This is a genomic window from Massilia pseudoviolaceinigra (assembly GCF_030846505.1).
Taxonomy (GTDB): Bacteria; Pseudomonadota; Gammaproteobacteria; order Burkholderiales; family Burkholderiaceae_D; genus Telluria_A; species Telluria_A violaceinigra.
In genome coordinates this window covers 1-57,671 of sequence record NZ_JAVCWL010000031.1, presented here as the reverse complement: position 1 = coordinate 57,671, position 57,671 = coordinate 1, and the positions used below count along the sequence as shown (strand labels likewise).

Below are 57,671 nucleotides of genomic sequence, written 5' to 3'. Positions count from 1 at the left end.
CATGGATTACGTTAGTGGACTTTGTCGCAAAGGAATGGCAATTCTGTTCATCTCCTCCGAACTCCCCGAAGTTCTGCGCTGCAGCGACCGCCTGGTCGTGATGCGCGACCGCAAGGCGTGCGGCGAATACCAGCGCGGCGAACTGGACGACGCGTCGGTGCTGCAAGTCATTGCCGGAGAAACGGCGTGACGGCCGTGGCGGCACAGGCCGCATCGAAAGACGACGCGTCGGCAACGCCGGCGTCGCTGCTGCGCCACCCGCTGTTTCGGCCGCTGGCGGCGCTGGCGGTCCTGCTGCTGATCGACCTGATCGCCATCCCCGGCTTTTTTCATCTGTCGATCAAGGACGGCCACCTGTACGGCAGCCTGGTCGACATCGTCAACCGCGCCGCGCCGCTGATGCTGGCCGCGCTCGGCATGACCCTGGTGATCGCCACGCGCGGCATCGATATTTCGGTCGGCGCCGTGGTGGCGCTGTCGGGCACGGTGGCGGCCATGCTGATCGGCGGCGGTCCGCAGGCCGAGACGCCGCTGATATGGGCGATGGCGGCCGCCATGGGCGCGGCCCTGCTGTGCGGGCTGTGGAACGGGGTGCTGGTCTCTGCGCTGGGCTTGCAGCCGATCGTGGCCACCCTGATCCTGATGGTAGCGGGCAGGGGACTGGCGCAGCTGCTGACCGACGGGCAAATCGTCACCGTCTATTACGAACCTTTCTTTTTCCTCGGCGGCGGTTACTTTGCCGGCTTGCCTTTTTCGCTGACGGTGGTGGCGGTGGTGTTCGCGGTCATTGCGCTGATGATGCGCAAAACCGCGCTCGGCCTGTTCATCCAGGCGGTCGGCATCAATCCGGTGGCGGCGCGCCTGGCGGGCCTGAAGACGGCGTCGCTGATCATTTTTGTCTACGTGTTCTGCGCCGCCTGCGCCGGGCTGGCCGGGCTGATGATCAGTTCCAACATCAAGAGCGCGGACGCGAACAATGCCGGCCTGCTGCTCGAACTCGACGCCATCCTGGCCGTCACCCTGGGCGGCACCTCGCTGGCTGGCGGCAAGTTCAGCCTGGTCGGCAGCGTGATCGGCGCGCTCATCATCCAGACCCTGACCTACACCATCTACTCGCTCGGCGTGCCGCCGGAAGTGAACATGGTGGTCAAGTCGGTCGTCGTATTTCTCGTGTGCCTGTCGCAATCGGCAGAGTTCAAACAATTGTTTTCGCGTGCGAGGGCTGCATGAAATCGCCTTACTTTACCCCGCTGGTCACGGTCGTCCTGCTGCTGGCCATGCTCGGCATCGGCGGCGCCGTGTATCCGGGCTTGCTGTCGGTCCAGGTCATCCTCAATTTGCTGATCGACAATGCGTTCTTGCTGGTGCTGGCCATCGGCATGAGCTTTGTGATTCTGTCCGGCGGCATCGACCTGTCGGTCGGCTCGGTGCTGGCGCTGGCGACCATGATATCGGCCTGGCTGCTGCAGGTGGCGCACTGGCCGCCGCTGGCGGTGATCGCGCTCGTGCTGTTGCTGGGCGCCCTGTTCGGCGGCGGCATGGGCGCGATGATTCACTACTTCAAGCTGCAACCGTTCATCGTGACCCTGGCCGGCATGTTCCTGGCGCGCGGCCTTTGTTACCTGATCAGCATTAACTCGATCACCATCGAGGACCCGCTGTACCTGGCCATGTCGCAAACCCAGCTGGGCTTTTTGGGCGGCTTCGTCTCGCCGAGCGCGCTGGTCGCGCTGCTGATGCTGGCGCTGGCCATTTTCCTGGCCCACTTTACCGCCTTCGGGCGCGGCGTGTACGCGATCGGCGGCAACGAGCAGTCGGCCCTGATGATGGGCTTGCCGGTGGCGCGCACCAAGGTGCTGGTGTATGCCTTCAGCGGCTTGTGCGCGGCGCTGGCGGGGGTGCTGTTCTCGTTCTACATGCTGTCGGGCTACGGCCTGCATGCCCAGGGCACCGAACTGGACGCCATCGCGGCGGTCGTCATCGGCGGCACCTTGCTCAGCGGCGGATATGGCTATGTGGCGGGGGCGCTGTCCGGCGTGCTGGTGCTGGGCACGATCCAGACGCTGATCGCCTTCGACGGCACGCTCAGCTCGTGGTGGACCAAGATCGTCATCGGCGCCTTGCTGTTCGTGTTCTGCGTGGTCCAGCGCCTGATGGCCATGGGCGCGGCGCGGCGCGCGGCGGCCTGACGCGGCCCGGCCTGACGCGGCCCGGCCTGACGCGGCTCGGCCTGACGCGGCCCGGCCTGACGCGGCTCGGCCTGAACTCATTCCAACTACCAGCAACAGGAGACACACATGATCAAATACGCACTGGGCGCACTCGCGCTCGGCTTCGCAACGGGCGTTGCCTCGGCGGCCAACCCGATCGTGAGCAATATCTTCACGGCCGACCCGGCGGCGCTGGTCGACAAGGGCCGTGTGTATCTCTACGTCGGCCATGACGAAGCCGAGCTTGAGGGCAAAGATTACGTGATGAAGGAATGGCGCGTGTATTCCTCATGCGACATGAAAACGTGGAAAGACCACGGCTCGCCGGTGCAGTATTCGACCTTCAAGTGGGCCGGGCGCGATGCCTGGGCGGGCGATGTGAGCAAGCGTAACGGCAAATATTATTTCTACTCCACGGTCGATCACAAGACCATTCCCGGCAAGGCCATCGGCGTGGCCGTGTCCGACAGCCCGACCGGACCGTTCGTCGATGCGCGCGGCAGCGCCCTGGTGAGCAACGATATGACCAAACACACCGACATCTTGTGGGATGACATCGACCCGGGCGTGTTCGTCGACACTGACGGCCAGGCCTGGCTGTACTGGGGCAACACCGTCCTCAAATACGCCAAACTGAAGAGCAACATGACCGAGCTCGACGGCCCGATCATGACGCACGCCATCGATTCGTTTACCGAAGCGCCCTATGTGTACAAGCGCGGCGCGACATACTACCTGTCGTACTCGCGTTACTTCCCTGAAGAGATGGTCTACGCCACCAGCACCAGCCCGGCCGGACCGTGGACTTTCAAGGGCGTGATCATGGACAAGAACGAGAACGTCAAGACCATTCACCAGGCCATCATCGACTTCAACGGCAAGTCCTACGTGTTCTATCACAACGCCAAATTGCCGGGTGGCGGCGAATTCCGGCGCTCGGTGGCGGTGGAAGAGTTGCATCACAACGCAGACGGCAGCATCAAGTTCGTGCCGCAGACGGGCAGCGGCCCGGCCGCCAACCCGTCGCCGGGCTGCCAATGATATCCAGATCGGTATGTTGCGCTGCGTACCGATATCATTTAGGGGTATGATCCGATGATGGAGACACTCAACCCCAACTGGTTTTTAAAGGCGCGCCTCAAGACGCGACAACTGCTGCTGCTGATCGCGCTCGACGACCACCGCAACATCCACCGCGCCGCCGAGGCGCTGCACATGACCCAGCCGGCGGCGTCGAAGCAGATCAAGGATCTGGAAGAGATGCTGGACGTCAAGCTGTTCGAGCGCTTGCCGCGTGGCATGGAGCCGACCATGTTCGGCGAAACCATGGTGCGCCACGCCCGCATGGCACTGACCAGCCTGGCGCTGGCGCACGACGACATCCTGGCGCTCAAGGCCGGGCTGGCGGGGCAGGTGGAGGTCGGCGTGATCATGACGCCCGCCATGGCGCTGCTGCCGCGTGCGATTGCGCGCATCAAGCAGCATGCGCCGATGCTGCGGATCGGTGCCCACGTGGAAGCGAGCAATATCCTGCTCGACAAGCTGCAGCACGGCACGCTCGACTTCATGATCGGGCGCATCCTCGAAAAAGAGAATTCCGCCGGCCTGATCTATGAAGAATTGAACGAGGAGCCAGCTTGCGCGGTCGTGCGCGTCGGCCATCCGCTGCTGGAGGTCGACAAGCTGGAGCTCAAGCACATCGCCGACCAGCCCTGGATCCTGCCACCGCACGGCAGCATCCTGCGCCATCGCTTCGACATGATGTTCCGCCGCGCCGGGCTCGATATTCCGGTCAACGTGGTCGACACCACCGCGCTGCTCCTCATTACGGCGCTGCTGCAGCAGACCGATTCGCTGCACGTGATGCCGGTCGACGTGGCGCAGTATTACGCCTCGCTCAATGTGCTGAGCATCCTGCCGATCGAGTTGCCGTGCAAGATGGATGCCTTCGGTATCATTCGCCAGAAAGACCATTTGCTCTCGCCGGGCGCGGAACTGCTGCTGCAGGCAGTGCGCGACACTGCGCAGGAAATGGTTTGAACTGGTGGGTCTAGCTTCAGGCCGGCTGCTGCTGGCGTAACGACGAACTTGGGTTGCCGCCTGCGCAGGAAGTCATTTCTGCCAGTGGCAGGAATGACGAAAACACCTCTTTTGCGAGTACCTTCATGAGCAACGACATCACCCCCGTGCGACCGCGCGAGATCACCCTGCGTTTCCTGGCTGAACCGACCGATGTCAATTTCGGCGGCAAGGTGCACGGCGGCGCCGTGATGAAATGGATCGACCAGGCCGGCTACGCCTGCGCGGTCGGCTGGAGCGGCTATTACTGCGTCACCGTGTATATCGGCGGCATCCGCTTCTATAAACCGATCTTCATCGGCCAGATCGTGGAAGTGAAAGCGATGGTTGTCCATACAGGCAATTCCAGCATGCACATCGCCATCGATGTCTCGGCCACCGAACCGAAGACCGGGGCGCGCCAGCGCACCACGCGCTGCCTGATCGTGTTCGTGGCGGTCGACAATGCCGGCGACACCGTCAAGGTGCCGGCGTGGACCCCGGTGGGCGAAGACGACAAGCGCTTCGAGCAGTATGCCATCCACATGGCCGCGTTGCGTAAAGAGCAAGAAGAAGAGCTGCAGGCGACTGAAACCGCGCCGCCGGTGTGACAAGAACGCCACAGTTTGTGGTTTTTCGGTGAAAACTTTTCAGTTTCCAAACAGTTATGTTCGCTACCGAACCGAACCACTGTTGTGAATAAGGAATAGTAGATACCGAGCTAAGCACAAAAGCATTAGCGATACACCACATCAGCGATAAACCATCCGGGCGGCCAGTCTGTCCGACACATACATACGAGAGAATACAACATGACCCTGACTAAGAAAATCGGTACTCTGAGCGCAATCGGCTTCGCAATGCTGGCAGGACAAGCATCGGCACAAGACCAGTTCGTGAATCCAGAGTGGGCAAACAGCGCCACCTACATCGGTGCCGGTATCGGCCAGTCGCGCAGCTACACCAAGGCGGCTCCGGTGATCAAGAACCTGAACGGTCAGGGCGGTATGGTCAATTCGTGGCGCACCGACGAAAAAGACATGGGTTACAAATTGTTTGTAGGTAAGCAACTGAGCCGCTACTTCGCAGTGGAAGCCGGTTTCTTTGACCTGGGCAACTTCAACGTCAAGACCACCAACAACTTGGGCGGCGTTGTCAACGCTGAGCAGAAGTACAAGGGCGTGAACCTGGACCTGATCGCGCAACTGCCGATGAGCGAGCGTTTCTCGGTGTACGGTCGTGCCGGTATGCATTACACCAAAGCAAAAACCCAATTCTCGGGTAACCGTGCAGTTGGCCTGTTCGCTGGCGAAAAGAGCGAGAAGAAGCTGAACCCGAAATTCGGCGTTGGCCTGGAATACAAATTCACCGAAGCGCTGGCTCTGCGCGCCGAAGCTGAAAACTATCGCATCGACGACGCACTGCGCAGCAACGGCAACACCAAGCTGTACTCGATGAACCTGGTCTACAAACTGGGCCGTCCGGCAGCATCGAAGCCAATGCCGGCACAAGCACCAGCGCCAATGCCGGAAGCAACGCCAGCACCAGCGCCGGCACCAATGCCAGCACCAGCACCGGCACCAGTGCCAGTGTCGGAAAAAGTCTCGTTCGCTGCTGAAGCCCTGTTCGACTTCGACAAATCGGTTGTCAAGCCAGAAGGCAAAGCCGCTCTGGACGATCTGCTCAACAAGCTGCAAGGCATGAACACCGAAGTCATGGTTACCGTTGGCCACACCGACTCGGTCGGTTCGGACGCGTACAACCAGAAACTGTCGCTGCGCCGCGCTGAAGCCGTGAAAGCCTACATCGTGTCGAAAGGCGTGGAAACGTCGCGCGTCTACACCGAAGGCAAGGGCGAGTCCCAGCCAGTTGCTGACAACAAATCGGCAGAAGGCCGCGCTAAAAACCGTCGCGTGACGGTTGAAGTGGTCGGTACCCGTACCACCGCCAAGTAAGCTTCCGCCGTACTGAAAAGCCGCCGTGCCCGCAAGGGCCGGCGGCTTTTTGACGTTAACGGCTCAGTGTGTTGCTACGGTAATGATTATTTTTACGTTTAAAAGCCTATGTACGGTGGCGAACGGAGCGACGTGTGACAAAAGGCAATAGTGAATGATGTTGCCGCTGTCCGGCCACAGGCCCCAACCCAAAGGAATCAAAAATGAAAATCACGAAACACGCGAGGGCGTTGCTCTGCACCGCAGGATTGCTCGCCGTTTCCCTCCTCGCCGCATGCGGCGGCGGTGGGGATCAGGGCCGCGACCCAATCCTTGGCCAGCCGGCCGCCGCCCTGGTCAGCGTCGCCGTCACGCCAGCCAACGCCACGGTCCTTACCACTGAAACGCGCCAGTTCACCGCCACCGCCACCTATGCCGACGGCACATCGCGCGACGTAACGTCGACCTCGGCCTGGCTGTCCGCGTCGCCCGGCATTGCCGGCGTAAGCGCTGCCAACGGCCTGGCCACCGGCATGACTGCCGGCAGCGCCGCCATCACCGCCACCTTTTCCAGCAAGACCGGCGCCGCCACCCTGGTCGTGACGGCACCGGTGCCGCCGCCACCGCCGACCTTGTCGTCCATCGCGATCACGCCGGCGACTGCGTCCATCATGGTGGGCTCGACCCAGCAATTCATTGCCATCGGCACCTATTCGGACAAGTCGACCGCCATCATCACCAATTCGGTGACCTGGAACTCGGCCACCAACGCCAACGGCACGATCGCCGCATCCGGCATGGCCTCCGGCGTTGCCGCCGGCACCACCGCGATCAGCGCCAGCAGCAGCGGCCAAACCGCCAGCGCCGTCCTGACGGTCACCGCGGTGCCAGTCGTTCCACCAGTGGTGCCGCCAGTGGTGCCACCAGTGGTGCCGCCAGTCGTACCGCCGGTCGTGCCACCAGTGGTGCCGCCAGTCGTTCCACCAGTGGTGCCACCAGTGGTGCCGCCAGTGGTGCCGCCAGCTGCCGACATCAGCCTGGGCCGCGCATCCAGCTTTGCCGTGCTCGCAGGTACGTCGATCACCAATAATTCCGGTGGTACCACTCTGGTCACCGGCGATGTCGGTGCACCGTCGCAAACCACCGCGCCAACCCAGTCCGCCGGCTATGCTAACTACAGCTCCGGCGCGATCCTGGCGGGCGCACTGGAAGACTTGCAAGTTGCCGTGACCAGCGCCAACAGCCAGACCTGCACCGTCAGTTCCGCGTCGGGCGTCGATCTCGGCGGGCTGGTGCTCACCCCGGGCGTGTACTGCTATGCCGGCGCCATCAGCATCACCGGCACGCTGACTCTCAACGGTCCCGGCGTGTATATCTTCCGCACCGCGTCGACGCTCAACAGCACGGCCAATGCCATCGTGGCGCTGACCGGTGGCGCATCGGACGGCAGCCTGTACTGGATTCCGGCCGGACCGACCACCCTCGGTGCGAACGGCGTCTTCAAGGGATCGATCCTGAGCCAGTCCGCCGCCATTACCGTCGGCGACAACACGAGCTTGTTAAGCGGCCGTGCACTGAGCGGCGCCGCGGTCACCCTGCGCAATAACAAGATCAGCAAATAATTCACAAGCAAGCAGCCAACAAGCCGACTACTTTTTTCCGAAAGCACATCATGACATTAGCAAAACACATCGGCGCCCTGAGCGTCATCGGCTGCGCCCTTCTGGCGAGCCAGGCCGCACGGGCGGACGAGCCCTTCGTCAACCCGGAGTGGGCCAACAGCGCCTGGTACATCGGCGCCGGCATCGGCCAATCGCGCGCCAATATCGACAATGAGCGCCTGACGCGCAGCCTGACGGCCAATGGCGCCACCCTGAACTCGTTCAAGGTCGACGAGCGCGACCTGGCCTACAAGCTGTTTGTCGGCAAGCAGCTGAACCGCTACTTCGCGGTCGAGGCCGGCTTTTTCGATCTGGGCAAGTTCGGCTTCGATGCGAGCACGTCCCAGAATGGCCGCCTGATTGGCGAAGCGGGCTTTCGCGGCGTGAACATGGATCTGGTGGCGCAACTGCCGATGTCCGACCGTTTTTCGGTGCTGGGCCGGATTGGCATGAACTACGCCAAGGCCAGCACGCACTTCAGCGGCAACCGCCTGTTTGCGGTGACCAATCCCCACCCGAGCGAGCGCAAGCTCAATGCCAAGGCCGGACTGGGCCTGGAATTCAAGTTCAGCGAAGCGCTGGCCCTGCGCGGCGAAGTTGAGCGCTACCGCGTCAACGATGCCGTGGGCAACCGCGGCGATGTCGACATGGCGTCGCTCAGCCTGGTGTACAAGCTGGGCCGCCCTGCAGCGAGCCGTCCGGCACCGGTTGAGCCGATGCCGGCGCCAGCGCCAGTGACGGTCGCCCCGGCCCCGGCACCGGCTGCGCCAGCGCCTGCCGCGCCGGTTGCCGTATCGGAAAAAGTATCGTTCGCCGCCGAAGCGCTGTTCGACTTCGACAAGTCGGTGGTCAAGCCGGAAGGCAAGGCCGCGCTCGATGACTTGCTGAACAAGCTGCAAGGCATGAACACCGAAGTGATGGTCACCGTCGGCCATACCGATTCGGTCGGCACCGACGCCTACAACCAGAAGCTGTCGATGCGCCGTGCCGAAGCGGTCAAGGCCTACATCGTCTCGAAAGGTGTCGAGGCGGGGCGCGTGTACACGGAAGGCAAGGGCGAAACGCAGCCGGTTGCCGACAACAAGAGCGCCGAAGGCCGTGCCAAAAACCGCCGCGTGACGGTGGAAGTGGTCGGCACCCGCAGCGTCAACAAGTAACTGCTTCGCCAGCAACTGTTGCTTAACCGGGCTCAGAGCTCCGACTCGAAACATTTCTTAATCGAGGTCAGACCCCTTCTTGTCAGTGGCAATAGTTGCAAGGGCGGCGTGAGCGCGACATGCGCCGCCGCCCCATTTTTTGCCGGAACAAGGCAATAAAAGAGCCCTGCAGGACTTTCCCGTTGTGTTTTAGTACAATGTTGCCAATCTTTAAGCCGTTATGTTCGCTGGCGAACAGAACACCCTGATGCACAGGGGAATAGTGTTGAATACACCTCGTAACGGCGAGAAATTTTCATTCCCAAGGACGCTTTAATGAACATTAAAAAATATACAACAACTCTGTTATGCGCGACCGGCCTGCTGGCCGTGTCCCTGCTGGCAGCTTGCGGCGGCAGCAGCGACCGCGGCCGCGATCCGATTCTCGGCCTGCCGGCCGCGGAACTGGTCAGCGTCACGGTCACGCCGCCAACGGCCACCGTGCTGACCGGCGCCAGCCAGCAATTCATCGCCACCGCCAGCTATGCCGACGGTACCTCGCGCAATGTGACCGATGTGTCGGTATGGGCCTCGGCCTCGCCTACCATCGCCCGCGTGACCCCGGCCGGCGGCCTGGCCACCGGCCTGACCCCTGGCAGTGCCGCCATCACCGCCGCCTTCGGCGCCAAAACCGGCGCGGCCACCCTGGTGGTGAACGCACAGGTACCGGTCAACCCGCCTGCGGTGATCAGCGTGACCGGCCTGTCGGTGACCCCGGCCGCGGCCAGCGTGCGCGTGGGCGCCAGCCAGCAGTTCACCGCGATCGCCACGTATTCCGACAGCTCGACCGCCGTCATCACGAATGACGTGAAGTGGACCTCGGGCAGCACCGCCATCGCTACCGTTGCCGCGTCCGGCAGCGCGACTGGCGTTGCCGTTGGCAATACCGTGATCACGGCCACCTCGGGCGACAAGAGCGCCACCGGCGCCCTGACCGTCACGCCGGCACTGATCATCGATCCGCCGCCGGTCGTGCCGCCAGTCGTTCCGCCAGTGGTGCCACCAGTCGTTCCGCCAGTCGTGCCACCAGTGGTGCCGCCGGTGACCAACCCGCCAGTGGTGACGCCACCAGTCATTGAAGCGCCTTCCGACGGCGGCATTGGCCTTGGCCGCGCACGCGAATTCGCCGTGCTGGCGGTAACCACCATCACCAACAATGCCGGCGGCACCACCCTGGTGACCGGTGACGTCGGTGCGCCGGTACAGAATGTCGAGCCGGAGCAGCCGCTGGGCTTCCGCAACGTCAAGTCCGGTTTCGAGCTGAGCGGTCCATATCAGGATCTGCAGGTTGCCGTGATCAATGCCAACAACCGTCCTTGCGCGATCCTGTCGGACGCCGGCATCGATCTTGGTGGACTGGTGCTCCAGCCTGGCGTGTACTGCTATTCCGGCGCGATCAGCCTGACCGGCAAGCTGACCCTGAGCGGCAACGGCCCGTACATTTTCCGCGCCAAGTCGACCCTGACCACGATGGCCAACTCCACCATTGAACTGATTAACGGTGCACGCGCCGACAATGTGTTCTGGGTGCCGGTCGAGGCGACCACGCTGGGCGCGAACAGCGCGTTCAAGGGAACCGTTCTGAGCCGTGGCGAAGACATCACGGTGGGCGACGGCGCGACGGTGTTGAACGGTCGTTTGCTGAGCGGCAAAGCTGTAACGCTGCGCAACAACAAGATCACCAAATAAGAAAAATTTTTGAGAGAGAGCAATGACATTTACTAAAAAAGCGGGCCTCATTGGCGCCATCGGCTGCGCCCTGGTTGCAGGGCAGGCAGCGGCAGCGGACGACGTCTTCATCAACCCGGAGTGGGCCAACAGCGCCTGGTACATGGGCGGCAATATCGGCCAGACGCGCGCCAACGTCGATGACGTGCGCCTGATCCGCAGCCTGACCGCCAATGGCGCCGGCCTGAACTCGTTCACGACCGACGAGAAAGATGTCGGCTACAAGCTGTATGTCGGCAAGCAGCTGAACCAGTACTTCGCGGTTGAAGCAGGCTTCTTCGATCTGGGCAAGTTCGGCTTCAAGTCGACCACTACCCAGAACGGCACCCTCAACGGTGAAGCCGGGTTCCGTGGCGTCAATCTGGACCTGGTGGCGCAAATGCCGCTCTCGCAGCGCTTCTCGGTATTTGGCCGCGCCGGCATGAACTATGCCAAGGCGACCACGCGCTTCCATGGTAACCGCCTGTTTGCGGTGACCAATCCAAGCCCGAGCGAGCGCAAGCTCAACGCCAAGGCCGGCCTCGGCCTGGAATACAAGTTCAGCGAAGCACTGGCCTTGCGCGGCGAAGTCGAGCGCTACCGTGTCAACGATGCCGTGGGTAACCGCGGCGATGTCGACCTGTTCTCGGTGGGCCTGGTCTACAAGTTCGGCCGTCCGGCTGCCAAGCCGGTCGCTCCGGTCGAGCCGGCGCCGGCGCCGGTGGTGCCGGTCGTGGCGCCAGCTGCGGCCCAGCCGCCGGCCGAGCCGGCCAAGCCGATGAATCCGGTCTCGGAAAAATCGACCTTCTCGGCCGAAGCCGTGTTTGCCTTCGACAGTGCCGTGCTGCGCCCTGAGGGCAAGGCATCGCTCGACGAGCTGCTCGGCAAGCTGCAAGGCATGGATGCCGACGTCATGATCACGGTCGGCCACACCGACTCGATCGGGCGCGCCGCATACAACGAGAAGCTGTCGCTGCGCCGCGCCGCGTCGGTCAAGGCCTACCTCGTGTCCAAGGGCGTCGACGCCGCGCGCGTCTACACCGAAGGCAAGGGCGAAACCCAGCCGGTAGCCGACAACAAAACGGCCGAAGGCCGCGCCAAGAACCGCCGTGTGACGGTGGAAGTGGTCGGCACGCGCCGCTAAGCCGATCCGGCTTGCTGCACAAAAAACCGCAGGGCTGCGCGCCCCGCGGTTTTTTTTCGTCGATCGCCTGCGCTTGCGTGTGCCATCGATCAATTTTTGTGTGGCAGCGTACGGTCGGCGCTGGCGGACGGGCGTGTAATGGCCGCTGATCAATCATCGGCAGCTCCCCATGCGCAAGAAAAACGACGACGCCCCCGCCATCGCACCGCTGGCCCGGCCCGGCTTCGTCCAGGTGCGCGGCGCGCGCGAGCATAATCTGAAGAATGTCGACGTCGACATTCCGCGCGACGCGCTGGTCGTATTCACCGGCGTGTCCGGCTCGGGCAAGTCCTCGCTCGCTTTCGGTACCCTGTATGCCGAGGCCCAGCGGCGCTATCTCGAATCGGTCTCGCCCTACGCGCGCCGCCTGTTTCACCAGATGCCGGTGCCGGAAGTGGACGATATCGACGGCCTGCCGCCCGCCGTCGCCCTTCAGCAGCAGCGCGGCTCGCCCACCACCCGCTCGTCGGTCGGCAGCGTGAGCACCTTGTCCAATTCCCTGCGCATGCTCTATTCGCGCGCCGGCGACTATCCGGCGCGCCAGCCGCTCCTGTACGCCGAATCGTTTTCGCCGAATACCCCGGAAGGGGCGTGCACCGAGTGCCATGGCCTGGGGCGCGTGTATCAGGTCACCGAACAATCGATGGTCCCCGACGACAGCCTGACCATCCGCCAGCGCGCGGTTGCCGCCTGGCCCACCGCCTGGCACGGCCAGAACCTGCGCGATATTCTCGTCACGCTCGGCTACGATGTGGACACGCCCTGGCGCGACCTGCCCAGGAAAGTGCGCAACTGGATCCTGTTCACCGACGAGCAGCCGACCGCGCCGGTGTACGCGGGCTTCACGCCCGACGAGGTGCGCGCGGCGCTGGGGCGCAAGGAAACGCCGAGCTACCAGGGCACCTTCACCGGCGCGCGCCGCTACGTGCTGCACACCTTCGCCACCACCGAAAGCGCATCGATGAAAAAGCGCGTGGCGCGCTACATGGTCAGCGCCGAATGTCCGCTATGTCGGGGCAAACGCTTGCGCCAGGAGTCGCTCTCGGTGACGTTTGGGGGCATGGACATTGCCGACATATCGCGCCTGCCGCTCGAACGCCTGTCAGCGCTGCTGCGGCCCTTCGCCGACGGCAGCGCACCGCGCAATGCCAGGGCGGCGGCGCTGCATCCGGAAAAAACCATCGTCACGCGCCGCATCGCCGAAGATCTGGTCGCGCGCCTCGACGTGCTGCTGGCGCTGGGCCTGGGCTACCTGTCGCTCGAACGCAGCACGCCGACCCTGTCGCCGGGCGAGCTGCAGCGCCTGCGCCTGGCGACCCAGGTGCGCTCGAACCTGTTCGGCGTGGTGTATGTGCTCGACGAGCCGTCCGCCGGCCTGCATCCGGCCGATACCGAAGCCTTGCTCACCGCGCTGGCCCAGCTCAAGGCGGCCGGTAATTCGCTGTTCGTGGTCGAGCATGCGCTCGACGTGATCGGTCACGCGGACTGGATTGTCGACGTCGGCCCCGAGGCGGGTGAGCAGGGCGGCCATATCCTGTACAGCGGTCGTCCGGACGGCCTGCGCCACATCGAGGCGTCGCACACGCGCCGCTATCTGTTCGCGGCCGACCCGCCGGCGCCGCGCACCCCGCGCAAACCCGCGGCCTGGCTGCGTCTCGAAGGCGTCACCCGCAATAACCTCGACCGCCTCGATATCGAGCTGCCGCTCGGCGTGCTGGCCAGCGTGACCGGCGTGTCCGGCTCGGGCAAATCGACCCTGGTCAGCCAGGTGCTGGTCGAGCTGGTTGGCGCCGCGCTCGGCCAGCCGCAGGCGGCGCAGGCGGACGAAGGCGAGGAGCCGGAACACGAAGAAGTCATTCCGACCGAAGGGCGCATCGTCTCGGGCATGGAGCACATCAAGCGCCTGGTGCGGGTCGACCAGAAGCCGATCGGGCGCACGCCGCGTTCCAACCTGGCCACCTACACCGGGCTGTTCGACCATGTGCGCAAGCTGTTCGCCGCCACCAAGACCGCGCGCGCGCGGCGCTACGACGCCGGCCGCTTTTCGTTCAACGTGGCCAAGGGGCGCTGCGAGCATTGCGAGGGCGAGGGCCAGGTGATGGTCGAGCTGCTGTTCCTGCCCAGCGTGTACGCGCCATGCCCGACCTGCAACGGCGCGCGTTACAACGCCAAGACGCTGGAAGTCACTTACAACGACAAGAATATCGCCGAGGTGCTCGGCATGACGGTCGATGCCGCCGCCGCGTTTTTTGCCGATGAAGCGCCGGTGGCGCGTTCGCTCGAGGTGCTGCGCGATGTCGGCCTGGGCTACCTGCGCCTCGGCCAGCCGGCTACCGAGCTGTCGGGCGGCGAGGCGCAACGCATCAAGCTGGCCACGGAGCTGCAGCGCGCCGCGCGCGGGAGCATGCTGTACATACTCGACGAGCCCACCACAGGCTTGCATCCGTCCGACGTCGACAAGCTGCTGGTGCAGCTGGAACGGCTGGTGGAAGCGGGGAACAGCGTCATCGCGGTCGAACACAATATGCGGGTCGTCGCAGCCAGCGACTGGGTAATCGACATCGGACCGGGCGCCGGTGAAGCGGGCGGCAAGGTGGTGTTTTCCGGGCCGCCGGCCGTGCTGGCGCTAGAAAAAAGCAGCCGCACCGCGCCTTATCTCGGCAAATTCATGGCTGCGAAAAGCTGATGCACGCCGGTGCGCGCACGTGCGACGGAAGTGAAAGGAAGTGAAGATTGCGCCACAGGCGCGACGCGGTCAAGCGTTCAGCGTGGGCTCGCAGACCGGGGCGGCGTCGCCAATCAGGCGACGCGCCGGCAACATGATCGTCGGATCGGCGCCTTCGCCGTGCTTGAGGCGATGCGTCGATCGGATAGGCAATTCGTTACCGCAGGAAATACTGGACATCCGTGCGCTTAGTGGAAAAACAGCGCAGCCGCGGTACCGCTTAACACATCGGTCGAGCACAGCAGGTACGTTGCGGCGCCAGCCAGGGTGACGTGCAGGGCAGCCCAAGTCAGTGGAAATAAGCGCATCATGATGTCCTCCGGTCGTGCGTTAAGGGAATTGCTGTCGGTATGTGATCATCTTAGCTAAGGTTCTCTGTAGAAACTATCGGCAAAACGTCCGACGAAATGTAGGACGTTGGCTCGCCTGTTTTGCTGTTGCCATTCTCCTACGAAAAATGTAGGCGACGTCCTATGGTGCACCATGCGTGTGCGCCATAAAGTTGTGACATGACTACTCACAACCAACAACTTCTCCACAACGGCGCCCGCGCCGCCCGCCGCCATACCATCAATAGACTGCTGCGCTCGATTTTCGGGGTGGAGAGTTTGCGGGATGGCCAGCAACAGGTGATCGACAGCGTCCTCGATGGCAAGGATACGCTCGCGATCATGCCTACCGGCAGCGGTAAATCGCTGTGCTACCAGATTCCTGCGCGCATCCTGGACGGGACCACGATTGTCGTCTCGCCATTGATTTCTCTCATGAAAGACCAGCTCGAAAAGCTCGATGCGCTCGGCGTGCGCGCCGTGCAGGTCAACAGCAGCCTGACGCGCGAGGAAGAAGATGCGGCCATGGAGGGCATTCGCGGCAGCTTTCACGAAATCGTGTTCTGCACGCCGGAGCGCTTGTCGACGCCATCGTTCCTTGAAGCGCTCAAGGAAATCAAGGTCGCCCTGGTGGTGATCGATGAGGCGCACTGCATTTCGCAGTGGGGCCACGATTTCCGTCCCGCGTACCTCGAGATGGCGGCCGCCATCGACGCGTTGAAACGCCCGCCGGTACTGGCGCTGACCGCCACCGCCACCGACGACGTGGTAGCCGACATCGCCCGCCAGCTTGGCCGCGCGCGCATGAGCGTTGTCAATACGGGCATCTACCGTCCCAACCTGCACTACCGCGTGGCCCAGGTGACCAACAACGACGAGCGCTATGCGCGCGCGCTGGAATACGTGCAGGCGTCCGAAGGCGTGGGCATCGTCTACGCGGCCACCGTCAAGGCGGCCGAAGAGATGCTCGACATTCTGGTGAACGCCGGCGAAAGCGCCACGCTCTATCACGGCAAGCTGCCAGCCGCCGAACGCAAGCGCAACCAGGATGAATTCATGTCCGGCGAAAAGCGCGTGATGGTCGCCACCAACGCCTTCGGCATGGGCATCGACAAGCCTGATACCCGTTTCGTGCTGCACCTGCAGCTGCCCGCCAATCTCGAAGCCTACTACCAGGAGTCCGGCCGTGCCGGGCGCGATGGGCTGGACGCCGAGTGCACCTTGCTGTACTTCCAGGACGACAAGCGTCTGCAGCAGTTCTTCCTCGTGAAGCATTACCCGACTGCGAACGACCTGAAAGCGGTCTACGATTCGGTATGCGCGATGGCGCAGGAAGAGAAGGTCAGTTTCGACCGCCTGAATGAAGAACTGGACGAACTGGCCTCGGGCAAGCTGAAAATCTGCCTCAAGCTGCTCAAGGACGGCAAGCTGCTGCGCCAGAACCGCAAGCTCGAATACATCGTGACGCCGAAGGAGGCCAGCGCCGATCTGTTCGAGGAGCTGTCCGCCATCTACGCACGCAAGCAGGAGCGCGACCGCGAATCGCTGGAACAGATGGTATCGTATTCAGTCAGCGGTTTTTGCCGCTGGAAGGTGCTGCTCGACTACTTCAAGGATGAAGTCGAGGGCTTCGACAAATGCTGCCGCTGCGATAACTGCCTCAATCCCCCGGCGGTGGCGGAGATCGAGATCCGTGACGATGAATTCGAGCGCGATCCCGAGCCGGCACCGGCGGCGCCGCACTTCGAGCCGGGCACCCAGGTACGCGTACCGAAGTTCGATGTCGGTACCGTGGTCTCGATGGCCGGCGACCAGGTGACCATTGAATTTCCCGAACACGGCGAAAAGACCTTCCTGGCCGATTACGTGGAAGTGGCTTGACCAGCAGTCTGACTGTCAGCGCCGTCCAGGGGCGCGAGGAGAAAAACATAGGAGAGCACGCATGTCGGACATGGTAGTGGTACGCAAGGAGGGACTGTTCTGCGTCCCCGGGCAGTTCTACATCGACCCGTGGCGGCCGGTGGACCGCGCCGTGATCACCCACGCCCACGGCGACCACGCGCGCGTCGGCCATGGCCACTACCTGTCGGCCGCCAGCGGCGTGAACGTGCTGCGTTCGCGCCTGGGCGAGATCCATATCGACGGCCTCGAATACGGCGAGCGCATCGTGCACAACGGCGTGACAGTGTCGCTGCATCCGGCCGGCCACGTGCTCGGCTCGGCCCAGGTGCGCATGGAGCACCGCGGCGAAGTGTGGGTCGCTTCCGGCGACTACAAGGTCGAACCGGACCGCACCTGCGTGCCGTTCGAGCCGGTGCGCTGCGACACCTTCATCACCGAATCGACCTTCGGCTTGCCGATCTACCGCTGGCAGCCGGAGCAGGAGATTTTCGACGACATCAACAGCTGGTGGCGCAAGAACGCCGACGAGGGCCGCGCCAGCGTGGTCTTTGCCTACTCGTTCGGCAAGGCGCAGCGCATCCTGTCCGGCCTCGATCCATCGATCGGCACCATCATCTGCCACGGCGCGGCCGAGCCGATCAACCGGGTCTACCGCGAAGGCGGCGTGGCGCTGCCGCCCACCGTGCTGGTGACCCAGGTCGAGAAGGCGGCCATCAGGCGCTCGATCGTCATCGCGCCACCGTCGGCGGGCAATTCCACCTGGATGAAGCGCTTCGGCGACTACAGCGATTCGTTTGCCAGCGGCTGGATGCAGCTGCGCGGTGCTCGCCGCCGGCGCGGGGTGGACCGCGGGTTCGTTTTGTCCGACCACGCCGACTGGCCCGGCCTGATGACGGCGATTCGCGCCACCGAAGCGCCGCGCGTGATCGTCACTCATGGCTCGATTCCCATCATGGTGCGCTGGCTGCGCCAGGTGGGCCTGGACGCCTCCGGTTTCGACACCGAATACGGCGATGAGGATGAAGCCGTGGAAGCAGCAGGCGACCCTGCGGCGGCTCCAGCGACAGAACCCGCGCCCGAGGGAACGCCCGAGGTGACGGATGCGTGAGTTTGCCCGCCTGTACACTGAGCTCGACGAGACCACCGCCACCAACCGCAAGCTCGAAGCGCTGCAAGCCTATTTCGGCCGCGCCGCTCCCGACAACGCTGCCTGGGCGGTTTACTTTCTGGCCGGCGGCAAGCCGCGCCAGGCCGTGCCGACCAAACTGCTGCGCCAGTACGCCATCGAGTACGCGCAGCTCGACGAATGGCTGTTCGACGAGTCGTACAACGCCGTCGGCGACATGGCCGAAACCATCGCCCATATCCTGCCGCCGCCCGAACAGCAAAGCGACATCGGCCTGGCCGAGTGGATGCAGGAGCGCATAGGTCCCTTGCGCGGCGCCGATCCGGCCACCATACGCACCGCCTTGTTCGGGTTCTGGAACGAACTCGATTGGCGCGAACGCTTTTTGCTGACCAAATTGATCGGCGGCGGCTTTCGCGTCGGCGTGTCGAAACTGCTGGTCACGCGCGCATTGTCGTCGCTGGCGGCGGTCGACAGCAAACTGATTGCCCAGCGCCTGATGGGCTGGACCGACGGCAGCGTGCGCCCCACCGCCGCCGGCTTCCTGCAGCTGATCGCCGCCCAGTCGGACGAAGAGCACAAACTGCGTGGCGGCCAGCCCTATCCTTTCTTTCTCGCGCACCAGTTGCAGGGCGAGCCGCAAGGACTGGGGGAGGTGGGCGGCTGGCAGGTGGAATGGAAGTACGACGGCATCCGCGCGCAGCTGGTGCGGCGCGGCGCGCAAAACTACCTGTGGTCGCGCGGCGAAGACCTGATCACCGAACGCTTTCCCGAACTGGCGGCGCTGCATCTGCCCGAAGGCACCGTGGTCGACGGCGAAGTGCTGATCTGGACCGAGGAAGACACGCCGGCCGCATTCGCGGACCTGCAAAAACGCATCGGCCGCAAGACCTTGTCCGCCAAGCTGCTGGCCGAACTGCCGGCGGTGCTGGTAGCCTACGACTTGCTGGAGCAGGATGGGGTGGACCTGCGCGCGCTGCCCCAGCATGAGCGGCGCGCCCTGCTGGAGGTGCTGGTGCGCGAAACAGCGAAGCCGCAGCTCAGATTGTCGCCGCTGATTCACGCCGCCAGCTGGAACGAACTGGCGCGCGTGCGCACCGAGTCGCGCGCGCGTGGCGTCGAGGGCATGATGGTCAAGGCGCGCGAGGCCCAGTATGGCGTGGGCCGCACCAAGAATGTGGGCACGTGGTGGAAGTGGAAGGTCGACCCGTACACTATCGATGCGGTGCTGATCTACGCGCAGGCGGGCCATGGCCGGCGTGCCTCGCTCTACACCGACTACACTTTCGCGGTGTGGGACGCCGACGGCGAGGGCGGCGAGCGCAAGCTGGTGCCGTTTGCCAAGGCATACTCCGGCCTGACGGACGCCGAAATCGCGGTGGTCGACAATGCGATTCGCAAGACCACCATCGAAAAATTCGGGCCGGTGCGCTCGGTTCGCCCGACCATGGTGTTCGAGATCGGCTTCGAGGGCATTGCGCTGTCGAGCCGCCACAAGGCCGGCATCGCGGTGCGCTTTCCGCGCATCTTGCGCAAGCGCGACGACAAGACCATCGACGACGCCGATTCGCTCGATACCCTCAAGGGCCTGCTGGCCGCAGCCGGTACATGAGCAAGAGCCAGATGGCACAAGCCATCGACGACTGGTTCGTCCAGCGCAAATGGAAGGTGTTCCCGTTTCAGCGCGCGGTGTGGCGCGCCGCGCTGGCCGGCGAATCGGGCCTGCTGCACGCGAACACGGGCGCCGGCAAGACCTATGCGGTGTGGCTTGCGGCGCTGCTGCGCGGGGCGCTGGCCGGCAAGCGCCGTGCGTCCGGCCTGCGCGTGCTGTGGATTACGCCGATGCGCGCGCTGGCCGCCGATACCCAGCGTGCGCTGGAGGAGGCGAAGGCGGTGCTGGCGCCCGGCTGGACGGTCGGCGCGCGCACCGGCGACACCAGCTCAAGCGAGCGCGCGCGCCAGTCGCGCGCCATGCCGTCGGCGCTCATCACCACGCCCGAAAGCCTGTCGCTGCTGCTCAGCCACGCGGCGGCGCAGACCCAGTTCGCCAGCCTGGACATGATCATCATCGACGAGTGGCATGAGCTGATGGGCAGCAAGCGTGGGGTGCAGGTGCAGCTGGCGCTGGCCCGCCTGCGCCACTGGAACCCGCAACTGGTGGTGTGGGGCTTGTCGGCCACGATGGGCAATCTGGCGCAGGCGCAGGACGTGCTGCTCGGCGTTGGCAAGGGCACGCTGGTCGAGGGCGACCTGAAAAAGGAGATCCGGGTCGATACCCTGATTCCGGCCAACGTGTCGCGCTTTCCGTGGGGCGGGCATCTTGGCATCGCCATGCTGCAGCCGGTGATCAACGAGATCGAGGAATACAACGCCACGCTGGTGTTTACCAATACCCGTTCGCAGTCGGAGCTGTGGTATCAGAATATCCTGGAGGCGCGCCCCGACTGGGCCGGCGTGATCGCATTGCATCACGGCTCGCTCGACCGCGAAGTGCGCGAGTGGGTCGAAAACGGCCTGAAAAAAGGTGAGCTCAAAGCGGTGATCTGCACCGCCAGCCTCGATCTGGGGGTGGACTTCCTGCCGGTCGAACGGGTGCTGCAGATCGGCAGCGCCAAAGGCATCGCGCGCTTGCTGCAGCGGGCGGGGCGCAGCGGCCACGCGCCGGGGCGCGTCTCGCGCGTGACGCTGGTGCCCACCAACAGCCTGGAATTGCTGGAAGCGGCGGGCGCGAAGCATGCCGTCGCGGCGCGCCGCATCGAAGGGCGCCTGGTGCCCAACAAGCCGTTCGACGTGCTGGTGCAGCATCTGGTGACGGTGGCGCTGGGCGGCGGTTTTCGCTCCGAACAGCTGTACGAGGAGGTGCGCGGCGCCTGGTCGTACCGCGCGCTCTCGCCCGAAGAGTGGCAGTGGGCGCTCGATTTCGTGGCGCGCGGCGGGCAAAGCCTGATCGCGTATCCGGAATACCAGCGCGTCATTGCCGACGACGAGGGCGTGTACCGCGTGCCGAGCGTGGCGCTGGGGCGGCGCCACCGCATGGGCATCGGCACCATCGTGTCCGATTCGACGATGCAGGTGAAGTACATGAGCGGTGGACGCATCGGCAGCGTCGAGGAATCGTTCATCTCGCGCCTGAAGGCGGGCGACCATTTCCTGTTCGGCGGACGCATCCTGGAATTCGTGCGGGTGCACGAGATGACCGCATTTGTGAAGCGCGCCACCGGTGCGCGCGGAGCGGTGACGCGCTGGCAGGGCGCCAAGATGCCGATGTCGTCGGAACTGGCGCACGCCGCGCTGGAAGAATTGCGCCACGCGGCGCTGGGCGAATTCCGCGGCCCGGAAATGGAGGCGATCCGCCCGCTGCTGGAAATCCAGCAGCGCTGGTCCGCGCTGCCGACCATCGATACGCTGGTGGTGGAGGCCATGACCAGCCGCGAGGGCCATCACCTGTTCATGTATCCGTTCGCGGGACGCTCGGTGCACATGGGATTGGCCTCGCTGTTCGCGTACCGGATCGCGCGCGTGCAGCCGATTACGTTTTCGATCGCGATCAACGATTATGGCTTCGAGCTGCTGGCGGCTGAACCGGTGGATTGGGCGCGCGCCTTCTTGGCCGCGTCCGAGAACGTGACGGGCCTTGAGGTGCCGCTGTTCTCGACCGAACTGCTGCTCGAAGATGTGCTGGCGAGCCTGAACGCGACCCAGCTCTCGCAGCAGCGCTTCCGCGAAGTGGCGCGCATCGCCGGGCTGGTGTTCCAGGGGTATCCCGGCCAGCCGAAAAGCACGCGCCAGATCCAGGCCTCGTCGTCGCTGTTTTTCGAGGTGTTCCGCAAGCACGATGCGGCCAACCTGCTGCTCACGCAGGCGCAGCGCGAAGTGATGGAGCAGGAGCTGGAATTGACGCGCTTGCGCGATACCTTGATCGAGCTGCACGGGCGCGGCGTGGCCTTCCGCGAAGTCAAACGCGCCACGCCGTTCGGCTTTGCGCTGATGGTCGAGCGCTTCCGCGAAAAACTCAGTACCGAAAAACTGTCGGACCGCGTCGGGCGCATGCTGCGCGAACTGGAGAAAGCGGCCGTGCCATGACGTACCGCGAGATGCGGCTGGCCGGTGAAACGGTCCTGCTGCTGCCTGAAAAAGCGCTGTACTGGCCGGCGCGCGCGCTGCTGGTCATCGCCGACATCCACTTCGGCAAGGCGGCCTCGTTTCGCGCCCAGGGCGTGCCGGTGCCGCGCGGGACCACCACCGAGAACCTCGACGCTTTAGATGCGCTGATGGCCGTGCATACAACCCGCGAGATCGTCTTTCTGGGCGACTTCTTGCACGCGCGCGCCGCCCATGCCTCGGCCACCGTGACCGCCATGCTGGCGTGGCGTGCGCGCCATCCGGACCTGATCCTGACGCTGGTGCGCGGGAACCACGACAAGCACGCGGGCGACCCGGCGGCATCGCTGGCGATCGGCATGGTCGACGAGCCGCACACGGTGGCGCCGTTCTCGTTTTGCCACCATCCCGACATCGCCGCGCCGGGCTACGTGCTGGCCGGGCACGTGCATCCGGTGTACCGGCTCTCGACCCGGCTCGATTCGCTGCGCCTGCCATGTTTTCTGATCGGGCCCACGCGCATGGTGCTGCCGTCGTTCGGCGCGTTTACGGGCGGTTTCGTGGTCGCGCCGGGCGCGGGGGAGCATGTATGCGTCAGCTCGGGAGAGGCTGTGCATTGCGTACGCTAGCGCACCGACGCCCGTATGCGACCAGCGTAACTTGACGTGACTGCTGGAAATATCCGGCTTCGCTGTACAACCTCCGAGGAGATCATCATCAAAACGACAACAATAATCCGCGCCGCATCGCGCGCCGCAGTCCTGGCTGCGATGCCGCTCTTCGCCATGACCCTGGCCGCGCCTGTACAGGCGCAGCAATACAACAACAATGCCGCCGCCTACGCCCCGGTGATCCGCGGTTTCGACGTCGAAGAAGTGCGCCGCCTCAAGCCCGGCGTGGAGCTGAACTTCAACCTGTACGGCACCCCGGGCGGACGCGCCACCCTCAGCATCGCCGGCGCCAACCGCAACCTGAACCTGACCGAAACCGAGCCGGGCCAGTACGAAGGCACCTACACGCTCGGCGGGCGCGACAACATCACGGGCAGCAGCGCCGTGACCGCCAATCTGCGCGTCGGCAACCAGGTGACTAGCGGCGTGCTCAGCGAATCGCTGCTGCGCGACGTCGGCCGCCATCCGCGCGACAACCAGGGCCGCGAGCGCGCCGCCGATGTGCCAAGGATCGCGCGCTTCGACGTGCAGGGCACCGACGACTTGTCGCCGGGTAATGAGCTGACCTTTTCGGTTTACGGCACGCCTGGCGCCAAGGTCGATATGGTCATCGCCGGCACCCGCGGCGTGTTCTTCTTGCCGGAAGTCAAACCAGGCGAGTACAGCGGCGATTACACGATCCGCCGCGCCGACCGGATTGCGCCGAACAGCGCCGTGACGGCCACCATGCGCGTCGGCGGCCGCGTCTCGACCGCCGTCCTCGGCAAGCCATTGCGTGTCGCGGCGGCCACGCCGACCCCGCGCGAGGTGCGTTATTGCACCAATTGCGCCACGGTCGACGCGATCAACGTGATCGAAGTCAATGGCGACGGTAACTATCTCGGCACCATCGGTGGCGGCGTGGTTGGCGCCGTGCTGGGCAGCCAGGTCGGCAAGGGCAGCGGCCGCACCGCGGCGCAGATCGCCGGCGCTGTGGGCGGCGCTTACGTGGGCCGCAATATCGAACGCCGGGCCCGCAAAACCCAGCATTACGAAGTGGTGATCCGCTTTAACAACGGCGGCACCCAGACCGTGACGTACGAAAACGATCCAGGCTTGCGTGTGGGCGAGAAGGTCCGGATCACGGATGGCGTGCTGTCGCGCGATCAATAAGCAGGTGTGATGGAATAAGAAAGGCGCCCCGCAGGGCGCCTTTTTTCATGCGGATGCTGCTCAGACGGTGGTGGTGGCCAGCACCTTGCCGTCGGCGGCCTGTTGTTCGGCTTCGGCCTTGGCCTTGGCGGCGCTGTTCTGCTTGGCGCGCGAGCGCGATGGCGGCAGGCGGCGCAGGGTTTTGAGCGCATCGGCGTCCTTGATGCCGATGGTGCGCTGGTCGACCGTGATGAGCCCGATTTCATTGAAAGCCGACAAGGTGCGGCTGACGGTTTCCAGGGTCAGGCCCAGGTAGCTGCCGATTTCATGGCGCGTCATGCGCAGGTTGAACAGCTTGCTCGAGTAACCCATGGCGGCAAAGCGGTCGGCCAGCGACACCAGGAAGCGCGCCACGCGGGCTTCCGCGCTGAGGGCGCCGAGCATGCCGATCATGGCTTGTTCGCGCACCAGTTCGCGGCTCATCACGCCGTACATGACGTTTTCCAGTTCCAGGTGCACGCGGCCCAAGGCCGTGAGCTTCTTGAACGGCAGCAAGATCAGATCGCAGTCGGACAGGGCCACCGCTTCGGAGGCATAGTGGCGGGTGTGGATGCCGTCGACGCCGAGCATGTCGCCCTTCATGGGGAAGCTGAGTACCTGTTCGTTGCCGAATTCATCGATGAGCACGGTCTTGAGGAAGCCCGAGTTGACGATGTAGAGGGTGTCGAAGGCCTGGCCGATGGTGTGGACGCGCTGGCCGGTCTTGAATTGCACGTGCTGGAACAGCAACTCTTCGCTGTTGATCGAGACTGCCGCGCTGATGTGCAGCAGGTCGCAGACTTCCTTGAGATTGGACCAGAGGCGGCCCTGACGCTGCCGCCCTGCTTCCATCGGAGAGGAATGCATGGTCGACGTGGTGGTGGTGCGGGTATCTTGCGGTGGCGTGGTCAGCATGCTCATCTCCAGGGTAAGGAAAATTCGAAGTTTCAGGCTGCGGGTATCAGGCTTGAACAACGATCTGAACAACCTGCGACCGGAGCTTCAAAAGTGATGTACAGCACGGCTGGCTAGCTTGCGTAAGAACAATTTATGAACCGCAGGAAAGCCGAATCGCTGGATTTAAGTATGCCAACACGAGTCCGGCATTGATATCAGCGAACGCTGAATCTGGGAGTAGGATAGGGCGCGCCTTTGTAGGACTATTCCTATTGGAAAAGCTGTTCTACAGAGTGAAAACATGGTCTTGGCGGGGGTGTCGAGCGGGTGCTACTGATGGGTACAGAATCCGACTACTTGAGGTTTCTCGGCACGAAACCATCGCGCCGGTGTCTAAAACTTTTCGCCGTCAGTCAGGCGTGCTTCAGGTCTTGAACGGCGACAGCAGGCGATGGGCCACGGCATATTGCACCATTTCCGACAGCGACGTCATGCCCATCTTTTGCATGATGCGCGTTTTGTGGGTGCTGACCGTCTTCACGCTCAGGTGCAGGCTGTTGGCGATTTCGGTAATCGACTTGCCACCCACCAACAAGGAAAACACTTCGAATTCGCGGTCCGACAACTGCTTGTGCAGCAGCTGTTCGTTGGGCGTCATGATGTTCAGCGCAAGCTGCTCGGCCACTTCGGTGCTGATGTAGGGCCGGCCCGAGGCCACCTTGCGGATCGCCCCCACCAGCTGGGTGCCGGCGCTTTCCTTGGTCAGGTAACCCTGGGCGCCGGCGCGGATGGCGCGCACCGCGTACTGCTCTTCCTCGTGCATGGTGAGGATCAGGATGGCCAGCTTGGGCGCCTCGCTGCGGATCTGGCGGATCAGGTCGACGCCGCTGCGGCCCGGCATCGACAAGTCGAGCAGCAGCAGGTCGAAGCCGCCCTGGCGCACATGCGACAGCACTTCAAAGCCGTTGATGGCTTCCCCGACAATATCGATGTCGAGGGCGCCGTCGAGGATGCGCTTGAGGCCCTCGCGCATGATCGTGTGGTCGTCGGCAACAACAATGCGTATCATAAAATTGCAATCAGGTAAGTAAGCATGAACGGCGCGCGCGCCGCTGAAAAAAGACTACCAAAAAGCAAGACGGCGCCAGCGCCGATGCCCCGCGGCCCGGCACAGGGTACGGCAAAATGGTCGCTCGCGCCATATTCAGCACTGCTAGGTAAGTGCTAGGTTCCGGGCTCGGTGATCAGCCGGTGAACCAGCACCGGCTTGCTGGTGTGCGACAGTACCTTGTTCGTCACACTGCCCAGCAACAGCTGGCCCCAGCCGCTGCGTCCGTGCGAACCCATGAAGATCAGGTCGCACTGGCGCTGCTCCGCCACCTCGACGATTTTCAGCGCGGCGGCGTCGGCAAACGCGGTCAGCCCCTCGCAGCGCAGCCCCGCATCCTGCGCCGCCCGCAGGACCGACCCGAGGTGCTCCTGGCCGACGCGCCGCATCTGCGCCAGGTATTCCTCTTCGCTGGGATAGGAGGGCGGAATGATTTCCACGTACACCGGGTACTGGTACTCCGGCGCGACATACAGGACCAGCACATCGGCCCCCATCTGTTTGGCGAAGTTCACGCCGGCACAGGCTGTGTGCTTCGATACCGCCGAGCCATCCGTCGTAATCAGAATTTTCCGATACATGATGAGTCCTCCCACGCAGCAGGTCGTATTCTCTATTGTAGTGCGCGATCTGGCGATTGATAGAACGCAAACCTTTGATCTTGATCAAACTGACAAGCAAGCTGGACAAGAAACGTGACATCGTTTTTTTACCTGGAGTATTCGATTCGCCCCCTCCGCGTAGAGCCCCCTTACGAAATACAACACTCCACAGTATCAATTGCACATCAAAGTCACGTTTTAATTATCGATGGCACAAGTTTCGCGTGCCATTTTGCCGCGACCCATGCACAGTGATTTACCAAGGGCACTTCACGCTGCTAAACTCGCGTAAACCGGCGATGTTGCCGCGCATCATGCTCTGCCCCAAACTTGCATGGCACGACCAGACACCAGCAGATTGATTGCGAACACTTTACAAACATGGAGAAGCAGGGACTATGACCGACGCCGCTGATGATTTCGACGCATTATTCGAGGAAGTGTCCGCGCAGCGCAGCAGCGAGCCGGCGCCCGCAGTTGCGCCGGCGCCCGCCGCCGCTGCCGAAGACGATATGGAAGCTTTGTTCGACCAGGTCGCTTCGACCCGTCCGGCCGAGTCCGCGCCTGTCGCGGCGGCTGCGCCAGCTGCCCCTGCCATGGCTGCGGCCCCCGCCGCGGACGGTGCCGCCGTCGAAACCGACGAGCACGGCAAACCCATGTTCGAGCGCCTCGGCGGCATCGTGCGCCTGCTGCACGACTCGCTGCGCGAACTGGGCTACGACAAGGCCCTGTCGGAAGCGTCGACCCAGATCGTCGATGCCCAGGACCGCCTGGAATACGTCGCCAGCCTGACCGAGCAGGCCGCCAACAAGGTCCTCAACACGCTCGACGAAGGCATGCCGGCGCAGGATGTGCTGTCGAAGAAAGCCAAGGTCATGGAGACGCGCTGGGCCGACCTGTTCGCGGGTAAGCTCAGCATCGACGAATTCAAGACCCTGGCCGGCGACTCGCGCGCCTTTGCCCAGGCTGTGACCGACGCCACCGAAGCCGAAAAAGCGCGCCTGCTCGACATCATGATGGCCCAGGACTTCCAGGACATCACGGGCCAGCTGATCAAGAAAGTGGTGATCATCACCAAGACGGTGGAACACGAACTGGCCGAGCTGCTGCGCGACAACGCGCCGCCGGCGGTTCGCGAAAAACTGCTGCACAAGCCAGCGCTGATGTCGGGGCCGTCGTTCCCGTCCGTCGCACTCGATCAAGACAATGTTGACGACCTACTTGCCGATCTGGGATTCTAATGGACGATATGCTCAAGGATTTCGTCGTCGAGGCGATGGATCTTGCAGTCAACGTAGAAGAACACCTGCTCGCCCTCGAGCGCGACCCGAACAATAAGGAAACGCTCAACGCGGTGTTTCGCTCGTTCCACACGATCAAGGGTGGCGCGGGCTTCATGAACCTGCCGGCCCTGGTGGCGGCCTGCCACCTGACCGAGAACCTGTTCGACGCGCTGCGCACCGGCGCCGCGCCGGTCACGCCGATCGCCATCGAAGCGGCGCTGCAGGCATCCGGCTTCGTGGCCGACCAGCTGACCGACCTGTCGAACGGCGCCAGACCCGAACAACTGGCCTCGATGCCCGACTCGCTCGAACGCATCCTGGTCAACGCCATCGAAGGCAAGGGCGATGCGCCGCCGAAGCCAGCCCCCGTGGCCGCCCCGGCGCCCGCACCGGTCGCCGCCGCGCCGGCCGCAGCCGCTCCTGCCGCCGCCCCTGCTCCCGCCGCCTCCACCAGCGCTCCCGGCGCCGATGGCCTCGACTGGGAAGCCATGTTCGTTGCGGTCACGCCGGCCGGCACCTACACCCCGGCCGAGAAGCCTGCCGCGGCCGTCGCCGCTGCCGCTCCCGAGCCGGCGGCCGCTCCCGTGGCTGCCGCCGCACACGCACCGGCCGCCGCCAAGCCTGCCGATGCCGGCGCCGACCGCCGCGAAGAAAAGGTGCAGGAATTCCGCGCCGCCTCCGCGCCCGCCAAGGAAGACAGCATCCGCGTCGACGCCGTCAAGCTCGACGCCCTGCTCGAGGTGGCCGGCGAGTCGGTGCAGGCCGCCAACCAGGCTGCCGTGCTGCTCGAACGCCTGCTGCAATTCAAATTCGAAGGCCCCGCCGCCACCCTCATGGCGACCCTGACCGAAACGCTGGAACGCGCCTCGCGCTATTCGGCCGAACTGCAGCGCGCCACGCTGGCCACGCGCATGCAGCCGGTCGGACGCCTGTTCCAGAAATTCCCGCGCCTGGTGCGCGAACTGGCCAAGGACCTGGGCAAGGACGTCGAACTGACCATCGAAGGGGCCGAGACGGAAGTCGACCGCGTGGTCGTCGACAGCCTGTACGACCCGCTGGTGCACATGCTCAGGAATGCGCTCGACCACGGCGTCGAATCGCCCGAAGACCGGCTCGCGGCCGGCAAGCCATCGAAGGCGTTCATCTCGCTCAAGGCCTGGCAGGAAGCGAACAGCGTCATGATCGTGCTGCAGGACGACGGCAAGGGCATGGACCCGAACGCGCTGCGCCGCAAGGCCGTGCAAAAAGGCCTGATCAACGAGAACGGCGCTCCGAGCGACGAAGAAGCCTACCAGCTGGTGTTCCTGCCGGGCTTTTCGACCAAGGAAGTGGCGTCCTCGGTGTCCGGCCGCGGCGTCGGCATGGACGTGGTCAAGACCGCGGTGGAAAAGAACCGCGGCGCGATCCACATCGATTCCTCGCTCGGCCACGGCACCAAGTTCGCGATCCGCCTGCCGATCGAACTGTCGATCGTGCCGACCATGCTGGTGTCGACCTCCGGCGCCGCCCTGGCGCTGCCGATGGCGGTGGTCCAGCGCGTGGTCGAGCTGCCCGATAATTTCATGAATGTCGGCGGCGCGCCGGTGCTCAAGGACCAGGGACGCCCGCTGCCGGTGCGCTCGCTGGCAAGCTCGCTCGGTTACGAAGCCTGCTCCGAAAAAGTCGGCATCGTGATCGCCGCGCCCCAGCCTTATATCCTGGCGGTGGAAGCGGTGGACGGCACCGCCGACCTGGTGATTAAGCCGATGACCGCCATCAGTGTCGACGGCATTACCGGCACGGCGCGCTCGGCCGAAGGCGAACTGGTACTGGTGGTCGGCCTGTCGTTCCTCATGGATGGCTGCCGCAGCACTCTCAAAGTCGCCGCCTGATTGTCCCAAAGCGCTGCCGCGCGATCCGTTCCCCGGCAGCGCGTCTTCTCTTCCCCATCATTGACAACGTTGACGTTGCCTTGCAGCTGAATGCATGGCAGCATGGCATCGTTTGTTTTCCTTAAAAAACTTAATTGAAAGTCGTTCATCGATGGCGTCGGAAACTTTTGAGCAGGTGCTGAGCGCTGCACAGGCGGATGGATCCTTGAATCCGGCCTGGAAAAAATTGGTGAACACGCGTTTCTTCGTTCCCGTCAGATCGGTTTCCGGCAGCGCCGCCAGCGGCGCCGAATTGCATCTGACCGACGCCGCCGGCGACGGCAAGCGCTCGATCCTGGTGGCGGAAGTGCGCGAGCAGGTCGAGGCGCAGCAAGGCAGCGTGCTGACCTCGCTGCGGGGGCATGATCTGGTGCGCGTGCTGCAGCCCGGCGCCGGCATCCGCATCGCCTTGAGCGATCGCGTCTTCGAAATCGCCGGCGACCGGGTCGAGTGGCTCCGGAAGGGCATTGACGCATCGCTGGCCAAGGCCGCCGCCAAGGCGGGTACCGCCGCATCGGCAGCCGTACCCGCACCCGCACCTGTTCGCGCAGCTGAACCGGTTCGCGCGCCGGCACCGGTCATTCCCGGCAAGGCCGCGCCGGCCCGGGCCAGCGTTCGCCGCCCGCCCGCCGCTACCGTCGATGTCGGCGCGCTCGAGCCGCGCAGCGTCGTCATGCCCAACATCGGCCTTGCCTTGTTCGTGCCGGCCGCCTGGGGCGAGAGCCGCACGTCCGGCGGCCTGCGCTTCCAGGACAAGCAGAGCGGCATGGTGTTGGAACTGACCGGGTCACTGCGTCCCAACGTCTCGCTGACTCAGTGGATGAGCAACCGCATCGGCATGGTGCAGCAGCAAATGCCCAGCCTGACGCAGGACGGGGCGGCATATGACATCAACGGCGAAGGCTGGGGCGAGCGCATCGAAGGCAAGGCCGCCGAATTTAGCGGCACCTTCCCCGGCGACAAAGCCGCAAGCCGCTTCCTGCTGGCCTGCATGCGCATCGATGGCACCGTGGTGGCGATCACGATCCGCGCCCCGGCCGCCGCATTCGAACAACACCGCGCCGTGTACCAATGGCTTCTCGGCCGCGTCAATATCAAACCGGTGGCGGCGGAGCTGTACAGCATGGCCGCTGCGTCCGCCGGCGCCAGCATCAATGCACTGGAGGCCGGGGTGTATAGCGTGTCGGCGGCCTCCATGGGGGGCGGCGCGGTGGCGCAGCGCGAAACGGACGGGGAGCCGGGCATGGTCGGCTTGTCGATGAAAGGCCGCATCGGCCGGCTGCGGGCAATGGCTTACTCGATACCGCTCATGGTGGCGATGTCCGTCGGAGGGATTGCGGCCGCAGTGGTCGGTATTAACGCGGGGGTGGCCATGTATGTCGTTGGCGGCCTGGTTGCCATTGCGACCTTGTATCTGTCCATACGGCTGATGGTGTTGCGCATGCACGACGTGAACCTGAGCGGCAAATGGCTGATCGGATTGTTCGCGGCCATGATGCTCATGGGCGCCTTTGACAAGAGGGAGTTCATGGTCGTGGCGTTGGTTCTTTTCTCGTTCGGAACCATGCTCATTTACTGCCTGGTTCCAGGCACCGACGGCGAGAACGACTATGGCGACGCGACCGGGCCCGATTCCACCCTGGTCAAGGTGGGTGCGGGACTGTTCATCCTCATGTATGGCGTTACCTTGGTGGGTCGGCTGACGTAGGCAAGGAGCGCGCCATCGCGCCGCGGCGGCGCGCTCCGGCTATCCTTACATTGAAAGTTGCTATTAGATGCCGCAAGATTTCGAGCAGGTGCTCATCGCCGCGCAGGCGGACGGATCGTTGAATCCGGCATGGAAAAAATTCGTTGGTACCAAATTTTTTGTCCCGGTCATCCGGCCGCCCGGCAGCGCCGCGGGCAGCATCACGCTGCGCCTGTCCGGCAGCACCGGCGCTACCGGGCAGTCGATCCTGATCTCGGAAGTGCGCGAGCGCGTCGAGCAGCATCACGGCAGCGTTATCGCCTCGCTGTCGGGCGCCGAGGTGGTGCGCATGCTGCACGCCGAAGCGGGCATCCTGGTCGCTCTGAGCGACCGTACCTTCGACATCGCCCGGGACCGGGTCGAGTGGCTCAGGAAGGGCATCGAAGCGTCGCTGGCCAAGGCCGCCGCCAGGGCGGGCGGGCCGGGTCCTGCGCCGGCAGCGGTGGTCCCCGCGAAGGTGGCGCCGCCCCCGGTACGGCGGCAGGCCGACGGAGCGCTCGATATCGCCGCGCTCAAGCCGCGCAACGTCACGATCCCCAAGTTCGGCCTCGAATTCTTCGTCCCGGCCGAGTGGCGCCAGTCCACCATGTCGAACGGCTTGCGCTTTCACGACGACGCCAGCGGCACGGTGCTCGAAGCGATCGGTTATCTTCGTCCCGACGTCTCGCTCAGCAAATGGGTCGACATGCGCCTTGCTGTGGTCAAGCACGAAATGCGCTATCTGAGGCAGGCCGGCGAAGCGTATGGCCTCCACGGCGCCGAATGGGGTGACCGGGTCACCGGCAAGGCGATCGAATTTACCGGCACGTTCCCCGGCGACGAACTGGAGAGCCGCTACCTGCTCGCCCTGGTGCGTGTCGACGGCATCGTGGTGTCGATTGCTATTCGTGCAGGGGCAGACGCTTTCGAGAAAAACCGGGCCCTGTACACGTGGTTCCTGAGCCGCGTCGACATCGTTGCGGCGTGGGCCGAGGTGGTTGGCGCGCCGGCGTCAGGCGCCGGCCGCGCCGGGGTAAGCCAAGCGCAGGACGAGCCGGGCGTGTTCGGCTTCTCGATGCGGGGCCGCATCGGCCGCCTGCGCGCGCTGGCATACTCGCTGCCGGTCTTCCTGCCGCTGATCCTGCTGGCCATCCTGGTCCCCTCCATGGCGCAGAAAATGTCGCGCATCGGCACTGCCGCGATCCTGACAGGCGTTCCCTTGTCGATGTTCTTCTGCATGCGCCTGATGGTGCTGCGCCTGCACGACGTGAACCTGAGCGGAAAATGGCTGCTCGGGCTCATCGCGGCCATCGGCCTTGGCGGGGTGCTGGGCAAGGAGTATTTCGTCATCGTCGCCTCCGTCATGTTCTGGAGCGGTGCGATGATCATCTATTGTTTCGTCCCGGGCACCGACGGCGATAACGATTACGGCGAGGCGCCCGGTCCAGATTCCAACCTGGTCAAGATCGGCGCAGGGCTGCTCATCTTCCTCCAGGCTGCTTCCATCGGGCTGCATTTACAGAAGAAGGGTTTCGGCAACGGCCAGGTTCCCAATCCGGTACGTGACCTCGACCGCACCACGCCGGTCGACCCGAACGTCTGGTTCTGGGTCTCGCCCGACAAGAACATGACCGTCGATTTTCCTGGCAAGCCTGAGGAAGTGATCACGCCGGAGGCGCTGCGACAGCGCCCCGGCAGCGGCCTCATGCAGCAATTCGGCGCCACGGTAGAGGGGCGGATCTACCTGGTGCAAGTGGTCGACTATGGGCACACGCCGCTCGACGCCCAGCTCGTTACGGTAGGGATGCGGGCGGCGGTGATCGGCGCCGAGGGCGAACTGGTGAGTGAAAGGATGAGCCTGCGCTTCATGGACCATCCGGGAGGCGAGGTCAAGGTACGGCTTCCGGGCGGAATCATGCGCTCGGCCCGGTTTGCCGTGTCCGGCTCCAAAACCTATATGGCGCTGGCATTGTCGAAGAACGATCCGGCATCGGTGGCCAGGGTCGACGAGTTCCTTCGATCATTCAGCATGACACGCTAAGGCAAGCTATCGTTCGTCGACCCGATACATTAAGTGAATAAACTTCAGTAAAGGCGTATCAAAAACTCCAAAAGTATCAAAATGGGGCAAGGACTACTGCGCTGCACAAATATGGCATAATCAAATGCAGTACTCGATTCATGCAGTCGCCTAAGACCAACCATCATGATAAAAACGCTCTACGACAAACTCTGGGAATCGCACGTCGTGCGTTCCGACGACGACGGTACGACGGTGCTTTACATCGACCGCCATCTGCTGCATGAAGTGACCAGCCCGCAGGCCTTCGATGGCCTGCGCGCCGCCAACCGCAAGCTATGGCGCAATTCGGCCAACCTGGCGGTGGCAGACCACAACGTGCCGACCACCGACCGCAAGGACGGCATCGCCGACCCCACCTCGCGCCTGCAGGTCGAAACGCTGGACGCCAACTCCAAGAGTTACGGCCTGACGTACTTCAACATGAACGACAAGCGCCAGGGCATCGTGCACGTGATCGGTCCCGAGCAGGGCGCGACGCTGCCGGGCATGACGGTGGTGTGCGGCGACTCGCACACGTCGACCCACGGCGCCTTCGGCTGCCTGGCGCACGGCATCGGCACGTCCGAAGTCGAGCACGTGCTGGCGACGCAAACGCTGCTGGCCAAGAAATCCAAATCCATGCTGGTGCAGGTCGACGGCGCGCTGCAGGCCGGCGTGACCGCCAAGGATATCGTGCTGGCCGTGATCGGCAAGATCGGGACCGCCGGCGGCACCGGCTACGCCATCGAATTCGGCGGCTCGGCGATCCGCGCGCTGTCGATGGAAGGGCGCATGACGGTCTGTAACATGGCGATCGAAGCTGGCGCGCGCGCCGGCATGATCGGCGTGGACGACACCACCATCAATTACGTCAAGGGCCGCCCGTACGCACCAAGCGGTCCGCACTGGGACCGCGCGGTCGATTACTGGCGCACCTTGCATTCGGACCAGGGCGCCCAGTTCGACATGGTCGTGCTGCTCAATGCCGCCGACGTCAAGCCGCAGGTCACCTGGGGCACCTCGCCCGAAATGGTCACCTCGATCGATGGCCGCGTGCCCGATCCCGACCAGGAAAAAGACGCCGTGCGGCGCGACGCCATGGAAAAGGCGCTGGTCTACATGAACCTCAAGCCAAACACGCCGATCGCCGACATCCGCATCGACAAGGTGTTCATCGGCTCGTGCACCAATTCGCGCATCGAAGACTTGCGCGCGGCCGCGGCCGTGGTGCGCGGCAAGCACCGCGCGTCCAACGTGCGCCTGGCGCTGGTGGTGCCGGGCTCCGGACTGGTGAAAGACCAGGCCGAGCGCGAAGGACTGGACAAGATTTTCAAGGACGCGGGCTTCGAATGGCGTGAGCCAGGCTGCTCGATGTGCCTTGCCATGAATGCCGACCGGCTCGAGCCGGGCGAGCGCTGCGCCTCGACCTCGAACCGCAATTTCGAAGGTCGCCAGGGGCAGGGCGGGCGTACCCACCTGGTATCGCCTGCCATGGCGGCGGCGGCCGGCATCACCGGCCATTTCGTCGACGTGCGCGCACTGCGCTAACATCCATCGTCTGTGAGTTTGTAATGAAAAAGCTGTTTGCCCTGTTTGCCATCGCACTGCTGCTCACCGGTTGCAATACCGTATCGGGCTTTGGCAGGGACATTCAAAAAGTCGGCCAGAAGATAGACGGCGCCGGCAAAAAATAACAGGCGGATCCGCGGACCGCCGCGTCGCTCCCGCGCAGGCGGGGGCGCGCCCACACTGCAAAAGACCATGGATAAATTTACGATATACGAAGGCCTGGTGGCCCCGCTCGACCGCGCCAACGTCGACACGGATGCGATCATTCCCAAGCAGTTCCTCAAGTCGATCCTGCGCACCGGCTTCGGCCCCAATCTGTTCGACGAATGGCGTTATCTCGATCACGGCGAGCCGGGCAAGGATAACAGCGGCCGGCCGCTCAATCCCGACTTCGTACTCAACGAGGCGCGCTACCAGGGCGCTTCGATTCTGCTCACGCGCAAGAACTTCGGCTGCGGCTCCTCGCGCGAACACGCGCCATGGGCGCTCGACCAGTACGGTTTTCGCGCCATCATCGCACCGAGCTTCGCCGACATTTTCTTCAACAACTGCTACAAGAGCGGCCTGCTGCCGATTGTCCTCGCCGAGTCGCAGGTCGAGCATCTGTTCAACGAAGTGAAGGCTTTCCCGGGTTTCCGGCTGGTGGTGGACCTGGAACAGCAGCGCATCTCCACCTCGAACGGCGCGGTGAGCTACGACTTCCAGATCGACCCGTTCCGCAAATACTGCCTGATGAATGGCCTGGACGATATCGGCCTGACCCTGCGCCACGCGGACGAGATCCGCGCCTTCGAAGAGCGCCACCTGGCGGCCCAGCCCTGGCTGGCCAACGTCATCTGAACACAAGAAAAAGAGATCACATGAAGATTGCAATCCTGCCCGGCGACGGCATCGGCCCTGAAATCATGGCGCAAGCGGTCAAGGTACTGAACGTCCTTGGCGAACAATTCGAGATGGAGACCGCCGACGTCGGCGGCGCCGGCTACGCCGCCCACGGCCACCCGCTGCCGCCGGCCACGCTGGCGCTGGCCAAGAGCGCCGACGCGGTGCTGTTCGGCGCCGTCGGCGACTTCAAATACGATACCCTGGAGCGCTCGCTGCGCCCGGAGCAGGCCATTCTGGGCCTGCGCAAGGAGCTGGCGCTGTTCGCCAACCTGCGTCCGGCCATCCTGTATCCGGAACTGGCCGGGGCGTCGACCCTGAAGCCCGAAGTGGTGTCGGGCCTGGACATCCTGATCATCCGCGAACTGACCGGCGACATCTATTTCGGCAAGCCGCGCGGCGTGCGCGAATGCCCGGACGGCCCGTTCAAGGGCGAGCGCGAAGGCTTCGACACCATGCGCTACGCCGAAACGGAAATCCGCCGCATCGCGCACGTGGCCTTCCAGGCCGCGCAAAAGCGCAGCAAGCGCGTGACCAGCGTGGACAAGGCCAATGTGCTGGAGACGTTCCAGTTCTGGCGCGACATCGTCACCGACGTGCACAAGGAGTACCCGGACATCGAGCTCGATCACATGTACGTCGATAACGCGGCGATGCAGCTGGTGCGCGCGCCGAAGAAATTCGACGTCATGGTCACCGGGAACATGTTCGGCGATATTTTGTCCGACTGCGCGGCCATGCTCACCGGTTCGATCGGCATGCTGCCATCGGCCTCGCTCGACGCCAGCAACAAGGGCTTGTACGAGCCGTCGCACGGTTCGGCACCGGACATCGCCGGCAAGGGCATCGCCAATCCGCTGGCGACGATTTTGTCGGCCGCGATGATGCTGCGCTTTTCGCTCAACAAAGCCGAGCAGGCCGACCGCATCGAGAACGCGGTGAAAAAAGTGCTGGCGCAAGGCTTGCGCACGGCGGATATTTTTGAAGCCGGTACCACCAAAGTCGGTACCGAGGAAATGGGCAATGCAGTGGTCAAGGCGCTTGGGTAAAGCGGTCTTTAACAATAACGAGGAAAGAAGATGAAATTAGTAGGCTTGGTAGGTTGGCGCGGTATGGTTGGTTCGGTCCTGATGCAGCGCATGCAGGACGAGGGCGATTTCGCCCACATCGAACCGGTGTTCTTCACTACGTCGAACGCGGGCGGTAAAGCGCCTGCGATGGCGAAGAACGAGACTACCCTGAAAGACGCAACCGACATTACCGAGCTGTCGAAATGCGAGATCATCATTTCCTGCCAGGGCGGCGACTATACCAGCGAGGTGTTTCCGAAGCTGCGCGCGTCCGGCTGGAACGGCTACTGGATCGACGCCGCTTCGACCCTGCGCATGAATGACGACGCCGTCATCGTGCTCGACCCGGTCAACCTTGACGTCATCAAGAACGCGATGACCAAGGGTGTGAAGAACTACATCGGCGGCAATTGCACCGTGTCGTGCATGCTGATGGGCCTGGGCGGGCTGTTCCAGCACAATCTGGTCGACTGGATGAGTTCCATGACCTACCAGGCCGCGTCCGGCGGTGGCGCGCAGCACATGCGCGAGCTGCTGACCCAGTTCGGCACCATCAATCAATCGGTCAAAGCGCTGCTGGACAACCCGGCTGCCGCCATCCTGGAAATCGACCGCACCGTGCTGGCGACCCAGCATGGCATGTCGGCCGAGGAGATCAAGCAGTTCGGTGCGCCGCTGGCCGGCAACCTGATTCCGTGGATCGACAAGGACCTGGGCAACGGCCAGTCGAAGGAAGAGTGGAAGGCCGGCGCCGAGACCAACAAGATCCTGGGCCTGGGCGCGGCCTTCGGCAGCACCGAGATTCCGGTCGATGGCCTGTGCGTGCGCGTGGGCGCGATGCGCTGCCACTCGCAGGCGCTGACCATCAAGCTGAAAAAGGATGTGCCGCTCGACGAGATCAACGACATCATCGCCGCCAACAACCAGTGGGTGAAGGTAGTGCCGAACACGCGCGAAGCGTCGGTGCGCGACCTGTCGCCGGCGGCGGTCACGGGCAGCCTGACCATTCCGGTCGGCCGCCTGCGCAAGATGTCGATGGGCGGCGAGTACCTGTCAGCCTTCACCGTGGGCGACCAGTTGCTGTGGGGCGCGGCCGAACCGTTGCGTCGCATGCTGCGGATTATTCTGGACAAGTAAATACGTGTAGAATTGCGTGTTGTGCATGCAATCAGTGCACAACACGGCAGCGGTGGCCGGCGCGAGACTTGCGTTTTTAGCCACCGTTACCACGGTTTTTCGTATCCTTCTTGATAATTCAGTTGTTAAATCTTGCAAGGTACTTGACATAACGGCATGAATGCGGTTCTGAGTGAGCTGTTACAGAAAGCGCGAAATTGCGTATTTAGTGAGCAACTGCCCGACATAGTTGCTCCAAAAACTTGCATGCTCTAGTGCATGATGATATGTTGAGACCTCCGGGAAACCAGCCTTCTCCCCCGTCAACTCATGATGCCGCCAACTATGCATTTAAACACTCGCTCCAAGCTCACTTCGTTCGCGTTGAAAACCCTCACAGGCGCTGTCGCCAGTGCGGTGTTTCTGTCCACCTCGGCATACGCGGCAGGTCTCGGTAAACTGACCGTACTGTCCTCACTCGGCCAGCCCCTGAACGCAGAGATCGAACTGACCTCGGTTGCCAATGACGAAGCGAGCGGTCTGACCGCCAAGCTGGCCCCGGCAGAAGCCTTCCGTCAAGCCAATATCGATTTCAATCCTGCCTTGCTGTCGCTGCGTTTCAGCGTCGAGCAGCGCGGCGGCCGCCAGTTCATCAAAGTCACTTCTTCGCAGCCTGTCAACGAACCGTTCGTCGATATGTTGCTCGAATTGAACTGGGGTTCGTCGGGCCGACTGGTCCGCGAATACACCTTCCTGCTCGATCCTGTCGAAATGCGTTCGACCCAGACCGCGCAAGTATCCGCGCCGGTCGACGTGCTCTCGCAGGGTAACCGCAACGGCGCCAAGGCTGGTGCCAAGGCCGGCGCCAAGACCGGACCGGCGAGCGCCGCCAAGCCGCCCGCCGAAACGCCTGCGGAACCGAAGGCAGCCGAGCCGAAGGCCGCGCCATCGCAAGAGCCGCAGCGTGCTGCCGGCAGGGGCGAGGGCGACAGCGAGTACAAGGTCAAGCGTGGCGATACGCTGGGCAAGATCGCGGCGCAAATCAAGCCGGCCGATATTTCGCTCGACATGATGCTGGTCGCGCTGTACCGCGCCAATCCGGACGCCTTTGCAGGCAACAACATGAACCGCCTGAAATCGGGCCAGATCCTGGCGGTGCCCGAGGCGGCATCGATCAAGGGTTCCGAAGGCGAAGCGCGCGGCGTCGTTGTGGCCCATGCCACCGACTTCAACGCGTACCGCAACAAGCTCGCTGGCCAGGTCGCCAGCGGTTCGGCCGACAAGGAGCCTGAAAAAACCCAGAGCGCCGCCGGCAAGATCACCGCCAAGGTGGCCGAGCGTCCAACCGCCGCCAACGAATCGAAAGACCAGCTCAAGCTGTCGAAAGCGACCGGCGCGACCGACGCCGCCGGCAAAACCGGCGCGCTGACACCGGAAGACAAGATCGCCAAAGAAAAAGCCATGGCCGACGCCACCAAGCGCGTCAAGGAACTGGAAAAGAACGTTGGCGATCTCGAAAAGATCATGACGGTCAAGAGCAAGACCGCCGCCGGCGCCACCGCGCCGAAGACGCCGATCACGGAAGTGGTCAGCGCCAAGCCGCCGGTCGCCGCGCCTGCTGCCACGCCAGCGGTCGTCACACCGCCGCCAGCGGCCGTGCCGGTGCCGCCGCCTGCCGCCGTGACGCCGCCTGTCACCCCGCCGGCAGCGACCCCGCCAGCAGTGACGCCTGCGCCAGTGGTTGCCGATGCGCCCGTGCCGGCACCGGCCGTCGTGCCTGCACCGCCGCCAGTGGCCAAGCCGGCAGCGCCAGCACCGGAGCCAAGCTTCTTCGACATGCTGATGGAAAACATCGTCCTCGTGGTCGCTGCCATCGTTGCCTTGCTGGCCGGCCTGTTCGGCCTGTCGAAATGGCGCGAACGCAAGCAGGTCGAGCGCAATCCGTCGGAGCCGTCGATCCTCGGCGCGCCGACCGACCAGGCGCACTCCCTGTTCGCCGAAACCGGCGGCCAGAGCGTGGACACCAACAACAGCGTGTTCAACTCCAGCTTCGCCCCATCGGCCAGCCAGCTCGACACCAATGAAGTCGATCCGGTCGCCGAAGCCGACGTCTACATCGCCTACGGCCGCGATGCCCAGGCTGAAGAGATCCTCAAGGAAGCGCTGCGTACCCATCCCGACCGCTACCCGGTCCGCCTGAAACTGCTGGAAATCTACGCCGCCCGCAAGGATCAGCGCGCGTTCGAAAGCCAGGCCAGCGAACTGTACGGCATGACCAAGGGTCAGGGCGACGAGTGGGCACAAGCGGCTGCACTGGGCCTGTCGATCGATGCGATGAACCCGCTGTACGCCAGCGCCGGCAGCAGCGCGGCAGCGGCCGACAGCAATCAGCGCGTCGATCTGGCCGACCAGTTCGATGCTTCGGCAATCGACAACGGTCCGCACAGCGCGCTGATGGACCTCGACCTCGACCTGAGCAAGGACGCCACCGCCACGCCGGTTGCACCGGCACCGGTAGCGCCAGCGGCCAAGGCAGCCGAAGAGCACACCCTCGACTTCGACCTGGGCGGCATGAGCTTCGAGCCAGTTCCCGACACCAAACCGGTGGTGACGCCGGCAGCGGAAGTCATGGACGAGCATCACCTGTCGTTCGACACGCCAGCGGCAGCGCCGGTCCACGTCGAGCCAGTGAAGGCAGACACGCCGGACATGGATTTCGACATGGACTTCAATGCTCCGGCGACCAGCGCACCAGCGCCGGCGGCCAGCACGGTCAGCCTGTCGAAGCCGCAAGCGGACGACGATTTCAACCTCGATGGCATGAACTTCGACCTGCCGCAATCGACCACGCCGGGCGCCGTGCCTAGCCTGGCCAACGACGATCCGTTTGCTGCCGACACCAAGACCGCCAAGGCCAACGCCGCGCAGGACTTCGACATGCACTCGCTCGACCTCGATCTGCCCGCAGGCAGCAGCGCCGACACCACCGCACTGCCGGACTTCAACGACATCGGCAGCGCCAGCGACATGCCGGCCGGCGAACTGACGGCGGTCCAGATGGAGATGGAGACCAAGCTTGACCTGGCCATCGCCTATCAGGAAATCGGCGACAAGGAAGGTGCACGCGAACTGCTCGACGAAGTCATCAAGGGCGGCAGCGCTTCCCAGGTGGCGAAGGCGAACGAGATGCGCATCAAGCTGGCTTGATGAACCACGGCTGTTACTGGATCTAGATTGAAGCGAATAGCACTGGGAGTCCAGTACGACGGTACCGCCTTCAACGGCTACCAGAAGCAGCCAGACCGCAACACGGTGCAGGACCGGCTCGAAATCGCGCTCGAAAAATTCGCGCGCGTCGAGCTGGGTACCACCTGCGCCGGCCGTACCGATACCGGCGTTCACGCGCTCGAACAGGTGGTCCACTTCGACACCGATCTGTCGCGCAGCATGCAATCCTGGGTGCGCGGCGTGAACGCCTTTTTGCCCGACGCGATCGCCGTGCGCTGGGCCACCGAACTGCCCGAGCATCCGGGGCAGGAATTCCACGCCCGCTTTGCCGCCTTTGCGCGCACCTATCACTACGTCCTGTACAACAACCCGATCCGCTCGCCGCTGCTGGTGGGCCGCGCCGGCTGGGTATTTCGCCCGCTCGACGTGGACCTGATGCGCGCCGCCGCGCAGTGCCTGGTCGGCACGCATGATTTTTCCGCTTTCCGTTCCTCGCAATGCCAGGCCAAGTCGCCGGTCAAGCAGATGCACGCGGTCGATATCGAGCGGCATGGCGAAGTGATCGTGTTCACCTTGCGCGCCAGCGCGTTCCTGCATCACATGGTGCGCAACCTGATCGGCTCCCTGATCTACGTCGGGCAGGCCCGTCATTCGCCTGCGTGGCTGCAGGACGTGCTCGAAGGGCGCGACCGCAACGACGCCGCGCCCACTTTCATGCCCGATGGCCTGTACCTGGCCAAGATCGACTACGATCCCAAATGGGGCTTGCCGCACGAGGCGGCCCGTCCACTGCCCTGGTTTTAAAAGGCCATTCATGCAACGCACACGCATCAAGATTTGCGGGCTGACCCGCCCCGAAGACGTCCAGGCCGCAGTGGCCGCGGGCGCCGACGCACTCGGCTTCGTGTTTTATCCGAAAAGCCCGCGCCATGTCACCCCTGCGCAGGCCGGCGCGTTGATGTCGGCGGTGCCGCCGTTCGTCTCCACGGTGGCGCTGTTCGTCAACGCCAGCATCGACGAGGTGAGGGCGGTTGCCGCCACGGCGCCGTTTGCGCAGCTGCAGTTCCATGGCGACGAAACGGTGGAGCAGTGCGCCGCGATTGCCGCCGCGGTCGGCCGTCCATTCATGCGCGTGTTCCGCGTGCGTCCCGAGACCACCGGCGCCGACCTGCTGGCCGAAGAGGCGCTGTGCCGTGCCGCCAGCCCGCTGTTCTCAAGCCTGCTGCTCGACACCTTCGTGGACGCCTACGGCGGCGCCGGAAAAGTCTTCGACTGGGCCGTCATTCCGGCCGAACTGGCGCCGCGCGTGGTGCTGAGCGGCGGCCTGACGGTCGACACGGTGGCCGGCGCGGTGCGCCAGGTGCGTCCGTACGCGGTCGACATCAGCAGTGGCGTCGAACAGGCCAGGGGCATCAAGGATGCCGCCAAGATCGACGCTTTCACCGGCGCCGTACGGTTGGCCGATCACGGGGCCTGAAGCGCCTGATGCGTCGGCGCCACCACAAACGGCGCCGATTTGCTAGAATACGTTCAACAATACCGCACTACCAGTCACCCGCAGCGGGGTTTCGCCCTTACGCAGATGACATCCACGGTGGTGCAGGAAAGGCTGCGATTTGGTTACTCATTCCAAAAGAACGCGCGCCTCGGGTCGTTTTGTGTGGTGGCTCGGGCGTACTAAACGCGATTGACGCGGGGCTGGTCACGCCCCCTGTTTTTCCAGCCATGGACCGCCGCCTTCGCGGCTGCGGCCGGCCTGCCGATATCACCTTCGAAAGCGAGCATACCCATGAAAGATGCACCTGCGCGCGGCCCTGCCGCCCCGATTTTCCAGACTTCCGATTACCAGCTCCCCGATGCGCGCGGCCATTTTGGCCCGTACGGCGGTTCCTTCGTCGCCGAAACGCTCACTCACGCGCTGGCCGAGCTGAAAGAGGCGTACGCCAAATACAGCCATGACCCCGAGTTCCTCGACGAATTCCGCTATGAGCTCAAGCACTTCGTCGGCCGCCCGTCGCCGATTTACCACGCCAAGCGCTGGTCCGACCAGCAGGGCGGCGCGCAGATTTTCTTCAAGCGCGAAGACCTGAACCACACCGGCGCGCACAAGATCAATAACGTGATCGGCCAGGCACTGCTGGCCAAGCGCATGGGCAAGCCGCGCATCATCGCCGAAACCGGCGCCGGCCAGCACGGCGTGGCCACGGCCACCATCTGCGCCCGTTTCGGGCTCGAATGCGTGGTCTACATGGGCAGCGAAGACGTCAAGCGCCAGGCCCAGAACGTGTACCGCATGAAGCTCCTGGGCGCGACCGTGGTGCCGGTGGAATCGGGCTCCAAGACGCTCAAGGACGCGCTCAACGAAGCGATGCGCGACTGGGTCACCAACATCGAAAACACCTTTTACATCATCGGCACGGTGGCCGGTCCCCACCCGTATCCGATGATGGTGCGCGACTTCCAGTCGGTCATCGGCGAGGAATGCCTGGTGCAGATGCCGGAACTGGCCGGACGCCAGCCCGACTACGTGCTGGCCTGTATCGGCGGCGGCTCGAACGCGATGGGGATTTTTTATCCTTACATCGACGAGAAGAACGTCAAGCTCATTGGCGTGGAAGCGGCCGGCGAAGGACTCGATTCGGGCAAGCATTCGGCCTCGCTCACGGCCGGCATTCCAGGCGTGTTGCACGGTAACCGCACCTATTTGCTGCAGGACGAGAATGGCCAGATCATCGAGACGCATTCGGTGTCGGCCGGCCTCGATTATCCGGGCGTGGGGCCGGAGCACGCATGGCTGAAGGATCTGGGACGCGCGCAGTACGTGTCGGTGACCGATGACGAAGCGCTGCAGGCGTTTCATGACTGCTGCCATATCGAAGGCATCATCCCGGCGCTGGAGTCGTCGCACGCGCTGGCGTATGCGGCCAAGCTGGCGGCAACCCTGCCCAAGGAGCAGCTGATCCTGGTGAACCTGTCGGGCCGCGGCGACAAGGACATGCACACGGTGGCGGAGCGGATGGGGCTCGATTTCAGCTGATTTTTCAGCTTGATCGTGCACTGAAGTCCGACCTTATCGACCACCCTAAAAGAAAGCATCGCCATGTCCAGAATCGCACCAACCTTTGCCGCCTTGGCGGCCAGTAAAAAAACCGCGCTCGTCACCTTTATCACGGCGGGCGACCCGGGTCCCGAAATGACCGTGCCGCTGATGCACGCCCTCGTTGCCGGCGGCGCCGACATCCTCGAACTGGGCGTGCCGTTTTCCGATCCGATGGCCGAAGGCCCGGTCATCCAGCGCGCCTGCGAGCGCGCGCTCAAGTTCAATGTCGGCATCGGCGACGTGTTCGGCTATGTGCGCGAATTCCGCAAGACCAACCAGAGCACGCCGGTGGTGCTGATGGGCTATGCCAATCCGATCGAGCGCATTGGCACCGACACCTTTATCGCGCGGGCCAAAGAGGTGGGGGCCGATGGCGCCATCGTGGTCGATTATCCGCCCGAGGAGTGCGAGGAGTTTGCCACGGCGATGCGCGCCAGTGAGCTCGATCTGATCTTCCTGCTGGCGCCGACGTCGACGCCGGAGCGCATCGCGCAGGTGGCCAAATTCGGCAGCGGCTTTAGCTACTACGTGTCGCTCAAGGGCGTGACGGGCGCGGGCAATATCGACGTTGAGGATGTGGCGCGCCGCCTGGCGCCGATTCGCGAGCATGTGAAGCTGCCGATCGGCGTCGGTTTCGGGATTCGCGATGGCGAGACCGCCAGGGCGGTGGCGCAGGTGGCCGACGCGGTAGTGATTGGCAGCCGGATCATCCAGGAGATCGAGGCGACCCCGAAGGACCAGGCGGTCGAGGCGGTGCAGCGTTTTGTTGCGGGAATTCGTAGCGCGCTCGATAGCTGAGAAGCTTGACGCAGGTCGACTCGTGCGCGGAGGTGCTGTCGGTAGAATGGGTCGTGGATCTCCTCCTTGACCCGTGACAAAGAATGTTTCGCACATCTCTTTGACATGGTGTAATCGACCGAATACACTAAAATGTTCATCCTCCGAGAGCACGCAGCGTTTACACGATTCTTTGCAGGCATCAAGGATAAAACCGTCAAGGCCCGTATCAGGATTCGGCTTGAGAATGGAATTTGGTTTATTCGGTCATGTCGAGTCCGTTGGCGGCGGCGTGTGGGAAGCGAAGATCGACTTCGGCGCTGGTTGGCGAATCTATTATATGTTGGTAGGTAAGCAAATCATTCTGCTGTTGGGTGGCGTACCAAGCATGGCCAGCAAGCGGATATCCGTGCGGCAAGGGAACGCGCCAAGGCATTTGAGCAGTGCCATTTGGGAGCTGCGGTGATGAAAACTGGTGAGAAAGCGATTGCGGCGACGCCCGCATTTGACATGGACGCGATCAATGCCTTGCCACGGTTCGATGCCGCAGACCATCTTGATTCCGACGAAGAGATCACCGCTTACCTGAACGTGTACCTGGATGAGGAAGATGTGGCAATGTTCGTCCGCGGTCTCAGTACGGTTGCGCGCGCCCGTGCCAAGACCAGCATCGCACCGGGTGTCGGCGACAACTGCGACGCGCTGTACAACACACTTTGCGAAGATAGCGCCCCGCGCCTCGCCACGGTGATGCAGGTGATGAAGTCGCTAGGATTGCGGCTGGTTGTCGAGCCTAGCGGGACGTCCAGCGATCCCGCAATGTCGAGCGAAACGCCAGACAGCCCTTCATAGCCCGAAAATGAATGACTGAGTCGGCCTCGCCACCGATGGCAGTTCCACGCTTCATTCCGGACCAGAATTGCTTCTTCAACTCCCGTCATCACCTCTTGCTTACGGCTCGCAAAATTTGCCCGTAAACCATGCTAATTCGTCCAGTTTCCACCATTTTCCTCGCAAAATAAGGATTGGACACGCGTACATACGCGGCATAGCATAGCCTCCGCCAACAACTGAAAACGTTTTCATCCCCAACGCCACCAAGAAAAGCGAATCCCATGACTTTCATGCATCGACTCTCGACGATTGCAGCCGCCTGCGCCTTGTGCGCCGCCGCCTCAGCACCGGCCTCAGCCGCATCCGAAACTTACCAGTGGAACAGTGTCGCCATGGGCGGCGGTGGTTTCGTCTCGGCGGTAATTCCGAGCAAGACGCAAAAAGGACTGGCCTACGCCCGCACCGATGTCGGCGGCGCTTATCGCTGGGACAACACCGCCGCGCGCTGGGTGCCGCTGATCGACTGGGCGTCGGAAGATGAAACGGGCCTGCTGGGCATCGAATCGATTGCCCTCGACCCGAAAAATGCGGCCAAGGTGTACATGCTGGCCGGTATCGGCTACTTCAACAACGGCAAGACCATGATCCTGCGTTCCTCGGATTACGGCAAAACCTTCATCAAGACCGATGTCACGGCCCTGTTCAAGGCGCACGGCAACGGCATGGGCCGCCAGAGCGGCGAACGCCTGCAGGTCGATCCCGGTTCGAGCAACATCCTGTACGTGGGCACCCGCGCCAATGGCCTGTTCAAGAGCGTCGACAGCGGCGCCACCTGGGCCCGCGTGGCCAGCCTGAACGTGACCACCACGCCCAACGAAAACGGGATCAACTTCGTCTCGCTCGACCCGTCCAGCGTGGTGGGCGGCGCGGCCCAGCGCATCGTGGTGGGCGTGTCGCGCTTCGGCTACGTGGCCCCCAATTTGTACCGCAGCAACGATGGCGGCAAGACCTTCGCACCTGTCGCCGGCGCCCCGACCGACCTGATGCCGCAACGCGTGGCGCGCGCCAGCGATGGCAACCTGTACGTCACCTACGCCAACGGCGCCGGTCCGCACGGCCATTGGGCCCAGCCGGAACCGATGGACCGCGGCCAGATCTGGAAGTACAACGTGGGCACGGGCGCCTGGACCAACGTCACGCCGGCCGGGATCAGTTCGGCGTTCAGCGGCATCAGCGTGGCGCCCGACAATCCGAACAACCTGGTGGCGTCCACCGTCAACACCTACCAGCAGCAGGGCAACGCCTGGGGCGACCGCATCTACACCTCGGCCAACGGCGGCGCCAGCTGGACCGACGTGATCACCCGCGGTTTTGCGAAGGATAGCGCGGGCGTGTCGTGGGTGGGCGACAAGGCGATCCACTGGGCTGGCACGGTCGAGCTCGATCCTTTCGATACCAAGGCGGCGTGGGTGTCGTCCGGAAACGGCATCTTCAAGACCGCCAATATCAACGCGACCCCGGCCACCTGGACCTTCAACGTCGCCGGGCTGGAAGAAACCGTGCCGCTCAACCTGGTCAGCATCCCGGGTGGACCGCTGGTGTCGGTGATCGGCGACTACGATGGCTTCCGCCACACCGATCCGACCCGCTATGCGCCGATCCACACGCCATCGATGGGCAGCACCACCGGCCTCGATTTTGCTGCGCGCAAAACCTCGGTGCTGGCGCGGGCGGGCGGCAACGATAATCCGGGCATGTATTACTCAACCGATACCGGCGCCACCTGGAAGAAGAGTGCGCTGATGAACGGCAAGAACGGCCAGGTCGCGCTCTCGTCCGACGGCACCGTGTTGCTGCACAGCCCGGACAGTTCGGCCACCAGCTACCGCTCGACCGACTTCGGATCGAGCTGGACCGCGGTGAATGGCTTGAACGTCACCAGCGCGCGTCCGGTGGCCGATGCCGTCAACCCGCGCAAGTTTTACGCCTATGACAACGGGCGCATGTTCGTCAGTACCGACGGCGGCGTGTCGTTCGCGCCGAAAGCCACCCTGCAGTCGGGCGGATCGAAGGTGATCCGCGCGGTGCCGAACCGCGAAGGCGAGCTGTGGGTGCCGCTGTATGGTGCCGGACTTGCGCGCTCGACCGATTCGGGCGCGAACTTCAGCAGCATCGGCAGCGTGAGTTATGCCGCCGCGGTCGGCTTCGGCGCCGCAGCGCCGGGCGCAAGCTTCCCGACGGTGTTTATCTGGGGTACGGTCGGCGGCGTGAAAGGGGTGCACCGCTCGGTTGATACCGGCGCCACCTGGGTGCGCGTCAACGATGATGCTCACCAGTACGGCGGACCGGGCAACGGCCAGTTCGTCATCGGCGACATGAACCGTTACGGCGTTGTGTACATGAGTACCGCCGGACGCGGCATCGCCATGGGCGTTCCCGGCGGAACCACGACGCCGCCGATCGATCCGCCGCCACCGGTCGAACCGCCGCCAACGCCGACGCCGACCAACCAGTGCGTGTATCAGGTGCGCAGCCAGTGGCCGGGTGGGTTTAACGGGGCAGTGCAGATCACCAACCGCGGCACCAGCGCCATGCAGGGCTGGAGCGTGAGCTGGACCTACCCGGATGGCTCGAAAGTGGCCAGCATGTGGAATGCGGTCCTGAGCGGAACGAACCCCTACACGGCCACCAACGTGGGCTGGAACGGGATGATCCAGCCGGGCCAAACCGTCGAGTTCGGTTTCCAGGGCACCAGCGGCAGCGCGGGCACCCAGGTGCCGGTGCTGGGCGGTACCACTTGCGCCAAGGCAGCCAGGTAAGCGTTCACTTCGCACCAGGTGGGCGCCGAGTGAGTATTCACTTGCGCCGCATGCAGCCGGGTCGTCGACCCGGCTGCGCTTTCCTTACAGCCAGCCCTGGCGCCACTGCGTTTCGTCGCGTAGCGTTTTCCAGGCGATGCGCCGCGTCTGCCGGCTGTGAACGGCATCGATATCGACCCACTCCACGGCCTCGCCGGGCTGTTCGGGCTCGATCACCTTGATCACGATAAAATGCTTCTCCTTGTTCACGGGAGCGAGCGCCGTCCATTTTGAAAGCAGTAATTTTTTAGGATGCAAGGGATTCATGCGTGGAGCATAGCGCATCGCACGCCTTCGCGCCGCACGCGGAACCCCACAGATGAGTTGACGATCCAATACGCGTGCCACGACCGAAAAGAATATCAAATGAGCAATTTTCATTCCGTTGTGTTCGACAAGCAGGGTCTTAACGGCTAAACTACCGACCACTAAGTTGCCGCAGAAGGAGAATGTATGAGTTGGTTAGAGAAACTACTGCCCCCACGAATCCAGCGTTCCGACGCTGCCGCGCGCAAGACCATGCCCGAAGGCCTGTGGGTCAAGTGCCCCTCCTGCGAAGCCGTCCTGTACCGTACCGACCTCGAATCGAATCTCCACGTCTGCCCGAAGTGCAGCCACCACATGCGCATCCGCGCCCGCGAGCGCCTCGACGGCCTGCTCGACGAAGGCGGCCGCTATGAAATCGGCCAGGAAACGCTGCCGGTCGATACGCTCAAGTTCAAAGACAGCAAAAAATACCCCGACCGACTGAAAGCGGCGATGGAAGCGACAGGCGAGACCGATGCGCTGATCGTCATGGGCGGCGCCATCATGAGCCTGCCGGTGGTCGTGGCCTGCTTCGAGTTCGAATTCATGGGCGGCTCCATGGGTTCCGTGGTCGGCGAGCGCTTCGTGCGCGGCGCCCAGATCGCGCTCGAACAAAAAGTGCCGTTCATCTGCATCACCGCCACCGGCGGCGCGCGCATGCAGGAAGGCTTGCTGTCGCTGATGCAAATGGCAAAAACTACGGCCATGCTGACCAAGCTGTCCGAGAAAAAGCTGCCGTTCATCAGTGTGCTGACCGACCCGACCATGGGCGGCGTATCGGCGTCGTTCGCGTTCATGGGCGACGTCGTCATCGCCGAGCCGAAAGCGCTGATCGGCTTTGCCGGCCCGCGCGTGATCGAGAACACCGTGCGCGAAAAGCTGCCTGAAGGCTTCCAGCGCGCCGAATTCCTGGTCACCAAGGGCGCTGTCGACATGATCGTCGACCGCCGCAAGATGCGCGAAGAAATCGCGCGCCTGCTCGCGCTGCTGCAAGACCAGGCGGTTGAAGTCCTGGCCTGATCGGCTATTCTGACTGGTTCACGCCAGTTGTTCTATCGCGGTTCATGGCGGACGGGCATGCATGCCCGGCTTCCATGAGCCGCCGTTGTTTTTACAGGTTCATTCCATGTCCACTCTCCCCACCACCTTGCCCGACTGGCTGGCCCTGCTCGAATCGCGCCACGCCGAAGTCCACATCAACATGGGCCTCGAGCGCGTGCGCCAGGTCAAGGAGCGCCTCAATCTGGCCTTCAACTGCCCGGTCATCATGGTGGCCGGCACCAACGGCAAGGGCTCGACCTGCTCGATGCTCGAAGCGATCCTGCTGCGCGCCGGCTACAAGGTGGGCCTGTACATCAAGCCGCACTTCCTCGACTTCAACGAGCGCGCCCGCATCAACGGCGACATGGCGTCCGATGAAGCGCTCATCGCCAGCTTCAACGCCGTCGAGGCGCAGCGCGGCGACATCGATCTAACGTACTTCGAATTCACCACCCTGGCCATCATGCACCTGCTGGCCGGCGCGAAGCTCGACGTGGCGATCCTGGAAGTGGGCCTGGGCGGGCGCCTGGACGCGGTCAACGTGATCGACGCCGACGTGGCCATCGTCACCTCGATCGATATCGACCACACCGACTTCCTCGGCACCACGCGCGACGAAATCGGCTTCGAGAAAGCCGGCATTTTCCGCCCCGGCAAAGCGGCCATCTGCAGCGACCCGGTGCCGCCGCCGACCCTCATCGCCCACGCCGAAGCGATCGGCGCCGACCTGTGGCTGCTGGGGCGCGACTTCAATTATTCGGGCGACAAGCAGCAATGGAACTACGGCGGGCGCGAACAGCGCCGCAATTCGCTGGCCTACCCGAGCCTGCGCGGCGCCAATCAGCTGCTCAACGCCTCGGCCGCGCTGGCCGCGCTCGAAGTGCTGCGCTTCGAACTGCCGGTGGGCGCGCAGGAAGTGCGCACCGGGCTGGTGGTGGTCGAGCTGCCGGGGCGCTTCCAGGTGCTGCCGGGACGCCCGACCGTCATCCTCGACGTCGCCCACAACCCGCACGCGGCGTCGGCGCTGGCCCAGAACCTGGGCAACATGGGCTTTCATCCCTACACCTATGCCGTATTCGGCATCATGCAGGATAAGGATATCGATGGCGTTGTTGCCCCGATGGCGCAATATGTCGACCACTGGTGCGTGGCCAACCTGCCATCGCCGCGCACGGCCGACCCGGAAACCTTGGCCGGTACGCTGGCGGCGCTGCCGCCGGGCGACGCCAAACCGGGCGAGCGCAGCGTCACAACCTTCGCCGATCCGGCCCAGGCTTTTGCAAATGCAATGAGTCGAGCCGGGGAGAATGATAGAATTGTGGTCTTTGGCTCCTTCTACACCGTCGCCGGTGTCATGGCTGCCCGAAAATCCTCACATCACTGAAGAAAAACGCATGGGCTTGTTCTCGTTCCTCAATAAAAACAAGCAAGAATCCACGGAAGATAGTGGCTATTATTCCAAGTCGGACGACGACAGCGTTGCCGCCCGTGCCCGTTCCAAACGCGCATCGTCCGCCGGCGAACCCGCAGCGCGCCGCGGCAAAGATGCGCGCGCCGCTGCCGATCCCGTTCTGCCCGAGAAAAAGCGTGCGCGCCGCCGCCTGGTAGGCGCCATTGCGCTGGCGCTCGGCGTGGCGGTCGGCTTGCCGATGGTGCTCGACTCCGAACCCAAACCGCTGGCCGGCGACATCGATATCCGCATTCCCTCCAAGGACAAGGTCGCGCCGCAGGCGCAGCCGCGCGCCGTGGCTGCCGCCGATGCGCTCGACAAACGCGAAGAAATCGTTGATGTACCGCCGGTGCCGTTGGTGACGCTGCCGAAAGAAAGGCCGGTGCCGAAGGAAGAGGTCAAGACCGAGGTCAAGCCCGTGGCCAAGCCCGACGTCAAGCCGGTAGTCAAGCCGGAACCGAAACCGGTCGTCAAGCCCGAGCCTAAAGTCGTGGCCAAGCCCGAGGCCAAGCCCGAGGTCAAGCCTGAGAAGGCGAAGCCGGGGCCGAAAGTCGCCGAGGTCAAGCACGTCGAGAAGGCGCCCGAAAAACACGTCGAAAAAACGGTCGACAAGCCAGTCGAGAAGCCGGTTGAGAAGCCGCTCGCCAAGGTGCCGCCCAAGGTCGAGGAAAAGGAAAAACCGGCCGTCAAGCCGCCGGTGCCGGACGCCCAGCGCGCCATCTCCATCCTCGAAGGCAAGGCGCCCGAGAAAGCCGTCGACGAGAACCAGCGCTTCGTGGTGCAGGTCGCCGCGCTGGCGACTCAGGAAAAAGTCAACGAATTGCAGGCTAAATTGAGCGGCGCGGGCATCCGCTCGTTCACGCACAAGATACCGACCCAGTCGGGCGACCGGATTCGCGTGCAGGTGGGCCCGTTCAGCAAGGATGAAGCCGAAAAAGTGCGCGCCAAGTTAAGCAAGATGGGACTGTCGGGCATCATGGTCCCGGGCTGATGACACACGTTGGGGCGCACGCAAGGTGACCGAGTTCGATTATGTGGTGCTGGTGATTCTCATTTCCTCGGTGATCATCGGCACGCTGCGCGGCCTGGTCAAGGAAATCCTGTCGCTGATCAGCTGGGTGGTGGCGTTCGTCGTCGCCAACGCCTACGGCGCCCAGCTCGCGCCCATGTTGTCGGTGATCCCCGGCGAAACGGTGCGTCTGATGGTCGCTTTCGTGGCGCTGTTCCTCGGCACCCGCATCCTGATGGGACTGGTCATGATGGCGGTCGACCTGATGGTCAAGGCCACGGGATTGAGTCCGGCGAACCGCCTGCTGGGAGCGACGTTCGGCCTCGCGCGTGGGGTTGTGATCGTGCTGGCCGCTGTCATCTTGTGCGGCATGACCGATCTGCCCAAGCAGGCCTTTTGGACCAAGGCGGTATCGAGCCCCATGGCGGAGGAGGGCGCGCGGATGGTAAAGACATTGTTGCCCGCTGATTTGGCGCGGCATGTTCAGTTTTGATATTTTTTAAAATCAGTAGGTCCAGTCTCTAGGAGCGCACCATGTGTGGCATCGTCGGCGTCGTCTCGAATAACCCCGTCAATCAAGTGCTGTATGACGCTTTGCTGCTGTTGCAGCACCGCGGTCAGGATGCGGCGGGGATCGCAACCAGTCATTCCAATATGTTTTCCATGCACAAGGCCAATGGCCTCGTGCGCGACGTTTTCCGCACGCGCAATATGCGTTCGCTGCAGGGGAACTCGGGCATCGGCCACTGCCGCTATCCGACCGCCGGTTCGTCCAGCGAGGAAGAAGCGCAGCCGTTCTACGTGAATGCGCCGTTCGGCATCACGCTCGCGCACAACGGCAACCTGACCAATCAGGAACAGCTCAAGTCCGAAATGTTCCGCAACGACCGGCGCCACATCAACACCGATTCCGACTCGGAAGTGCTGCTTAACGTGCTGGCGCATGAAATCCAGGAATCGACCACCGGCTTCACGCTCGATCCCGATTCCATCTTCAAGGCAGTGCAAGCGGTGCACCGGCGCGTGCGCGGCGCCTACGCCGTTGTCGCCCAGATCGCGGGCCACGGCCTGCTGGCCTTCCGCGACCCGTTCGGCATCCGTCCGCTGTGCATCGGCACCAACGAAACCGACAACGGTACCGAATACCTGGTGGCCAGCGAATCGGTGGCGCTGGAAGGCATGGGCTTTCGCTTCCTGCGCGATATCGCGCCGGGCGAAGCGGTGTTCATCGACATGGACATGAAGCTGCACGAACGCCAGTGCGCCGACAACCCGTCGCTCAATCCCTGCGCGTTCGAGTACGTGTACCTGGCCCGCCCGGATTCGATCCTCGACGGTGCTTCGGTCTACGCCACGCGCCTGAAAATGGGCGAGTACCTGGCAGACAAGGTGCGCCAGCAGTTCAAGTCGGGCGAGATCGACGTGGTCATGCCAATTCCCGATTCCTCGCGTCCTGCCGCCATCCAGCTGGCGCTCAAACTCGGCGTCGAGTACCGCGAAGGCTTCATCAAGAACCGCTACATCGGCCGCACCTTCCTGATGCCGGGCCAGGCGATCCGCCGCAAGTCGGTACGCCAGAAACTGAACGCGATCGGTTCCGAATTCAAGGGCAAGAACGTGCTGCTGGTCGACGATTCGATCGTGCGCGGCACCACCAGCCAGGAAATCGTGCAGATGGCGCGTGAAGCGGGCGCACGCAATGTGTTCTTCGCATCGGCCGCGCCTCCGGTCTTGTTCCCGAACGTGTACGGCATCGACATGCCGACCCGTGATGAACTGATCGCCTACGGCCGCAGCACCGAGGAAGTGTGCCGCGAGATCACGGCCGACGCCCTGGTGTACCAGGACGTCGATGCGCTCAAGCGCGCGATCTCGGACGTGAACCCGGCGCTGACCAGCTTCGAGGCATCCTGCTTCGACGGCGTGTACGTCACTGGCGACGTCACGCCCGCGTATCTGGACCGGCTGGAGTTCGCGCGCCACAATCCGAAAGCCGCTCCGGCGGAAGACGCGGCGCGCACCCAGTTGAACCTGAACCTGGCGACCGCCGAGTAACTGATGAGCGAGAAGAAAAGCTACGGCTTCACCACGACCATTCTGCACAACGACCGGCAAAAGCCGATCGAGCATGGGTCGCTGCACAAGCCTATTCACACGTCGGTCACCTTCGGCTACAACGACGCGCGCCAGCTGGCATCGGTGTTCCAGGGGAAGGAGCCGGGCTTTCGCTACGGCCGCCAGGGCAATCCGACCATCTCCGCGCTCGAAGACAAGATCACCAAGATGGAAGATGGCGTATCGACCTTGTGCTTCGCGACCGGGATGGGTGCGATTGGCGCCGTGTTCCAGGCGCTGCTGCGCGCCGGCGACCACATCGTGTCGTCGTCGTTCCTGTTCGGGAATACGAACAGCCTGTGGCAAACGGCGGCCGGGCAGGGCGTCGAGGTGGCGTTTGCCGATGCGACCGACGTGGCCAACGTGGAAGCCGCGCTCACGCCGGCCACGCGCCTGGTGTTCGTCGAAACCATCGCCAACCCGCGCACGCAGGTGGCAGACCTGGCGCGCATCGGCCGGCTGTGCAAGGAACGCGGCATTCTGTTCGTGGTCGATAACACCATGACGTCGCCCTACCTGTTCCGGCCTAAAACGGTCGGTGCGGGGCTGGTGGTGAACGCGCTGACCAAGTCGATCGGAGGCCACGGCAATGCGCTCGGCGGCAGCCTGACCGACACCGGCGAATACGACTGGAGCGCGTTCCCGAACATTGCGGCCAACTACAAGCGCAATCCGCCGGCGCAGTGGGGCATGGCGCAGTTGCGCGCCAAGGCCCTGCGCGACTTCGGCGCTTCGCTGGCGCCGGAAGCGGCTCACCATATCGCGGTGGGAGCGGAAACGCTGGCGCTGCGCATGGAGCGCGCTTCGGCCAGCGCACTGGCGGTCACCCGCATGCTCGAAGCCGACGAGCGCGTGGCGGCGGTGTATTACCCGGGCCTGGCATCGCATCCGCAGCACGCGCTGGCGAGTGGTCTGTTCAAGGCTTACGGTTCGCTGTTCAGCTTTGAACTGAAAGACGGCATCGATTGCTTCGATTACCTCAATCGCCTCAAGCTCGGTATCTCCGCCAGTAACCTGGGCGACACGCGCACCCTGGTGATTCCGGTGTCGCACACCATCTTCTTCGAGATGGGCGCCGAGCGGCGTGCCAGCATGGGCATCGCCGAATCGCTGATCCGGGTTTCGGTCGGCATCGAAGACACCGCCGATTTGCTCGACGACTTCCGCTCCGCGCTGGATTGAACGGGGCAGGACGGCGCGCTCCGGCCTGCCATGTCATCTGGTAACGATGCGGGTTCGACCACATGGTTCGTACAAATACAAGGTCCTACACGCGATGAAGAAATACCTGTTCTGCCTGGGCTTGATGCTCGCTGGCGTGGCGCACGCGGACGAACTGGCCGACGCCAACGCACTGTTCGCGAAAAAGGCGTATCCGCAAGCGCTGCAGCTGTACACCAAGCTGGCCAACGCCGGCAACGCCGAAGCGCAGCTGCACATGGGCGAGATGTATTTTTACGGCGAGGCCGGCACGGTCGACCTGGCCAAGGCCGAAGCCTGGTTCAAGAAATCCGCAGCCAAGGGCAACAAGACCGCCGCCGGCTCGCTGGAGATGATCAAAAAGCGCAATGCGCGCCGTGCCGACCTGGATTACTGGATCGGCAAATACGATGGCGCCGACCTGACAACGGGCCAGTTCCGTTGCCCGGCGCCGCGCATTCCCGCCATGTCGAAGCAAAACGAAGAAATCGAAAGCGTGTCGGCCAAGGTCGCTGCCTGGCAGGATTGCTACAACAGCTTCGTGCGCAACCTGAACGAGGCCAGCCCGCTGACCAAGCGCATTCCCAAGGATGTGGCCGACTTGCTGACCAAGGAAGAAACCGAGCAGTCGCGCGTGTATCTGGAAGGCGTGTATGCGGGCATCGCCGAAAACGCCAAGGTCTCGGCCAAGCTGGTGCTGGCCGACTTCGGCGCGTGGCGCAGTGCCACCGACGCCTATATCAAGGAACACAACCGCATCGTCACCGAAGCGGCGACGACCGCGCCGCGCAAGGGCGACTAGGCGGCAAGGGCGCGGTGAAACCGCGCCCGCACGCTCAGTTCCAGCTGCGCATCAACCCTACCGCCAGGCCTTCCAGCGCGAACTCGTCGGTTGCGGGATCGACGTGGATCACCTTGAAGTCCGGATTTTCCGGCAGCAGTTCGATCAGCGAGCCGGTCTTTTTGTAGCGCTTGACGGTGACATCGTCACCGATCCGGGCCACCACGATCTGGCCATTCTTGGCGCTGTCGACCTTTTTGACGGCCAGCAGGTCGCCATCCATGATGCCGGCGTCGCGCATCGACCACCCACGCACCTTGAGCAGGAAATCGGGACGCGACGAGAACATCGCCGGGTCCACGCTGTAGGTCGCTTCCACATGCTCCTGCGCGAGGATGGGCGAACCGGCGGCCACGCGCCCGACCAGCGGCAGCGACATCAGCAGGTTCGGCGGCGGCATGGGAATGGCGTCGACGCTGGCGCCGATCAGGCGGATGCCGCGCGAGGTACCCGGCGAAATTTCGATGGCGCCCTTGCGCGCGAGCGCCTGCAGATGCTCCTCGGCCGCGTTGGCCGACTTGAAGCCCAGTTCATTGGCGATTTCGGCACGGGTGGGAGGAAAGCCCGTGTTCTCGATCGCGTCCTTGATCAGGTTGAGGATTTGTTCTTGCCTTGGAGTTAGCTTGATCATCGATATGCGGGGCTGTGTGTATGAACAGACTGTATTTTTGTACAGTATTTCGCGCAATGCAAGGGTTAATTAGCCGAACAGGC

The 57,671-nt window shown here is 63.7% G+C and carries 49 protein-coding genes (1 of these 49 running past the window's edge); 42 read left to right on the top strand and 7 right to left on the bottom strand.

What is annotated here, in order from left to right; all coding sequences use genetic code 11:
- The 12 genes from RBA40_RS25515 to RBA40_RS25455 all read left to right on the top strand — a co-directional run.
- On the top strand, nt 1–190 hold the final stretch of the coding sequence (locus RBA40_RS25515) for a sugar ABC transporter ATP-binding protein (RefSeq protein WP_306650988.1). Its footprint begins 1,337 nt before the window's first position; the window shows 190 of its 1,527 coding nt (coding positions 1,338–1,527); its start codon lies beyond the left edge, outside the window; its stop codon occupies nt 188–190.
- A gap of 5 nt (nt 191–195) precedes the next feature.
- Nucleotides 196–1,230 (top strand): ABC transporter permease, encoded by a 1,035-nt coding sequence (locus RBA40_RS25510; protein ID WP_306651031.1) that lies wholly within the window; start codon nt 196–198, stop codon nt 1,228–1,230.
- Complete coding sequence (yjfF, locus tag RBA40_RS25505; RefSeq protein ID WP_306650987.1) at nt 1,227–2,189, top strand: galactofuranose ABC transporter, permease protein YjfF; 963 nt, start codon at nt 1,227–1,229, stop codon at nt 2,187–2,189. Before RBA40_RS25510 ends, yjfF begins: the two co-directional genes overlap by 4 nt.
- Nucleotides 2,190–2,297: 108 nt before the next feature.
- Entirely contained in the window at nt 2,298–3,251 is a 954-nt protein-coding gene (locus RBA40_RS25500) for a glycoside hydrolase family 43 protein (protein WP_306650986.1), read from the top strand.
- 57 nt (nt 3,252–3,308) lie between these two features.
- Nucleotides 3,309–4,250: a LysR family transcriptional regulator gene (locus RBA40_RS25495; protein ID WP_306651029.1), complete on the top strand. Its 942-nt coding sequence runs from the start codon at nt 3,309–3,311 to the stop codon at nt 4,248–4,250.
- A 125-nt stretch (nt 4,251–4,375) separates the two neighbouring features.
- Nucleotides 4,376–4,879: an acyl-CoA thioesterase gene (locus RBA40_RS25490; protein WP_306650985.1), complete on the top strand. Its 504-nt coding sequence runs from the start codon at nt 4,376–4,378 to the stop codon at nt 4,877–4,879.
- A 201-nt stretch (nt 4,880–5,080) separates the two neighbouring features.
- On the top strand, nt 5,081–6,223 hold the full coding sequence (locus tag RBA40_RS33620; protein WP_374710552.1) for an OmpA family protein: 1,143 nt from the start codon (nt 5,081–5,083) through the stop codon (nt 6,221–6,223).
- Nucleotides 6,224–6,426: 203 nt separating this feature from the next.
- Complete coding sequence (locus RBA40_RS25475; RefSeq protein WP_306650983.1) at nt 6,427–7,824, top strand: ice-binding family protein; 1,398 nt, start codon at nt 6,427–6,429, stop codon at nt 7,822–7,824.
- A gap of 50 nt (nt 7,825–7,874) precedes the next feature.
- Nucleotides 7,875–9,020, top strand: coding sequence for an OmpA family protein (locus tag RBA40_RS25470; protein ID WP_306650981.1), 1,146 nt, complete (start codon nt 7,875–7,877; stop codon nt 9,018–9,020).
- 315 nt (nt 9,021–9,335) lie between these two features.
- Nucleotides 9,336–10,748 carry an ice-binding family protein gene (locus RBA40_RS25465; protein ID WP_306650980.1) on the top strand — a complete coding sequence of 471 codons (1,413 nt, stop codon included), beginning with the start codon at nt 9,336–9,338 and terminating at the stop codon, nt 10,746–10,748.
- Nucleotides 10,749–10,770: 22 nt separating this feature from the next.
- A complete protein-coding gene (locus tag RBA40_RS25460) occupies nt 10,771–11,910 on the top strand; it encodes an OmpA family protein (RefSeq protein ID WP_306650979.1) in 1,140 nt (379 codons plus the stop codon).
- Nucleotides 11,911–12,079: 169 nt separating this feature from the next.
- Entirely contained in the window at nt 12,080–14,635 is a 2,556-nt protein-coding gene (locus RBA40_RS25455) for an ATP-binding cassette domain-containing protein (protein ID WP_306650978.1), read from the top strand.
- 69 nt (nt 14,636–14,704) lie between these two features.
- Here RBA40_RS25455 and RBA40_RS25450 read toward each other — a convergent pair whose 3' ends face one another.
- Together RBA40_RS25450 and RBA40_RS25445 are read right to left on the bottom strand one after the other, a co-directional pair.
- A complete protein-coding gene (locus RBA40_RS25450) occupies nt 14,705–14,854 on the bottom strand; it encodes a hypothetical protein (RefSeq protein WP_306650977.1) in 150 nt (49 codons plus the stop codon).
- An 8-nt stretch (nt 14,855–14,862) separates the two neighbouring features.
- Nucleotides 14,863–14,985, bottom strand: a complete 123-nt coding sequence (locus RBA40_RS25445; protein WP_267876243.1) for a hypothetical protein — start codon at nt 14,983–14,985, stop codon at nt 14,863–14,865.
- 198 nt (nt 14,986–15,183) lie between these two features.
- On the opposite strand from RBA40_RS25445, the gene RBA40_RS25440 reads away from it, so the two are divergent.
- The 6 genes from RBA40_RS25440 to RBA40_RS25415 all read left to right on the top strand — a co-directional run bounded on the left by RBA40_RS25440 (nt 15,184) and on the right by RBA40_RS25415 (nt 23,955).
- Nucleotides 15,184–16,884, top strand: coding sequence for a RecQ family ATP-dependent DNA helicase (locus RBA40_RS25440; RefSeq protein ID WP_306650976.1), 1,701 nt, complete (start codon nt 15,184–15,186; stop codon nt 16,882–16,884).
- Between the two features lie 61 nt (nt 16,885–16,945).
- Nucleotides 16,946–18,013, top strand: coding sequence for a ligase-associated DNA damage response exonuclease (locus RBA40_RS25435; RefSeq protein ID WP_306650974.1), 1,068 nt, complete (start codon nt 16,946–16,948; stop codon nt 18,011–18,013).
- Nucleotides 18,006–19,643 carry an ATP-dependent DNA ligase gene (locus RBA40_RS25430; protein ID WP_306650972.1) on the top strand — a complete coding sequence of 546 codons (1,638 nt, stop codon included), beginning with the start codon at nt 18,006–18,008 and terminating at the stop codon, nt 19,641–19,643. Before RBA40_RS25435 ends, RBA40_RS25430 begins: the two co-directional genes overlap by 8 nt.
- Nucleotides 19,640–22,114, top strand: a complete 2,475-nt coding sequence (locus RBA40_RS25425) for a ligase-associated DNA damage response DEXH box helicase (protein WP_306650971.1) — start codon at nt 19,640–19,642, stop codon at nt 22,112–22,114. Before RBA40_RS25430 ends, RBA40_RS25425 begins: the two co-directional genes overlap by 4 nt.
- Nucleotides 22,111–22,761 (top strand): ligase-associated DNA damage response endonuclease PdeM, encoded by a 651-nt coding sequence (pdeM, locus tag RBA40_RS25420; RefSeq protein WP_306650969.1) that lies wholly within the window; start codon nt 22,111–22,113, stop codon nt 22,759–22,761. Before RBA40_RS25425 ends, pdeM begins: the two co-directional genes overlap by 4 nt.
- Before the next feature lie 141 nt (nt 22,762–22,902).
- Nucleotides 22,903–23,955 carry an outer membrane lipoprotein gene (locus tag RBA40_RS25415; protein ID WP_306650968.1) on the top strand — a complete coding sequence of 351 codons (1,053 nt, stop codon included), beginning with the start codon at nt 22,903–22,905 and terminating at the stop codon, nt 23,953–23,955.
- A gap of 60 nt (nt 23,956–24,015) precedes the next feature.
- On the opposite strand, the gene RBA40_RS25410 is transcribed toward RBA40_RS25415, so the two are convergent.
- From RBA40_RS25410 to RBA40_RS25400, 3 genes are all read right to left on the bottom strand, one after another.
- Nucleotides 24,016–24,825, bottom strand: coding sequence for a Crp/Fnr family transcriptional regulator (locus RBA40_RS25410; protein WP_306651028.1), 810 nt, complete (start codon nt 24,823–24,825; stop codon nt 24,016–24,018).
- A 469-nt stretch (nt 24,826–25,294) separates the two neighbouring features.
- Nucleotides 25,295–25,939: a response regulator gene (locus RBA40_RS25405; RefSeq protein ID WP_054263975.1), complete on the bottom strand. Its 645-nt coding sequence runs from the start codon at nt 25,937–25,939 to the stop codon at nt 25,295–25,297.
- 155 nt (nt 25,940–26,094) lie between these two features.
- Nucleotides 26,095–26,559 (bottom strand): universal stress protein, encoded by a 465-nt coding sequence (locus tag RBA40_RS25400; protein WP_099876073.1) that lies wholly within the window; start codon nt 26,557–26,559, stop codon nt 26,095–26,097.
- Between the two features lie 419 nt (nt 26,560–26,978).
- On the opposite strand from RBA40_RS25400, the gene RBA40_RS25395 reads away from it, so the two are divergent.
- The 17 genes from RBA40_RS25395 (at nt 26,979) to RBA40_RS25315 (ending at nt 48,956) form a co-directional block, all read left to right on the top strand.
- A complete protein-coding gene (locus tag RBA40_RS25395) occupies nt 26,979–27,821 on the top strand; it encodes a protein phosphatase CheZ (RefSeq protein WP_306650967.1) in 843 nt (280 codons plus the stop codon).
- Nucleotides 27,821–29,734, top strand: a complete 1,914-nt coding sequence (locus RBA40_RS25390) for a chemotaxis protein CheA (RefSeq protein ID WP_306650966.1) — start codon at nt 27,821–27,823, stop codon at nt 29,732–29,734. Before RBA40_RS25395 ends, RBA40_RS25390 begins: the two co-directional genes overlap by 1 nt.
- A 229-nt stretch (nt 29,735–29,963) precedes the next feature.
- Nucleotides 29,964–31,481, top strand: a complete 1,518-nt coding sequence (locus RBA40_RS25385) for a DUF805 domain-containing protein (protein WP_306650965.1) — start codon at nt 29,964–29,966, stop codon at nt 31,479–31,481.
- A 67-nt stretch (nt 31,482–31,548) separates the two neighbouring features.
- Nucleotides 31,549–33,540 carry a DUF805 domain-containing protein gene (locus tag RBA40_RS25380; RefSeq protein WP_306650964.1) on the top strand — a complete coding sequence of 664 codons (1,992 nt, stop codon included), beginning with the start codon at nt 31,549–31,551 and terminating at the stop codon, nt 33,538–33,540.
- A 165-nt stretch (nt 33,541–33,705) separates the two neighbouring features.
- Nucleotides 33,706–35,109: a 3-isopropylmalate dehydratase large subunit gene (gene leuC / locus RBA40_RS25375; protein ID WP_099876083.1), complete on the top strand. Its 1,404-nt coding sequence runs from the start codon at nt 33,706–33,708 to the stop codon at nt 35,107–35,109.
- Nucleotides 35,110–35,132: 23 nt separating this feature from the next.
- Complete coding sequence (locus tag RBA40_RS25370) at nt 35,133–35,255, top strand: entericidin A/B family lipoprotein (protein WP_306650963.1); 123 nt, start codon at nt 35,133–35,135, stop codon at nt 35,253–35,255.
- 67 nt (nt 35,256–35,322) lie between these two features.
- Nucleotides 35,323–35,970, top strand: a complete 648-nt coding sequence (gene leuD / locus RBA40_RS25365; protein ID WP_306650962.1) for a 3-isopropylmalate dehydratase small subunit — start codon at nt 35,323–35,325, stop codon at nt 35,968–35,970.
- Between the two features lie 20 nt (nt 35,971–35,990).
- Nucleotides 35,991–37,061, top strand: a complete 1,071-nt coding sequence (gene leuB, locus RBA40_RS25360) for a 3-isopropylmalate dehydrogenase (protein WP_306650961.1) — start codon at nt 35,991–35,993, stop codon at nt 37,059–37,061.
- 30 nt (nt 37,062–37,091) lie between these two features.
- Nucleotides 37,092–38,219 (top strand): aspartate-semialdehyde dehydrogenase, encoded by a 1,128-nt coding sequence (gene asd, locus RBA40_RS25355; protein ID WP_306650960.1) that lies wholly within the window; start codon nt 37,092–37,094, stop codon nt 38,217–38,219.
- A 324-nt stretch (nt 38,220–38,543) separates the two neighbouring features.
- Nucleotides 38,544–41,405 (top strand): motility hub landmark protein FimV, encoded by a 2,862-nt coding sequence (locus tag RBA40_RS25350; protein WP_306650959.1) that lies wholly within the window; start codon nt 38,544–38,546, stop codon nt 41,403–41,405.
- A 27-nt stretch (nt 41,406–41,432) separates the two neighbouring features.
- Nucleotides 41,433–42,230, top strand: coding sequence for a tRNA pseudouridine(38-40) synthase TruA (gene truA, locus RBA40_RS25345; RefSeq protein ID WP_306650958.1), 798 nt, complete (start codon nt 41,433–41,435; stop codon nt 42,228–42,230).
- Between the two features lie 10 nt (nt 42,231–42,240).
- The gene (locus RBA40_RS25340) at nt 42,241–42,903 is read left to right on the top strand and encodes a phosphoribosylanthranilate isomerase (protein ID WP_306650957.1); all 663 of its coding nucleotides are present in this window, start codon (nt 42,241–42,243) and stop codon (nt 42,901–42,903) included.
- A 312-nt stretch (nt 42,904–43,215) separates the two neighbouring features.
- The gene (trpB, locus tag RBA40_RS25335; protein ID WP_306650955.1) at nt 43,216–44,463 is read left to right on the top strand and encodes a tryptophan synthase subunit beta; all 1,248 of its coding nucleotides are present in this window, start codon (nt 43,216–43,218) and stop codon (nt 44,461–44,463) included.
- A gap of 63 nt (nt 44,464–44,526) precedes the next feature.
- On the top strand, nt 44,527–45,324 hold the full coding sequence (gene trpA, locus RBA40_RS25330; protein WP_306650953.1) for a tryptophan synthase subunit alpha: 798 nt from the start codon (nt 44,527–44,529) through the stop codon (nt 45,322–45,324).
- A 226-nt stretch (nt 45,325–45,550) separates the two neighbouring features.
- A complete protein-coding gene (locus RBA40_RS25325; protein ID WP_306650951.1) occupies nt 45,551–45,769 on the top strand; it encodes a type II toxin-antitoxin system RelE/ParE family toxin in 219 nt (72 codons plus the stop codon).
- Nucleotides 45,769–46,155: an addiction module antidote protein gene (locus tag RBA40_RS25320; protein ID WP_306650949.1), complete on the top strand. Its 387-nt coding sequence runs from the start codon at nt 45,769–45,771 to the stop codon at nt 46,153–46,155. The genes RBA40_RS25325 and RBA40_RS25320 overlap by 1 nt, the downstream gene beginning before the upstream one ends.
- Nucleotides 46,156–46,427: 272 nt before the next feature.
- The gene (locus RBA40_RS25315) at nt 46,428–48,956 is read left to right on the top strand and encodes a cellulose binding domain-containing protein (protein WP_306650948.1); all 2,529 of its coding nucleotides are present in this window, start codon (nt 46,428–46,430) and stop codon (nt 48,954–48,956) included.
- An 84-nt stretch (nt 48,957–49,040) separates the two neighbouring features.
- Here the strand turns inward: RBA40_RS25315 and RBA40_RS25310 are convergent, their stop codons facing one another.
- Nucleotides 49,041–49,376, bottom strand: coding sequence for a TIGR02450 family Trp-rich protein (locus tag RBA40_RS25310; protein ID WP_306650946.1), 336 nt, complete (start codon nt 49,374–49,376; stop codon nt 49,041–49,043).
- A gap of 72 nt (nt 49,377–49,448) precedes the next feature.
- Between RBA40_RS25310 and accD the strand changes: the two genes are divergently transcribed.
- The 7 genes from accD to RBA40_RS25275 all read left to right on the top strand — a co-directional run bounded on the left by accD (nt 49,449) and on the right by RBA40_RS25275 (nt 56,918).
- Entirely contained in the window at nt 49,449–50,321 is an 873-nt protein-coding gene (gene accD, locus RBA40_RS25305) for an acetyl-CoA carboxylase, carboxyltransferase subunit beta (RefSeq protein WP_054263957.1), read from the top strand.
- Nucleotides 50,322–50,427: 106 nt separating this feature from the next.
- A complete protein-coding gene (folC, locus tag RBA40_RS25300; RefSeq protein ID WP_306650944.1) occupies nt 50,428–51,726 on the top strand; it encodes a bifunctional tetrahydrofolate synthase/dihydrofolate synthase in 1,299 nt (432 codons plus the stop codon).
- Between the two features lie 10 nt (nt 51,727–51,736).
- Entirely contained in the window at nt 51,737–52,783 is a 1,047-nt protein-coding gene (locus RBA40_RS25295) for an SPOR domain-containing protein (protein ID WP_306650942.1), read from the top strand.
- A gap of 25 nt (nt 52,784–52,808) precedes the next feature.
- The gene (locus RBA40_RS25290; protein WP_306626330.1) at nt 52,809–53,294 is read left to right on the top strand and encodes a CvpA family protein; all 486 of its coding nucleotides are present in this window, start codon (nt 52,809–52,811) and stop codon (nt 53,292–53,294) included.
- A gap of 41 nt (nt 53,295–53,335) precedes the next feature.
- A complete protein-coding gene (gene purF / locus RBA40_RS25285; protein ID WP_306650941.1) occupies nt 53,336–54,856 on the top strand; it encodes an amidophosphoribosyltransferase in 1,521 nt (506 codons plus the stop codon).
- 3 nt (nt 54,857–54,859) lie between these two features.
- A complete protein-coding gene (locus RBA40_RS25280) occupies nt 54,860–56,098 on the top strand; it encodes a cystathionine gamma-synthase family protein (protein ID WP_306650939.1) in 1,239 nt (412 codons plus the stop codon).
- Between the two features lie 94 nt (nt 56,099–56,192).
- Complete coding sequence (locus RBA40_RS25275; protein WP_306650937.1) at nt 56,193–56,918, top strand: tetratricopeptide repeat protein; 726 nt, start codon at nt 56,193–56,195, stop codon at nt 56,916–56,918.
- 34 nt (nt 56,919–56,952) lie between these two features.
- Here RBA40_RS25275 and lexA read toward each other — a convergent pair whose 3' ends face one another.
- Nucleotides 56,953–57,588 (bottom strand): transcriptional repressor LexA, encoded by a 636-nt coding sequence (gene lexA, locus RBA40_RS25270; protein WP_166871454.1) that lies wholly within the window; start codon nt 57,586–57,588, stop codon nt 56,953–56,955.
- Between the last annotated feature and the right edge of the window lie 83 nt (nt 57,589–57,671).

Excerpts from the sequence above, each read along its gene's own strand:
- yjfF (WP_306650987.1), top strand. The coding sequence starts at position 1,227 with ATGAAATCGCCTTACTTTACCCCGCTGGTCACGGTCGTCCTGCTGCTG.
- RBA40_RS25500 (WP_306650986.1), top strand. The coding sequence starts at position 2,298 with ATGATCAAATACGCACTGGGCGCACTCGCGCTCGGCTTCGCAACGGGC.
- RBA40_RS25495 (WP_306651029.1), top strand. The coding sequence starts at position 3,309 with ATGGAGACACTCAACCCCAACTGGTTTTTAAAGGCGCGCCTCAAGACG.
- RBA40_RS25490 (WP_306650985.1), top strand. The coding sequence starts at position 4,376 with ATGAGCAACGACATCACCCCCGTGCGACCGCGCGAGATCACCCTGCGT.
- RBA40_RS33620 (WP_374710552.1), top strand. The coding sequence starts at position 5,081 with ATGACCCTGACTAAGAAAATCGGTACTCTGAGCGCAATCGGCTTCGCA.
- RBA40_RS25475 (WP_306650983.1), top strand. The coding sequence starts at position 6,427 with ATGAAAATCACGAAACACGCGAGGGCGTTGCTCTGCACCGCAGGATTG.
- RBA40_RS25470 (WP_306650981.1), top strand. The coding sequence starts at position 7,875 with ATGACATTAGCAAAACACATCGGCGCCCTGAGCGTCATCGGCTGCGCC.
- RBA40_RS25465 (WP_306650980.1), top strand. The coding sequence starts at position 9,336 with ATGAACATTAAAAAATATACAACAACTCTGTTATGCGCGACCGGCCTG.
- RBA40_RS25460 (WP_306650979.1), top strand. The coding sequence starts at position 10,771 with ATGACATTTACTAAAAAAGCGGGCCTCATTGGCGCCATCGGCTGCGCC.
- RBA40_RS25455 (WP_306650978.1), top strand. The coding sequence starts at position 12,080 with ATGCGCAAGAAAAACGACGACGCCCCCGCCATCGCACCGCTGGCCCGG.
- RBA40_RS25450 (WP_306650977.1), bottom strand. The coding sequence starts at position 14,854 with ATGTCCAGTATTTCCTGCGGTAACGAATTGCCTATCCGATCGACGCAT.
- RBA40_RS25445 (WP_267876243.1), bottom strand. The coding sequence starts at position 14,985 with ATGATGCGCTTATTTCCACTGACTTGGGCTGCCCTGCACGTCACCCTG.
- RBA40_RS25440 (WP_306650976.1), top strand. The coding sequence starts at position 15,184 with ATGACTACTCACAACCAACAACTTCTCCACAACGGCGCCCGCGCCGCC.
- RBA40_RS25435 (WP_306650974.1), top strand. The coding sequence starts at position 16,946 with ATGTCGGACATGGTAGTGGTACGCAAGGAGGGACTGTTCTGCGTCCCC.
- RBA40_RS25430 (WP_306650972.1), top strand. The coding sequence starts at position 18,006 with ATGCGTGAGTTTGCCCGCCTGTACACTGAGCTCGACGAGACCACCGCC.
- RBA40_RS25425 (WP_306650971.1), top strand. The coding sequence starts at position 19,640 with ATGAGCAAGAGCCAGATGGCACAAGCCATCGACGACTGGTTCGTCCAG.
- pdeM (WP_306650969.1), top strand. The coding sequence starts at position 22,111 with ATGACGTACCGCGAGATGCGGCTGGCCGGTGAAACGGTCCTGCTGCTG.
- RBA40_RS25415 (WP_306650968.1), top strand. The coding sequence starts at position 22,903 with ATGCCGCTCTTCGCCATGACCCTGGCCGCGCCTGTACAGGCGCAGCAA.
- RBA40_RS25410 (WP_306651028.1), bottom strand. The coding sequence starts at position 24,825 with ATGGAAGCAGGGCGGCAGCGTCAGGGCCGCCTCTGGTCCAATCTCAAG.
- RBA40_RS25405 (WP_054263975.1), bottom strand. The coding sequence starts at position 25,939 with ATGATACGCATTGTTGTTGCCGACGACCACACGATCATGCGCGAGGGC.
- RBA40_RS25400 (WP_099876073.1), bottom strand. The coding sequence starts at position 26,559 with ATGTATCGGAAAATTCTGATTACGACGGATGGCTCGGCGGTATCGAAG.
- RBA40_RS25395 (WP_306650967.1), top strand. The coding sequence starts at position 26,979 with ATGACCGACGCCGCTGATGATTTCGACGCATTATTCGAGGAAGTGTCC.
- RBA40_RS25390 (WP_306650966.1), top strand. The coding sequence starts at position 27,821 with ATGGACGATATGCTCAAGGATTTCGTCGTCGAGGCGATGGATCTTGCA.
- RBA40_RS25380 (WP_306650964.1), top strand. The coding sequence starts at position 31,549 with ATGCCGCAAGATTTCGAGCAGGTGCTCATCGCCGCGCAGGCGGACGGA.
- leuC (WP_099876083.1), top strand. The coding sequence starts at position 33,706 with ATGATAAAAACGCTCTACGACAAACTCTGGGAATCGCACGTCGTGCGT.
- RBA40_RS25370 (WP_306650963.1), top strand. The coding sequence starts at position 35,133 with ATGAAAAAGCTGTTTGCCCTGTTTGCCATCGCACTGCTGCTCACCGGT.
- leuD (WP_306650962.1), top strand. The coding sequence starts at position 35,323 with ATGGATAAATTTACGATATACGAAGGCCTGGTGGCCCCGCTCGACCGC.
- leuB (WP_306650961.1), top strand. The coding sequence starts at position 35,991 with ATGAAGATTGCAATCCTGCCCGGCGACGGCATCGGCCCTGAAATCATG.
- asd (WP_306650960.1), top strand. The coding sequence starts at position 37,092 with ATGAAATTAGTAGGCTTGGTAGGTTGGCGCGGTATGGTTGGTTCGGTC.
- RBA40_RS25350 (WP_306650959.1), top strand. The coding sequence starts at position 38,544 with ATGCATTTAAACACTCGCTCCAAGCTCACTTCGTTCGCGTTGAAAACC.
- RBA40_RS25340 (WP_306650957.1), top strand. The coding sequence starts at position 42,241 with ATGCAACGCACACGCATCAAGATTTGCGGGCTGACCCGCCCCGAAGAC.
- trpB (WP_306650955.1), top strand. The coding sequence starts at position 43,216 with ATGAAAGATGCACCTGCGCGCGGCCCTGCCGCCCCGATTTTCCAGACT.
- trpA (WP_306650953.1), top strand. The coding sequence starts at position 44,527 with ATGTCCAGAATCGCACCAACCTTTGCCGCCTTGGCGGCCAGTAAAAAA.
- RBA40_RS25325 (WP_306650951.1), top strand. The coding sequence starts at position 45,551 with ATGGAATTTGGTTTATTCGGTCATGTCGAGTCCGTTGGCGGCGGCGTG.
- RBA40_RS25320 (WP_306650949.1), top strand. The coding sequence starts at position 45,769 with ATGAAAACTGGTGAGAAAGCGATTGCGGCGACGCCCGCATTTGACATG.
- RBA40_RS25315 (WP_306650948.1), top strand. The coding sequence starts at position 46,428 with ATGCATCGACTCTCGACGATTGCAGCCGCCTGCGCCTTGTGCGCCGCC.
- RBA40_RS25310 (WP_306650946.1), bottom strand. The coding sequence starts at position 49,376 with ATGAAAATTGCTCATTTGATATTCTTTTCGGTCGTGGCACGCGTATTG.
- accD (WP_054263957.1), top strand. The coding sequence starts at position 49,449 with ATGAGTTGGTTAGAGAAACTACTGCCCCCACGAATCCAGCGTTCCGAC.
- folC (WP_306650944.1), top strand. The coding sequence starts at position 50,428 with ATGTCCACTCTCCCCACCACCTTGCCCGACTGGCTGGCCCTGCTCGAA.
- RBA40_RS25295 (WP_306650942.1), top strand. The coding sequence starts at position 51,737 with ATGGGCTTGTTCTCGTTCCTCAATAAAAACAAGCAAGAATCCACGGAA.
- purF (WP_306650941.1), top strand. The coding sequence starts at position 53,336 with ATGTGTGGCATCGTCGGCGTCGTCTCGAATAACCCCGTCAATCAAGTG.
- RBA40_RS25280 (WP_306650939.1), top strand. The coding sequence starts at position 54,860 with ATGAGCGAGAAGAAAAGCTACGGCTTCACCACGACCATTCTGCACAAC.
- RBA40_RS25275 (WP_306650937.1), top strand. The coding sequence starts at position 56,193 with ATGAAGAAATACCTGTTCTGCCTGGGCTTGATGCTCGCTGGCGTGGCG.
- lexA (WP_166871454.1), bottom strand. The coding sequence starts at position 57,588 with ATGATCAAGCTAACTCCAAGGCAAGAACAAATCCTCAACCTGATCAAG.